The organism is Achromobacter maghribensis, from assembly GCF_057334215.1.
Genome location: NZ_JBHFII010000027.1, coordinates 38090 through 92970 on the forward strand (window position 1 = coordinate 38090; position 54881 = coordinate 92970).

The 54881-nt window shown below is 64.7% G+C and carries 53 protein-coding genes and 4 tRNA genes (1 of these 57 cut by a window edge); 21 read left to right on the forward strand and 36 right to left on the reverse strand.

Annotated features, from left to right (window positions below; all coding sequences use genetic code 11):
• Positions 1-61 precede the first annotated feature (61 nt).
• On the forward strand, positions 62-493 hold the full coding sequence (locus ACE039_RS12150; RefSeq protein ID WP_485822498.1) for a nuclear transport factor 2 family protein: 432 nt from the start codon (positions 62-64) through the stop codon (positions 491-493).
• On the opposite strand, the gene ACE039_RS12155 is transcribed toward ACE039_RS12150, so the two are convergent.
• The 8 genes from ACE039_RS12155 to ACE039_RS12190 all read right to left on the reverse strand — a co-directional run bounded on the left by ACE039_RS12155 (position 490) and on the right by ACE039_RS12190 (position 4077).
• Complete coding sequence (locus ACE039_RS12155) at positions 490-1086, reverse strand: DUF2946 family protein (protein WP_485822477.1); 597 nt, start codon at positions 1084-1086, stop codon at positions 490-492. The two genes, ACE039_RS12150 and ACE039_RS12155, sit on opposite strands and share 4 nt — an antisense overlap.
• Positions 1087-1088: 2 nt before the next feature.
• Positions 1089-1442 carry a hypothetical protein gene (locus tag ACE039_RS12160; protein WP_485822499.1) on the reverse strand — a complete coding sequence of 118 codons (354 nt, stop codon included), beginning with the start codon at positions 1440-1442 and terminating at the stop codon, positions 1089-1091.
• Between the two features lie 99 nt (positions 1443-1541).
• Positions 1542-1615: transfer RNA gene (locus tag ACE039_RS12165), tRNA-Cys, on the reverse strand.
• 55 nt (positions 1616-1670) lie between these two features.
• Positions 1671-1746: transfer RNA gene (locus ACE039_RS12170), tRNA-Gly, on the reverse strand.
• 223 nt (positions 1747-1969) lie between these two features.
• Complete coding sequence (locus ACE039_RS12175) at positions 1970-2584, reverse strand: hypothetical protein (RefSeq protein WP_485822478.1); 615 nt, start codon at positions 2582-2584, stop codon at positions 1970-1972.
• A gap of 102 nt (positions 2585-2686) precedes the next feature.
• A tRNA-Gly gene (locus ACE039_RS12180) sits at positions 2687-2762 on the reverse strand.
• Positions 2763-2904: 142 nt separating this feature from the next.
• Positions 2905-3615 (reverse strand): hypothetical protein, encoded by a 711-nt coding sequence (locus tag ACE039_RS12185; RefSeq protein WP_485822479.1) that lies wholly within the window; start codon positions 3613-3615, stop codon positions 2905-2907.
• Positions 3616-4001: 386 nt separating this feature from the next.
• Positions 4002-4077 (reverse strand) — tRNA-Gly (locus ACE039_RS12190).
• 193 nt (positions 4078-4270) lie between these two features.
• Here ACE039_RS12190 and murB point away from each other — a divergent pair.
• Complete coding sequence (gene murB, locus ACE039_RS12195; RefSeq protein ID WP_485822480.1) at positions 4271-5317, forward strand: UDP-N-acetylmuramate dehydrogenase; 1047 nt, start codon at positions 4271-4273, stop codon at positions 5315-5317.
• Between the two features lie 104 nt (positions 5318-5421).
• Here the strand turns inward: murB and dapB are convergent, their stop codons facing one another.
• Together dapB and ACE039_RS12205 are read right to left on the reverse strand one after the other, a co-directional pair.
• The gene (gene dapB / locus ACE039_RS12200) at positions 5422-6213 is read right to left on the reverse strand and encodes a 4-hydroxy-tetrahydrodipicolinate reductase (RefSeq protein ID WP_448709739.1); all 792 of its coding nucleotides are present in this window, start codon (positions 6211-6213) and stop codon (positions 5422-5424) included.
• An 18-nt stretch (positions 6214-6231) separates the two neighbouring features.
• On the reverse strand, positions 6232-6768 hold the full coding sequence (locus ACE039_RS12205) for an outer membrane protein assembly factor BamE (protein WP_105555322.1): 537 nt from the start codon (positions 6766-6768) through the stop codon (positions 6232-6234).
• Between the two features lie 157 nt (positions 6769-6925).
• Between ACE039_RS12205 and fur the strand changes: the two genes are divergently transcribed.
• A complete protein-coding gene (fur, locus tag ACE039_RS12210; protein WP_006223539.1) occupies positions 6926-7345 on the forward strand; it encodes a ferric iron uptake transcriptional regulator in 420 nt (139 codons plus the stop codon).
• A gap of 169 nt (positions 7346-7514) precedes the next feature.
• Here the strand turns inward: fur and recN are convergent, their stop codons facing one another.
• Together recN and ACE039_RS12220 are read right to left on the reverse strand one after the other, a co-directional pair.
• Positions 7515-9176: a DNA repair protein RecN gene (gene recN, locus ACE039_RS12215; RefSeq protein ID WP_485822481.1), complete on the reverse strand. Its 1662-nt coding sequence runs from the start codon at positions 9174-9176 to the stop codon at positions 7515-7517.
• A 13-nt stretch (positions 9177-9189) separates the two neighbouring features.
• Entirely contained in the window at positions 9190-10089 is a 900-nt protein-coding gene (locus ACE039_RS12220; protein WP_313463832.1) for an NAD kinase, read from the reverse strand.
• Positions 10090-10231: 142 nt separating this feature from the next.
• Between ACE039_RS12220 and hrcA the strand changes: the two genes are divergently transcribed.
• The 7 genes from hrcA (at position 10232) to dnaJ (ending at position 16985) form a co-directional block, all read left to right on the forward strand.
• A complete protein-coding gene (hrcA, locus tag ACE039_RS12225; protein WP_006223542.1) occupies positions 10232-11236 on the forward strand; it encodes a heat-inducible transcriptional repressor HrcA in 1005 nt (334 codons plus the stop codon).
• Between the two features lie 45 nt (positions 11237-11281).
• Positions 11282-12406, forward strand: coding sequence for a ferrochelatase (hemH, locus tag ACE039_RS12230; protein WP_105555320.1), 1125 nt, complete (start codon positions 11282-11284; stop codon positions 12404-12406).
• Positions 12396-12632 (forward strand): hypothetical protein, encoded by a 237-nt coding sequence (locus ACE039_RS12235; RefSeq protein ID WP_485822482.1) that lies wholly within the window; start codon positions 12396-12398, stop codon positions 12630-12632. Before hemH ends, ACE039_RS12235 begins: the two co-directional genes overlap by 11 nt.
• 124 nt (positions 12633-12756) lie before the next feature.
• Positions 12757-13314 (forward strand): nucleotide exchange factor GrpE, encoded by a 558-nt coding sequence (gene grpE / locus ACE039_RS12240; RefSeq protein ID WP_105555318.1) that lies wholly within the window; start codon positions 12757-12759, stop codon positions 13312-13314.
• A 17-nt stretch (positions 13315-13331) separates the two neighbouring features.
• Positions 13332-13736, forward strand: a complete 405-nt coding sequence (locus tag ACE039_RS12245) for a YbbN family protein (protein ID WP_448709954.1) — start codon at positions 13332-13334, stop codon at positions 13734-13736.
• 80 nt (positions 13737-13816) lie between these two features.
• Complete coding sequence (gene dnaK, locus ACE039_RS12250) at positions 13817-15742, forward strand: molecular chaperone DnaK (RefSeq protein ID WP_105555316.1); 1926 nt, start codon at positions 13817-13819, stop codon at positions 15740-15742.
• A gap of 109 nt (positions 15743-15851) precedes the next feature.
• Positions 15852-16985 (forward strand): molecular chaperone DnaJ, encoded by a 1134-nt coding sequence (dnaJ, locus tag ACE039_RS12255; RefSeq protein WP_105555315.1) that lies wholly within the window; start codon positions 15852-15854, stop codon positions 16983-16985.
• A gap of 414 nt (positions 16986-17399) precedes the next feature.
• Here dnaJ and ACE039_RS12260 read toward each other — a convergent pair whose 3' ends face one another.
• Together ACE039_RS12260 and ACE039_RS12265 are read right to left on the reverse strand one after the other, a co-directional pair.
• Positions 17400-17789 carry a DUF4148 domain-containing protein gene (locus ACE039_RS12260; protein ID WP_485822483.1) on the reverse strand — a complete coding sequence of 130 codons (390 nt, stop codon included), beginning with the start codon at positions 17787-17789 and terminating at the stop codon, positions 17400-17402.
• A gap of 286 nt (positions 17790-18075) precedes the next feature.
• Complete coding sequence (locus ACE039_RS12265; RefSeq protein WP_313461121.1) at positions 18076-20832, reverse strand: M16 family metallopeptidase; 2757 nt, start codon at positions 20830-20832, stop codon at positions 18076-18078.
• A 107-nt stretch (positions 20833-20939) separates the two neighbouring features.
• Here ACE039_RS12265 and ACE039_RS12270 point away from each other — a divergent pair, with 107 nt between their 5' ends.
• From ACE039_RS12270 to ACE039_RS12280, 3 genes are all read left to right on the forward strand, one after another.
• Positions 20940-21539: a GNAT family N-acetyltransferase gene (locus ACE039_RS12270; RefSeq protein WP_105555313.1), complete on the forward strand. Its 600-nt coding sequence runs from the start codon at positions 20940-20942 to the stop codon at positions 21537-21539.
• 248 nt (positions 21540-21787) lie between these two features.
• Positions 21788-22165: a hypothetical protein gene (locus ACE039_RS12275; RefSeq protein ID WP_313461119.1), complete on the forward strand. Its 378-nt coding sequence runs from the start codon at positions 21788-21790 to the stop codon at positions 22163-22165.
• Between the two features lie 223 nt (positions 22166-22388).
• Positions 22389-22946 (forward strand): GNAT family N-acetyltransferase, encoded by a 558-nt coding sequence (locus ACE039_RS12280; protein ID WP_448712923.1) that lies wholly within the window; start codon positions 22389-22391, stop codon positions 22944-22946.
• Between the two features lie 113 nt (positions 22947-23059).
• Here the strand turns inward: ACE039_RS12280 and ACE039_RS12285 are convergent, their stop codons facing one another.
• Positions 23060-24232 (reverse strand): vWA domain-containing protein, encoded by a 1173-nt coding sequence (locus ACE039_RS12285; protein ID WP_105555311.1) that lies wholly within the window; start codon positions 24230-24232, stop codon positions 23060-23062.
• Positions 24233-24257: 25 nt separating this feature from the next.
• Positions 24258-25139: an AAA family ATPase gene (locus ACE039_RS12290; RefSeq protein WP_313461115.1), complete on the reverse strand. Its 882-nt coding sequence runs from the start codon at positions 25137-25139 to the stop codon at positions 24258-24260.
• A 178-nt stretch (positions 25140-25317) separates the two neighbouring features.
• Between ACE039_RS12290 and ACE039_RS12295 the strand changes: the two genes are divergently transcribed.
• Positions 25318-25671, forward strand: coding sequence for a c-type cytochrome (locus ACE039_RS12295; protein ID WP_006217806.1), 354 nt, complete (start codon positions 25318-25320; stop codon positions 25669-25671).
• An 11-nt stretch (positions 25672-25682) separates the two neighbouring features.
• A complete protein-coding gene (locus ACE039_RS12300) occupies positions 25683-26045 on the forward strand; it encodes a c-type cytochrome (protein WP_105555309.1) in 363 nt (120 codons plus the stop codon).
• Between the two features lie 69 nt (positions 26046-26114).
• On the opposite strand, the gene ACE039_RS12305 is transcribed toward ACE039_RS12300, so the two are convergent.
• A complete protein-coding gene (locus ACE039_RS12305; RefSeq protein WP_006223558.1) occupies positions 26115-26540 on the reverse strand; it encodes a DUF1841 family protein in 426 nt (141 codons plus the stop codon).
• Between the two features lie 250 nt (positions 26541-26790).
• Between ACE039_RS12305 and icd the strand changes: the two genes are divergently transcribed.
• A complete protein-coding gene (gene icd / locus ACE039_RS12310) occupies positions 26791-28047 on the forward strand; it encodes an NADP-dependent isocitrate dehydrogenase (protein ID WP_050447222.1) in 1257 nt (418 codons plus the stop codon).
• 116 nt (positions 28048-28163) lie between these two features.
• A complete protein-coding gene (locus ACE039_RS12315; protein ID WP_485822500.1) occupies positions 28164-29444 on the forward strand; it encodes an O-antigen ligase family protein in 1281 nt (426 codons plus the stop codon).
• 35 nt (positions 29445-29479) lie between these two features.
• On the opposite strand, the gene ACE039_RS12320 is transcribed toward ACE039_RS12315, so the two are convergent.
• The 9 genes from ACE039_RS12320 to kdpF form a co-directional block, all read right to left on the reverse strand.
• Entirely contained in the window at positions 29480-30379 is a 900-nt protein-coding gene (locus tag ACE039_RS12320) for a 4-hydroxy-tetrahydrodipicolinate synthase family protein (protein ID WP_485822484.1), read from the reverse strand.
• Between the two features lie 3 nt (positions 30380-30382).
• A complete protein-coding gene (locus tag ACE039_RS12325; RefSeq protein ID WP_233213777.1) occupies positions 30383-30718 on the reverse strand; it encodes a hypothetical protein in 336 nt (111 codons plus the stop codon).
• 143 nt (positions 30719-30861) lie between these two features.
• Positions 30862-31632, reverse strand: coding sequence for a TorF family putative porin (locus tag ACE039_RS12330; RefSeq protein ID WP_485822485.1), 771 nt, complete (start codon positions 31630-31632; stop codon positions 30862-30864).
• Between the two features lie 175 nt (positions 31633-31807).
• Positions 31808-32500, reverse strand: coding sequence for a two-component system response regulator KdpE (gene kdpE / locus ACE039_RS12335; RefSeq protein WP_105555306.1), 693 nt, complete (start codon positions 32498-32500; stop codon positions 31808-31810).
• Positions 32501-32512: 12 nt separating this feature from the next.
• Positions 32513-35299: a DUF4118 domain-containing protein gene (locus ACE039_RS12340; RefSeq protein ID WP_485822486.1), complete on the reverse strand. Its 2787-nt coding sequence runs from the start codon at positions 35297-35299 to the stop codon at positions 32513-32515.
• A gap of 51 nt (positions 35300-35350) precedes the next feature.
• Positions 35351-35971, reverse strand: coding sequence for a potassium-transporting ATPase subunit KdpC (kdpC, locus tag ACE039_RS12345; protein WP_448712935.1), 621 nt, complete (start codon positions 35969-35971; stop codon positions 35351-35353).
• 58 nt (positions 35972-36029) lie between these two features.
• A complete protein-coding gene (kdpB, locus tag ACE039_RS12350; protein ID WP_485822487.1) occupies positions 36030-38189 on the reverse strand; it encodes a potassium-transporting ATPase subunit KdpB in 2160 nt (719 codons plus the stop codon).
• Positions 38190-38216: 27 nt separating this feature from the next.
• Positions 38217-40013, reverse strand: a complete 1797-nt coding sequence (gene kdpA, locus ACE039_RS12355; RefSeq protein ID WP_485822488.1) for a potassium-transporting ATPase subunit KdpA — start codon at positions 40011-40013, stop codon at positions 38217-38219.
• Complete coding sequence (kdpF, locus tag ACE039_RS12360; protein WP_039882847.1) at positions 40013-40102, reverse strand: K(+)-transporting ATPase subunit F; 90 nt, start codon at positions 40100-40102, stop codon at positions 40013-40015. Before kdpF ends, kdpA begins: the two co-directional genes overlap by 1 nt.
• A 917-nt stretch (positions 40103-41019) precedes the next feature.
• Here kdpF and ACE039_RS12365 point away from each other — a divergent pair.
• Complete coding sequence (locus tag ACE039_RS12365; RefSeq protein ID WP_448712938.1) at positions 41020-41304, forward strand: DUF4212 domain-containing protein; 285 nt, start codon at positions 41020-41022, stop codon at positions 41302-41304.
• Positions 41304-43394 (forward strand): sodium:solute symporter family protein, encoded by a 2091-nt coding sequence (locus ACE039_RS12370; RefSeq protein WP_448712939.1) that lies wholly within the window; start codon positions 41304-41306, stop codon positions 43392-43394. Before ACE039_RS12365 ends, ACE039_RS12370 begins: the two co-directional genes overlap by 1 nt.
• On the opposite strand, the gene ACE039_RS12375 is transcribed toward ACE039_RS12370, so the two are convergent.
• The 5 genes from ACE039_RS12375 to trxB are packed head-to-tail and all read right to left on the reverse strand — an operon-like array spanning position 43391 to position 47155.
• Positions 43391-44539 carry a hypothetical protein gene (locus tag ACE039_RS12375; protein ID WP_485822489.1) on the reverse strand — a complete coding sequence of 383 codons (1149 nt, stop codon included), beginning with the start codon at positions 44537-44539 and terminating at the stop codon, positions 43391-43393. The two genes, ACE039_RS12370 and ACE039_RS12375, sit on opposite strands and share 4 nt — an antisense overlap.
• A complete protein-coding gene (locus tag ACE039_RS12380) occupies positions 44526-45218 on the reverse strand; it encodes a hypothetical protein (RefSeq protein WP_485822490.1) in 693 nt (230 codons plus the stop codon). Before ACE039_RS12380 ends, ACE039_RS12375 begins: the two co-directional genes overlap by 14 nt.
• A complete protein-coding gene (locus ACE039_RS12385; protein ID WP_183015318.1) occupies positions 45215-45544 on the reverse strand; it encodes a DMT family transporter in 330 nt (109 codons plus the stop codon). Before ACE039_RS12385 ends, ACE039_RS12380 begins: the two co-directional genes overlap by 4 nt.
• On the reverse strand, positions 45541-46209 hold the full coding sequence (locus ACE039_RS12390; protein WP_485822491.1) for a Smr/MutS family protein: 669 nt from the start codon (positions 46207-46209) through the stop codon (positions 45541-45543). Before ACE039_RS12390 ends, ACE039_RS12385 begins: the two co-directional genes overlap by 4 nt.
• Positions 46196-47155, reverse strand: coding sequence for a thioredoxin-disulfide reductase (gene trxB, locus ACE039_RS12395; protein WP_105555295.1), 960 nt, complete (start codon positions 47153-47155; stop codon positions 46196-46198). The genes ACE039_RS12390 and trxB overlap by 14 nt, the downstream gene beginning before the upstream one ends.
• A gap of 42 nt (positions 47156-47197) precedes the next feature.
• Here trxB and ACE039_RS12400 point away from each other — a divergent pair, with 42 nt between their 5' ends.
• The gene (locus ACE039_RS12400; RefSeq protein WP_448708154.1) at positions 47198-49582 is read left to right on the forward strand and encodes a DNA translocase FtsK; all 2385 of its coding nucleotides are present in this window, start codon (positions 47198-47200) and stop codon (positions 49580-49582) included.
• Positions 49579-50205 carry an outer membrane lipoprotein chaperone LolA gene (gene lolA / locus ACE039_RS12405; RefSeq protein WP_485822492.1) on the forward strand — a complete coding sequence of 209 codons (627 nt, stop codon included), beginning with the start codon at positions 49579-49581 and terminating at the stop codon, positions 50203-50205. Before ACE039_RS12400 ends, lolA begins: the two co-directional genes overlap by 4 nt.
• A gap of 45 nt (positions 50206-50250) precedes the next feature.
• Here the strand turns inward: lolA and ACE039_RS12410 are convergent, their stop codons facing one another.
• The 5 genes in view from ACE039_RS12410 to ACE039_RS12430 are tightly spaced (at most 36 nt apart) and all read right to left on the reverse strand, a layout consistent with a single transcriptional unit that may run on beyond the window.
• Entirely contained in the window at positions 50251-50664 is a 414-nt protein-coding gene (locus ACE039_RS12410; RefSeq protein WP_105555293.1) for a RidA family protein, read from the reverse strand.
• A gap of 10 nt (positions 50665-50674) precedes the next feature.
• Positions 50675-52168 carry an N-acyl-D-amino-acid deacylase family protein gene (locus ACE039_RS12415; RefSeq protein WP_485822493.1) on the reverse strand — a complete coding sequence of 498 codons (1494 nt, stop codon included), beginning with the start codon at positions 52166-52168 and terminating at the stop codon, positions 50675-50677.
• Between the two features lie 14 nt (positions 52169-52182).
• The gene (locus ACE039_RS12420) at positions 52183-53055 is read right to left on the reverse strand and encodes a MurR/RpiR family transcriptional regulator (protein ID WP_169270557.1); all 873 of its coding nucleotides are present in this window, start codon (positions 53053-53055) and stop codon (positions 52183-52185) included.
• Between the two features lie 36 nt (positions 53056-53091).
• Entirely contained in the window at positions 53092-54090 is a 999-nt protein-coding gene (locus ACE039_RS12425; protein WP_105555290.1) for an ABC transporter ATP-binding protein, read from the reverse strand.
• Positions 54087-54881 carry the 3' portion of an ABC transporter ATP-binding protein gene (locus ACE039_RS12430; RefSeq protein ID WP_105555289.1) on the reverse strand. The gene runs 213 nt beyond the window's last position, so the window shows 795 of its 1008 coding nt (coding positions 214-1008); the start codon falls outside the window, past its right edge — the gene reads right to left on this strand; its stop codon occupies positions 54087-54089. Before ACE039_RS12430 ends, ACE039_RS12425 begins: the two co-directional genes overlap by 4 nt.

The window sequence follows — 54881 nt, forward strand, 5'->3', positions numbered from 1 at the left end:
GCCCGCCTTTTTTCATTCAGGAGTCCCGATGATTGTTCCGATGCCACTGATCCGACGCGCCATGGGCGCGTTGTTGTGTGCCGCCGCTTTGTCGCCCGCCGTGCAGGCAAGCCCCGAGCAAGAGGCCGCCAACAAGGCGGCGGTGCTGGCTTTCTACGAGAAGGGACTGAATCAGAAGGATGCGGATGCCGCGCTGAAATATGTGGGCGACCGCTATGTGCAGCACAATCCCAACGCGGCCGATGGCCCGGAGGGCTTTCGCAAGTTCGTCGCCTTCCTGCGCGATAAATTCCCGGCCTCGCACAGCGAGATCAAGCGCGTCTTCACCGATGGGAATTATGTGATCCTGCACGTGCACGCGGTGCGCGAACCCGGCTCGCGCGGCAACGCCATCATCGATATCTTTCGTTTGGAGCAGGGCAAGATCGTCGAGCATTGGGATGCGGTGCAGCCCATTCCCGAGCAGTCCGCCAATGCCAACGGCATGTTCTAAGCCTGGGCAGCAGGATTGGGGTCGAATGCCAATTGCTGCGCGACCGCCTGCCTGGTGATCGGCCGCAGTGGCGCGGCCGGGTAGGCCCCGGGCCAAGAGACGGCAATGGACTGGCCGGGCGCCAGATCGGCCAGCGCGTCCAGCAAGGGCTTCCCCGGTTCCGCGACAAGCTTCTCCAGCAGCGCGGGCAGGTCCCGGTCCAGCACGATGCCTCCACCCGCCTGCGTCATCGCATACAGCTGGCCTGCGTCGTCCAGCCACCATCCGCTGATGGATTCAACCGGTACATTCGTATGGGTGACCAGGTGGCCGTTGTCGTCGCTTAACCGCAGCACGAACGGGGCAGCGTCCAGGCGCACGAAGACGCGCTGCGGTCCATTCTGAAAGAACCACCGGCCCGCATCGTCATGCCCGTAGTTGCGGTTGATGAAGTCCAGGATCTGGGTATTGGTGATGGACTCGCCTTCGCCGCCTTGCGTGGCCTGGCCTTGCGGGTGCAGGCGCCAGCGGCCGCGGCCGTCCAGCGACAACCAACCGAATACCGCGGGCACGTCGGGCCACCGGGCGATGGCGTCCTTCACCGATTGATCCATGTTCAGGGCCGGATGATGATGGGGGGAGGGGTGATGACGATCGCGGGCGCGGCCATGGGCATGATGACCTGCGGCGGCGCCATGTAGCCCTGATGATAATCGTCACGGCATTTGCGCTTTTCCTGGTATTCGCCGTTGCGCTTCCATTTGCGCTCGACCCGGCAGTTGCCTTCCCAGTACTTCTCTTTGTATTCGCGGCCGTGGCGGTGCTCGTGGCGGTCGGAATCCGCTTCGGCCGCCAGCGGCGCAAGCGACAGCAGCGCGGCGGTCGACAAGGCCAGCAAAGGGGAATACGCGCGGGAATTCGTGCGGGAATTCGTGCGGGAACGGCCGCGGAAATTCAGAATGCGGTGCATGGGTTCGACGTCAAATGAAAACGGCGTCACCATAGCAATCATTCGATTGACGGCGCGTAGGGATGCGTAACGAAATGCAGGGGGAAGGGGAAAAGATGCTGGAGGCGCAAGCCGGAATCGAACCGACGTACACGGATTTGCAATCCGCTGCATGACCACTCTGCCATTGCGCCAGCACTTGCAAGAAAAAAGGAAGCGCGGTGTTGGCCGTTGCTTCCTTTTTGTATTTGGAGCGGGAGACGAGTCTCGAACTCGCGACCTCAACCTTGGCAAGGTTGCGCTCTACCAACTGAGCTACTCCCGCTTTGTACTGCTATATTGCTTGGTACCTATTTCAGTACCACATGCATCGGTACCCCGTGCATCACTACTACATGCATCGCTGCATGTTTGGTGAAGGTCCGCAGAAGCTTTTTGCTTGTTCTCTGCTTGTTGGTTGTTTGAAGTTATCTCTGAACCCGTCTCCACCAAAGACAGCAATTATACACGAAAATTTTGGCTTGTGTGGAAAAAGGGGCGGGGCGGAATTAGCGTTCATCGCCACGCTGCCATTGCTGATAGGCGTAGCGGGTCGCCGCAGATACCGATTCCAGCACTTTTTGATGGTTGACCTGATGCCGCAGCATCAATCGCGCATCGGCCACTGCGCGAGATTTGCAGAACCAATGGCAGCTGTGCTGCAGCAGATATAGCTCTGCCGAGAGTTGGAACGCGCGGGCTTTCGCGTCCAGGTGATCTTCGTTGTCCACGACGTGACGCAGGCCGGCTGCGTGGATGTGCAGCAGTTCACGAAAATCCCGGGTTGCCGCAGGAACAAAGCGTTCGATGTACGGCACGCAAAGCGAGAGCTTGGATACGCGAGCGGCCTGCGGGCTTTCCTTTTGCATCGCGTTGGCCAGCGAGTTTGCCTGGGATGCCATGGCGCGTTCGGTCTGGGCAAAAGTTTCCAGCACCTGCAGCTGGCGCGATTCGGTTTCCTCGCGAATGGCGCGGGAGTAGCCTTGCGTCAGCGTTTCCATGTGACGCTCAAGCTGCATGCTGCCCAAATGCCGCCCCAGCAAGGCGATGCGCGCGCGCTGGTAGCGCACGCGCAACACTTGCCATGCCAAGGCCACCATCAGCAGGATTAATACGCTGTCCATCGCCTATGTCCTCTTTGCAAAATCCGCCGTTGCTAAACCCGCCATGGCTAAACCCGCACACAAAGCAAAAGGCCCAAACCGAAGTCTGGGCCTTTTTGAATGTGGAGCGGGAGACGAGTCTCGAACTCGCGACCTCAACCTTGGCAAGGTTGCGCTCTACCAACTGAGCTACTCCCGCATTTTCCCGCGCTGAAAACATCTGGATTTGTGCAACCCGAAACGTTGTTCTTTGCAAGAGAGGCGGAAGTATACAGAAATTTAAAAAATCTGCACGCGGCGAGGGGAATAAGATCGAATTTCGTGGCCGGGCCCGGGGGCGCTCAATCGCTTATTTCACAGACGACGCGGTGCGTGCGCAGTTGCTGTTGCACGTCCAGATAGCACAGCATCACGCTGTTCTCCAGGCATGCGATCGTGGCCGCGCTAGCCAGTTCGGGCGGCAGGCTGCCAAGGTCGAATGCGATGCTCGCCGCAGGGCTCGCCTCGTGGCGTATCCGCGCGAGGATGCGGTCAAGCCGCAGGGTCAGCTGGCGGATGTCGCGGGTATCGGGCAAGGCGTGGGCGTGCAACGAGATGCTCGCGGCGGCGCAAGCGGTTTCCAGCGGCGCCAGTTCGCCGGCTTGCCGGTACAGCGCATGCAGCGTGGTGCACCGGGCGGTGCGGGGGGGGCCGCGCAGTGTCTGGTCGCCGGTCGCAAGGGTGATCAGGTGGTCCGGTTTCGGAGAGGCGATCGGAGGGCTCATCCGGTAAAGGACACGCCGCTTGAAGTGGTGCACCGTCATCATCGAAGAGGCGAACATCAGCAGCAGCGCCAACAGCAAGGGCATCAGCCAGATCATCAGGCTGGGGCGGTCCGTGAACGGGTGCAGGTAGTTTTCGACCGCGGCCGGGTAGAAGTAGCGTAGCAGCGGCTTGAACATGAGCCCTTCGTTCAGCGCATCGGTGACCCAGCTGATCAGTACGACGGAACCGATCGCGTAGCTGGCCGTTTTCAAGCGGTGCAGCAACACCGCGCGGCTGATTCCCTTCATGGCGCAGACCTCCTTGGAGATTGGCCGAGGGTGCGTCACGCGCGGCCGGGAAGACCATCGATTATGCCCAGCGGGGCGAGGGTTGCGCCCCGGCCTGCGCCCGAGTCTGCCGAAGGTTTGATATCCGGCAACTCAGGGAGGAGCGCAATCGGTCCGGCGCTTGGGAAATGCCGGCTCGTCCGGGCCGGCCAGCAGCTCGGCCAGGCGCGTTCGTGCCGCAGGCGGCAAGCGGGGGCGAGCAGTGGATTGAAGGTGGGGGTATGGAAGTGCGGCATGCATGTGCGGGCGTGCGGCATGCATGCGTATCGAGCGGGCATGAAAAAAGGGCCCGCAGGCCCTTTTTAATGATTTGCAGAATTTTCAAAAAAACGCTGCAAATCTGAATTTGGAGCGGGAGACGAGTCTCGAACTCGCGACCTCAACCTTGGCAAGGTTGCGCTCTACCAACTGAGCTACTCCCGCGTGGATTCTGAAAAAACGATCCAGAACCTTTTTCTTATTCACTCTGATCAACTTGGTTATCGATCAGAAGGCGCGCATCTTACATGATTTTTTTGAGTTTGTCATGAGCATGGCGTTGCGTGAACATCAGGCCCAAACACTCAATCAAGTAATATGAGCGAAGACAGAAACTATAGCATAGCCAGTAGCACCCATGTCAAATCCTGCCACCTCCAACGCCGCGCCTGTTGCGTTGATCCCCACTGCCCAAGACCTGACCCGGCTCAATACGTTGGGCCTGGTTTCCCAGTCTGGCGCGTTCGTCACGTTGAGCGACCCTGCGCAATTGCCCGCGTTGTCGGCGCTTGCGCGGCAGGCCGACTCGCTGCTTGTGCTGGGGGGCGGCAGCAATGTGGTGCTGCCGCGGCGAGTGCCGGGCCTGGTGGCCCAGGTGGCGTTCAAGGGCGTGCGCTTGCTTGAGGCGCGACCCGATGCATGGCTGGTCGAGGCCGCGGGCGGCGAGAACTGGCATCGCTTCGTGGAAACCTGCGTGGACAACGGCTGGGACGGCCTGGAAAATCTGGCGCTGATCCCCGGCACGGTGGGGGCTGCGCCCGTGCAGAACATCGGCGCCTATGGCGTGGAGTTCGATGCGCGCTTCCATAGCCTGACGGCGTGGGACGTGCCGGCGGGACGGCTCGTTGAAATGCAGGCGGACGATTGCCGCTTTTCCTATCGCGACAGTGCCTTCAAGCACGACGCGCCCGGCCGCTGGATCATCGTCAGCGTGCGCTTCGCATTGCCCCGACCCTGGCAGCCCGTGCTGGGCTACCCGGACCTGCAACGCCATGCGCGACTGGCACAAGGGGCGCCGGCCGCGCGCGACATTTTCGACGCCGTGTGCGAGATCCGTCGCGCCAAATTGCCCGACCCTGCCGTGACCGGCAATGCGGGCAGCTTCTTCAAGAATCCCATCGTCACGGCGGGCGTGCGCGACAGCCTGGCGGAGCGGTTTCCCGGGCTGGTGTCCTATGCCCAGCCGGACGGGGGCTACAAGTTGGCCGCGGGCTGGCTGATTGATCAGTGCGGCTGGAAGGGGCGGGCGTTGGGCGCGGCGGGCGTGCATGACCGGCAGGCGCTCGTGCTGGTGAACCGCGGCGGGGCTACCGCGACGGACATCATGGGGTTGGCGCAAGCGATTCAGCAGGCCGTCGCCGACCGCTATGGCGTCAGGCTGGAGCCCGAGCCGGTCGTCGTCTGAGCGGCGGCCGCTGCCAACGCATCCAGCATCTGCCCGTCCTGGGCTGCCTTTTCTCCAGGCAAAAAAAAGGATCCCTCGGGATCCTTTTTCGTGTCGGCCCGGCCTTAGAAGCCCAGCACGGACTGCATGTCGTACAGGCCGTTGTGCTTGTCTTCCAGGAAGCGCGCGGCGCGCAGCGCGCCCTCGGCGTAGGTGGCGCGGCTGGCCGAACGGTGAGTGATCTCGATGCGTTCGCCGATGCCGCAGAACGACACCGTGTGGTCGCCCACGATATCGCCGCCGCGCAAGACCGAAAAGCCGATGGTGCCGGGCTTGCGCACGCCGGTGTCGCCGTGGCGGCTCCAGGTGGCGACGTCGGGCAGGGCGACATCCCAAGCCGATGCGATGGTTTCGCCCATCTTCAAGGCGGTGCCCGACGGCGCGTCGACCTTGTTGCGGTGGTGCGCTTCGAACACTTCGACGTCGTAGCCGGAATTCAAAATGCGGGCAGCCATGTCCAGCAGCTTGAGCGTGGCGTTGACGCCGACGCTCATGTTGGGTGCGAATACGATGGCGATCTTCTGCGCGGCGACTTCGATCGCGGCGCGGCCGTTGTCGTCGAAGCCGGTCGTGCCGATCACGGCGCGCGTGCCGTGCTTGACGCAGGCCTGCAAGTGCTCGAGCGTACCTTCGGGGCGGGTGAAGTCGATCAGGCAGTCGGCTTGGGCCAGGGCGTCGAGGTCATCGGTGATGAGCACGCCGGTCTGTTGGCCCAGCGGGGCGCCGGCATCCTGGCCCAAGGCGGACGAGCCCTGGCGGTCCAGCGCAACCGTCAGTTGCAGGCCGGATGACTTGAGGACGGCATCGATCAGCATCTGGCCCATACGGCCGCTGGCGCCGGCAATTGCAATACGCATGTAGAAGAATCCTTGGAGTTAGCGCAGCGGCTCGGGCGCGTTGCCCGGCTGGCCGGGGTATTGGTTCAGCGGGCTGACCGGGGCGGCCGAATCACGCTTCTGCTGGTCCGCTTCTTCCTTCAACCGGGCCTCGTCCTGGTCCAGGCGCTTGTCGGCCTTTTCGTCGGACGTGGCGCTGGGCGTATTCAGCTGATAGGGTTGCAGGTCTGGCTGCTTGTCGCCTTCCCAGCGGGTCAGCCGGTCATTCTCGAACCAGACGGTGAACTTGCGTTCACGGGCTTCGCCGTAGCCGGGCTTGTAGTAGTAGGGGTAGTCCCAGCGATTGGCGTGCAGCACGCTGGTCAGCGTGGGGCTGCCAAGCGCAAAGCGCACCTGTTCGCGCGTCATGCCGGGCTGCAGCAGAGCGACTTGTTCCTGGGTGATCCAGTTGCCTTGCTGGACGCCGGCCTTGTAGGGGAAGCCCCACTTGTCCCCGGAGCAGCCGGCAAGGGCGACGGCCAGGGCGGCAACGGCCAATCCGGTCTTCAGCGAGCGGGAGGGAATTCGTGCAATCATGGACACTACGCGCCCCTATTATTTGGAAGCAGACAAAACCGTTATCATAAAGGTTTCATAAGGATAGTTCCGCGGGGCGGCATGAATTCAGGGGAGCCGGCTCGCGGCGCGCCCCACATCCTTGCCCATGCCAACGCGGACGGAGAGCGATTACACCATGAGCGACCAAAGCGAACTGAAGAACATGGGTTTGAAGGCGACATTTCCCCGCCTGAAGATTCTTGATATTTTCCGTAAATCCGACCAGCGTCACCTTAGCGCCGAAGACGTCTATCGCGCCCTGATCGGCGAAAACGTCGAAATCGGCCTGGCAACGGTCTATCGCGTGCTGACGCAGTTCGAGCAGGCCGGCATCCTGGCTCGCAGCCAGTTCGACAGCGGCAAGGCCGTGTTCGAACTCAATGATGGCGATCACCACGATCACCTCATCTGCACGAACTGCGGCAAGGTTGTCGAGTTTTCGGATCCGGACATCGAAAAGCGCCAGCAAAAGATCGCCAAAGACAATGGCTTCGCGCTGGAAAGCCATGCGATGGTGCTTTACGGCATCTGCGGCAGCTGCTTGAAAGGCCGCTAAGCAGCTAAGCCGCCCGTCGCACCGCCCGCGGCCGCGCTCGTCGCGGGTGAGTGAGAACAAAAGCCCCTTCCAGCGGAAGGGGCTTTTTCATGGGCGCGGCGATACGCCCCGCGGGCCACGGGTGTGGTCGATTGCAGCGGGCGGGGCGGAGGGGGGGCGTAAGCGGAAATCAGGCAGCCGGTTGACCGAAGCCTTCCAGCATTTCCCGGGCGTGTTCGCGGGTGGTGGCGGTGAGCTTGATACCGCCCAGCATCCGGGCGATCTCTTCGACCCGGGCGGGGGCGTCCAGCTCTTTGATGCTGGAACGGGTCGTGCCGCGCGATTCGGTCTTGCTGACCAGGAATTGGTTGTTGCCGCAGGCGGCGACCTGCGGCAAATGGGTGACGCACAGCACCTGATGGCGTTCGCCCAGTTCGCGCAGCAGTTTGCCGACGGCTTCGGCCACCGCGCCGCCGACGCCGCTGTCGACTTCGTCGAAGATCAGCGTGGGGACGCGGGCCGCGCGGCTGGCGATGACGGAAAGCGCCAGCGAGATGCGCGACAGTTCACCGCCCGAGGCCACTTTGGCCAGGGGGCGGGGCGTGGTGCCGGCATGGCCGGCCACCAGGAACTCGACCTGTTCATTACCGTGCGCGGAGGGCGCGGCCGCGGTGAGCGTAGGCTCGAATTTGCCGCCTTGCATGGCCAGCGTCTGCATGGCCAGCGTAACCTGCTTGCCCAGATCTTTCGCGACCTTGCGGCGGGCGTTACTGAGCTTGGCGGCCGTTGCATCGTATTGCGCCTGGGCGGCCGCGGACTGGGCGCGCAAGGCGTCGATGTCGCCAGCCGCCTGCAAGGCGGCCAATTCGGCGTGCAGCGAGTCGCGCAGTTCGCATAGCGCATTGGGTTCGACCCGGAATTTGCGCGCGGTTTCAAACACCAGGCCCAGCCGCGCTTCCACGTCGGCCAGGCGCTTGGGATCCAGATCAACGCGGCTGACGTAGTTGTTCAGGTCCGACACGGCTTCGCTGATGGCGATGCGGGCGGATTCCAGCTCGTCGTGGACACCTTGCAGGCCGGGGTCGTGCCGCAGCATCTGCTGAATCCGGTGGTTGGCGGCCGTGATGCGGTGGTGCGCGGAATCGCCTTCACCGTCCAGCGCTTCCAGGATCTGCGACGCACCGTCCAACAGCGATTGGGAGTGCGACAGGCGGGTGTGCTCGGATTGCAGCGCGTCCCATTCGTCAGTTCCCAAGGCCAACTGGTCGAGTTCGTCGGCCTGCCATTGCAGGCGGTCGCGCTCGGTGGCAAGGCTGGCCGCATCTTTTTCGGCGGCCTCGAGTTGACGGGCCACCGCGCGCCATTGTTTCCAGGCCTGGCCGACGGCCTGGCGCAGGTCGCCATGGCCGCCGTGGGCGTCCAGCAGGTCGCGCTGGGCATCGGGGCGCATCAAGCTTTGATGGGCGTGCTGGCCGTGGATGTCGACCAGGCTGTCGCCCAGCTCGCGGAGCTGGGCCACGGTGGCGGGCGTGCCGTTGATGTAGGCCCGGCTTCGGCCCTGCGCGTCGATCACGCGGCGCAGCGACAGTTCGTCGTCGGCGTCGATCTGGCGCTCGGCCAGCCAGGCGTGCAGCGATTTGGGCGTGTCGAAGACGGCCGTGATGTCGGCGCGCGGCGCGCCTTCGCGCAGCATGCTGGCGTCGCCGCGTTCGCCGAGCGTCAGCGCCAGCGCGTCCACCAGGATGGATTTGCCCGCGCCGGTCTCGCCGGAGAAGACGGTGAAGCCGGGGCCAAAATGAATTTCGGTCTGTTCGACGATGACGAAGTCGCGGATATGCAGGGTGCGCAGCATGTCGGGGCGCTTACTACTCTACGTTGTCGGTGGCTTGGGGCATCAGGTTCCAGTGCAGCTTGCGGCGCAGGGTGGAAAAGAAGCTGTACCCCTCGGGATGCACGAAGCGGATGGTGTGGGGCGCGCGTTGCACGACGATGCGGTCGCCCGGTTGCAGGTCTGACCACGTCTGCATGTCGAAATGCACGCTGGCGCCGACTTCCACGCGGCCCATGGCCGTCAGTGTCATGTTCAGCACGCCGGTGTCGGGAATCACGATGGGGCGGTTCGACAGCGTTTGCGGCGCCACAGGCACCAGCACCATGGCATTCATGCCGGGGTGCAGGATGGGGCCGTTCGCGGACAGCGCGTACGCGGTGGAACCCGTGGGCGTGGCGATGATCAGGCCATCGGCGCGTTGCGTGTACATGAACGCGCCGTCCAGCTCGACGCGCACCTCGATCATGCCGCCGCGTCCGGCGCGGTTCAGCACGACGTCGTTCAAGGCCGACGCGGAATACATCTTTTGGTCGCCGCGCCACACGCTGCCTTCCAGCAGCATGCGCTCTTCGATCTGGAAGCTGCCTTCGAGCACGCGCGCCAATGCGCCATGCGCGTCCTGCAGCGGGATGTCGGTGATGAAGCCCAATCGGCCGTGGTTGATGCCGACCAGCGGCACGCCGAAAGGCGCCAGGTGGCGGCCCGCGCCCAGCACGGTGCCGTCGCCACCCATCACGACGGCCAGCGACGCGCGCTGGCCGATTTCTTCGAGCGTCGCGACGGGATACTCGGTCAAGCCGGTGTTGCGGGCGGTATCGGCGTCGATGAGCACGTGCCGGCCCGCTTGCGTCAGCGCGTGCGCAAGCGCTCTCAGCGGGGTGTCCAGGCCGGTGTCCTGGTATCTGCCGATCAGGGCGACGGTAGGAAAGTGCATGGATGCGTGCTTATCGAAAAAGGGCAAAACCAGGATGCCGGAACCCGCCGGGGCGGGCTGATTTGCCGATTATATGGGGCCGCATATCGGCGTGCAGGACAAAAATCGCCTTAATCGGAAAAGATTCCCTAAAATACCTGTTATGGATGACCGCGCACGCGCACTACTGAAAGCGTTGATAGAACGCTACATCGCCGATGGGCAGCCCGTCGGCTCGCGGACGCTATCGAAAGTCTTCGACTTGTCCCCGGCCACAATCCGCAATGTCATGGCGGACCTGGAAGAGCTGGGGCTGATCCATAGCCCGCATACGTCCGCCGGCCGTGTCCCCACGCCGCGGGGTTACCGCATGTTCGTCGATTCCTTGCTGGCCGTGCAGTCCTATCAGCTGCAGCCGCACAATATGGGCGAAATGCTGTCGGCTGCGGAACCCACCCGCGCCGTCAATGCGGCGGCTGCGCTGTTGTCGAACCTGACGCAGTTCGCGGGGGTGGTGCTGACCCCCAAGCGCGCCCAGGTGTTCCGCCAGATCGAATTCATCCGTCTGTCCGACAAGCGGGTCCTGCTGATCATCGTCACGCCCGATGGCGACGTCCAGAACCGGATCCTGTTCGTGCAGCGCGATTATGTCGAAGCCGAATTGCTGGAAGCCGGCAATTTCTTCAACATGCATTTCGCCGGCAAGTCCTTCAATGCCGTGCGGCAGACCCTGTCGACCGAACTCGCCCAACTGCGCGAAGACATCTCGCGCCTGATGCAGGCGGCGGTGGAAGCCAGCGCGGAGGCGGCCGAAGACGGCGACGCCATGATTATTTCCGGCGAGCGCAAGCTGTTGGACGTGACGGACATCGCGTCCGATATGGACCGGCTGCGCAAGATGTTCTCGCTGTTCGAAAAAAAGACCGATCTGCTGCAATTGCTGGATGTGTCCAGCCGCGCACAGGGGGTGCAGATCTACATCGGCGGCGACTCGCAGCTTGTGCCGATGGAAGAGGTCTCGGTCATTACCGCGCCGTACGGCGTGGATGGCAAGGTGGTGGGCACGCTGGGCGTGATCGGACCCACCCGCATGGCTTACGAGCGCGTCATTCCCATCGTGGACATCACGGCGCGCCTGTTGTCCAACGCGCTCAGCCACAACCAGTAGTTCCATTCAAAGCTACATCCTCCTCGCGGAGGAAGGGGAGTCTTCGTGTTTCTTCGCCTGTTCAAGTACTTGTGGCCTGAACGCTATCTGCCGGAAACCGAGCAGGACGACCCCTTCAACGAAGACCCTCCGCCGCGCGGCCCGGGCAAGGTTGGCGTGCTGCTGGTGAACCTGGGCACGCCCGATACCCCGGACAAGGCGGGCATCAAGAAATACCTGGGCGAATTCCTGTCCGACCCCCGCGTGATCGAAATTCCCCGCTATCTGTGGAAGCCCATCCTGCATGGGCTGGTGCTGACCATGCGTCCCAAGAAGCTGGCGCCGCGCTATGCCGGCGTGTGGCTGAAAGAGGGCTCGCCCCTGATGGTCTATAGCCAGCGGCAGGCCGACGGCGTGCGCGCGGCGTTGCAGGCGGCGGGCATTGATGCCGTGGTGGAATTGGGCATGCGCTATGGCAATCCGTCGATTCCCGATGCGATCACGCGCCTGCGCGCCGCGGGCTGCGAGCGCATCCTGACCGTGCCGTTGTATCCGCAATACGCCGCCAGCACGACGGCCACGGTGGTCGACGCGGTGACCCGGCACGCCGGGCGCCTGCGAGACCAGCCCGAACTGCGCTTCACCAAGCGCTTTCACGAAGACCCGGCGTGGCTGGACCCGTTGGCCGCGCGGATCGAATCCTTCTGGCGTGAACACGGCAAGCCGCAGAAGCTGGTGATGAGCTTTCACGGCCTGCCGCGTTACTCGATCGAGCTGGGCGACCCCTATTACCGCGACTGCATGGACTCCGCGCGCCTGTTGTCGCAACGCCTTTCCCTGCCGCGCGAACAGATCGAGGTGACCTTCCAGAGCCGCTTCGGCACCGCCCGCTGGCTGGAGCCCTACACCGAACCCACGCTCAAGGCGCTGGCGGCCTCGGGGGTGACCGAGGTGGATGTGGTGTGCCCGGGATTTGTGGCAGACTGTCTGGAAACCCTGGAAGAGATCAGCCTGGAATGCCGCGACGCGTTTGTCGAGGCAGGCGGCAAGCAATTCCGCTACATCCCCGCACTGAACGACGATCCCGCCTGGATCGCCGGCCTGGCCGGCATAGTGGAACGAAACTTGCAGGGCTGGCCGCTGACATCCCGGGCCACCACGGACTTGAAGGAGAAGGCGCATGCACCATGATCCCAAGAGCGGCAAGGTCGTGAAAAAGGGGACGGTTACCACCCCGGTTGACGAAGATCAGATCGAGCACGACCTGGACGAAGCGCTGGCCGAGACCTTTCCCGCCAGCGACCCCATCGCGGTCCGGCCGGAGCCGGACGAAGACGACGCCCGGGTCGATCGCGCATTGAAAGAGAGTTTCCCCGCCAGCGACCCGGTCGCGCCGGCCCAACCCCACAAGAAGTAAGCGGGTGCTCCGCCCGGGCGTCCGGGCGGGCGCCGTCAGGGAATATTTCGCTATCCCGGGCTTGAAATAGGGGTATTGGCCCCCATTCATGTCTGCGAAAGCCATTCTTTTTGGAGGATTCCCCATGACGGCACCCCACGAGCCTGTTGATCAGACGCCCGAAGTCGGCCAGAACGCCGACGCGGCCCCCGCCGCCCAGGACGCCGCGCAGGCCGAGCTGGACGAGTTGCGCGCCCAGCTGGACGCGGCCCAGGCCACCGTCAATGAACAGCACGATCAGCTTCTGCGCGTGCAGGCCGAAGCCGAGAACGTGCGCCGCCGCGCTCAGGAAGAAGTGTCCAAGGCGCGCAAATTCGGCATCGAGTCGTTCGCTGAAAGCCTGGTTCCGGTCAAGGACAGCCTGGAAGCCGCCTTGGCCCAGCCCGACCAGACCGTCGAAACGCTGCGTGAAGGCGTTGAGGTCACCCTGAAGCAACTGGCTGCGGCCTTTGAGCGCAATCTGCTCAAGGAAATCGCGCCGGCCCAGGGCGACAAGTTCGACCCGCACCTGCATCAAGCCATTTCGTCGATCCCCAACGCACAGCCCGCCAACACCGTGCTGCAGCTGCTGCAAAAAGGCTATGCCATCGCCGACCGTACCCTGCGCCCGGCGCTGGTGGTGGTGTCCGCGGGCCAGGGCTGATTGCAGCCCTGCGTGCCATGACCGACCCTCGTTTCGATCCGGCTCAGGTCTTCCAGGTGTTCGGCATGCGTCATGTCGACTCTGCCGGATTCGATGCGGCCGTGGTCCTGGCGCCGGGGTCGGACCTGCGTTGCGTGTTTTTGTGGGGCCAGGATTGCTATAACTGCAATCTTTTCAAGCAGGCGGCGTTGCTGCACCAGGAAACGCTGCTAGGCCTGGGCCTGACCTGGTTCGAGGCCGACGTCTATGCGGACGAGCCCCTGGGCCGTCGCTTTTCGCTGCATGGTGTCCCCACTTTTGTATTGTTCCGGGCCGGAAAGCGGCTTGGACGTATCACCGGCTGGCCCGGATTGCCCCAGTTCACGGCGGCCATCCAGCGGTTACAGGACCCGGGTGCGGAAAATTCCGGCCAGGCGTCTTGAAAAACCCTGCGAGTAGCCCCAGTTATGTGGGGACAAGAAGTTTCCCTCTATTTTCATAGATTTAATTCAAGGTACCCACCATGAGCAAGATTATTGGCATTGACCTGGGCACGACCAACAGCTGCGTGGCTGTCATGGACGGCGGGCAGGTCAAAATCATTGAAAACGCGGAAGGTGCTCGCACCACCCCCTCGATCGTCGCCTACATGGACGACGGCGAGACCCTGGTCGGCGCTCCCGCCAAGCGCCAGGCCGTGACCAACCCGCGCAACACCCTGTATGCGGTGAAGCGCCTGATCGGTCGCAAGTTTGAAGAAAAAGCGGTGCAAAAGGACATCAACCTGATGCCCTACACCATTGCCCGCGCCGACAACGGCGACGCCTGGGTGGAAGTGCGCGGCAAGAAGATGGCGCCTCCCCAAGTGTCGGCCGACGTGCTGCGCAAGATGAAGAAGACCGCCGAGGACTACCTGGGCGAAGAAGTGACCGAGGCCGTCATCACCGTGCCCGCCTACTTCAACGACAGCCAGCGCCAGGCCACCAAGGACGCCGGCCGCATCGCCGGCCTGGAAGTCAAGCGCATCATCAACGAGCCCACCGCGGCCGCGTTGGCGTTCGGCCTGGACAAGACCGAAAAGGGCGACCGCAAGATCGCCGTCTATGACTTGGGCGGTGGCACGTTCGACGTGTCCATCATCGAAATCGCCGACGTTGACGGTGAAAAGCAGTTCGAAGTGCTGTCGACCAACGGCGACACCTTCCTGGGCGGCGAAGACTTCGACCAGCGCATCATTGACTACATCATCGCCGAGTTCAAGAAAGAGCAAGGCGTCGATCTGTCCAAGGACGTGCTGGCGCTGCAACGCCTGAAGGAAGCGGCTGAAAAGGCCAAGATCGAACTGTCGTCCGCTCAGCAGACCGAAATCAACCTGCCGTACATCACGGCGGATGCCTCGGGTCCGAAGCACTTGAACCTGAAGATCACGCGCGCCAAGCTGGAAGCGCTGGTCGAAGAACTGATCGAACGCACGATCGAGCCGTGCCGCGTGGCCATCAAGGACGCCGGCGTGAAGGTTTCCGACATCGATGACGTGATCCTGGTCGGCGGCATGACCCGCATGCCCAAGGTCCAGGAAAAGGTGAAGGAATTCTTCGGCAAGGATCCGCGCAAGGACGTGAACCCCGATGAAGCCGTCGCCGCTGGCGCCGCCATCCAGGGTTCCGTGCTGTCGGGCGACCGCAAGGACGTGCTGCTGCTGGACGTGACGCCGCTGTCGCTGGGTATCGAAACCCTGGGCGGCGTGATGACGAAGATGATCCAGAAGAACACGACGATCCCGACCCGGTTCTCGCAGACCTTCTCGACCGCCGACGACAACCAGCCGGCCGTGACGATCAAGGTGTTCCAGGGCGAACGCGAAATTGCCGCGGGCAACAAGGCGCTGGGCGAGTTCAACCTTGAAGGAATCCCGCCGTCGCCGCGTGGCATGCCGCAGATCGAAGTCACGTTCGACATCGACGCCAACGGCATCCTGCACGTGTCCGCGAAGGACAAGGGCACCGGCAAGGAAAACAAGATCACCATCAAGGCCAATTCGGGTCTGTCGGAAGACGAGATCCAGCGCATGGTCAAGGATGCCGAGGCCAACGCCGAGGAAGATCACCGCGTTGCCGAGCTGGCACAGTCGCGCAACCAGGCCGACGCGCTGGTGCACGCCACCCGCAAGTCGTTGACCGAGTATGGCGACAAGCTTGAAGCGGCTGAGAAGGAAAGCATCGAAGCCGCCATCAAGGACCTGGAAGACACCTTGAAGGATGGCGACAAGGCCGCGATCGACGCCAAGGCGGAAGCCCTGTCGACCGCCTCGCAGAAGCTGGGCGAGAAGATGTACGCCGACATGCAGGCGCAACAAGCCGCCGGCCAGCAGCAAGCGGCCGACAACGCGAAGCCGGTGGACGACAACGTCGTCGACGCCGACTTCAAGGAAGTCAAGCGCGACCAATAATGGCCGGGCACTGACCAGCCTCTGCCGCCCGGTAGCCGGAGAAATCCGCCTACCGGGCGTACTCATTCTGTAGCACTGAAAAGATGGCTCGTTTTTGAGCCCACGGATCATGGCAAAACGCGACTATTACGAAGTCCTGGGCGTAGCGAAAAACGCCGCGGACGACGAACTCAAGAAGGCCTATCGAAAGCTGGCCATGAAGTACCACCCGGACCGCAATCCGGACAGCAAAGAAGCCGAAGAGAAGTTCAAGGAAGCCAAGGAAGCCTACGAGGTCCTGGGTGACGAACAGAAGCGCGCCGCGTATGACCGCTATGGCCATGCGGGCGTCGATCCCAACTCCGCCGGCATGGGTGGAGCGGGCATGGGCGGCGGCTTTGCCGACGCCTTTGGCGATATCTTCGGCGAAATTTTCGGCGGCGCTGGCGGCGGTGGCCGTCGCGGCGGCGGCCCGCAGGTGTACCGCGGCGCCGACCTGAAGTACGCGCTGGAAATCACGTTGGAACAGGCCGCGGCCGGCTTCGACACCGAAATCCGCGTGCCCAGCTGGGAAAACTGCGATACCTGCCACGGCTCTGGCGCCAAGGCCGGCACTTCGCCCAAGACCTGCCGCACCTGCGGCGGTTCGGGCGCCGTGCGCATGCAGCAAGGCTTCTTCAGCGTGCAGCAGACTTGCCCCACGTGCCACGGCAACGGCAAGGAAATCACCGACCCGTGCCCGTCCTGCGATGGCGTGGGCCGCATCCGCCGCAACAAGACCTTGCAGGTCAAGATTCCGGCCGGCATCGACGACGGCATGCGCATCCGCTCTAGCGGCAATGGCGAGCCGGGCATCAATGGCGGCCCTCCGGGCGACTTGTATGTGGAAATCCACATCAAGCAGCACAAGATCTTCCAGCGCGACGGCGACGACCTGCACTGCGAACTGACCATCCCGTTCACCACGGCGGCGTTGGGCGGCGAGCTTCAGGTGCCCACGCTGGGCGGCAAGGCCGAGATCTCGATTCCCGAAGGCACGCAGTCCGGCAAGACCTTCCGCCTGCGCGGCAAGGGCATCCGCGGCGTGCGGGGCAGTTATCCGGGTGATCTGTACTGCCACGTCGTCGTGGAAACGCCGGTTCGCCTGAGCGAAGACCAGAAGAGCATCCTGCGCCAATTCGAGACGTCGCTGAACGACGGGGGCGACCGCCACTCGCCGCAAAGCAAGTCCTGGACGGACCGCGTGAAGGAATTCTTCAGCTAAATCGCGCCAGGCGGCCCTGGCCGCCAACGTTGACCCATGCACCCCGCGGACCGGAACTGCTATCCGGCTGCGGGGTGTTTTCATTGGCGCGGGTCGGCTTGGCAAGCACCGCCGATAGGGCCGCGGCCCCCAATGAAAAAGGCCGCGGCTTTCGCCGCGGCCTCACTGCTACTGCAACTTCTTTACTACGACAGCAACTGCCTTACTGCAACTGCTTTCCTGCAACTGCACCTCTTTACTGCAACTGCAACTTCTACATCGACTTCAGTTTCGACTTCGAACTTCAACAGCAACTTCCAGTACATCAACAGCTACTACTACTACTACTACTACTACTGCGGTTGCCGCTGTATCCGAAAAAACCGGCCCCAAGCCATGATGCCGCCTGAGGCCGGCCGGGCTACAGCAAGCAGCTCACCGGGTGATCGGCGGGTATTCGAGTTCGCCGAACGTGTATTGACCGCTGGCCTTGGCTTGGGCCAATTCCTGCTGGACTTCGGCGCGCGTCTTGACGGCGGCCGGGGCGGCGACGACGGGCGGGTATTCAAGTTCGCCGAACGTGTATTGGCCGCTGATCTTGGCTTGTTGCAATTGGGCTTGCACTTCTTGCGAGCTCAGGCTGGCGGCCTGCGGCTGGGCGGGCGGATAGTCCAGTTCACCGAAGGTGTATTGGCCGGTGGCCTTGGCTTGCTGCAGCTCGGTCGCGACCTGGTCGCGGGTCTTGCCTTGTTCAACGCCGGCGGCTTGGGCGCCGACGCCAACCAGGGCCAGGGATAGCAACAGGGTGGTGGTTAGGGTTTTCATGGTAGACCTCCAATCGTTTTCAAGTGGGGACCGAATCCGGCGGCCCTCCGTCGTGGTTCGTTTCGTTTCCCGATGACTGAATTCTGCGCGTTATCCCACTTGGGATAAACCCGTATTCCTTGAAAACATCTTTCCAAATAACCGAGTAATCGATCGGTTATGCATAAATTTCCCCGTTGGTGGCATGGTTTTGCCGAATCGAAGGCCGGGGCGCGGAAGCGGCAGCGTTTCATCATGCAAAAAAAAGCCCCTGCCGAGGCAGGGGCCGATGGGTCGCGCGCAGGCGTCAGGGCGCGGCTTTTTTCTTGAAGTCGCCGGCCACCGCGGTGCTGAAGCCGTCCGCACGCAGGTATTTGCGGAGCGCCGCATTGACCGCGTCGGGCGTCAGCGCCGAGATCTTCTTGTCCATCTCGGCCGACCATTCGAACGTGCGGCCGCGTTGCAGGTAGTCCAGCCACGTGCCAGCCAGGATGTCGTCTTGCGCGCGGGCCAGGTTGCGGTAGTTCAGCAGGGCGTTGATACCGTCCGAGATTTCCTTCTCTGAGAAACCGTCTTTCAAGACGCGGGCAAGCTCTTCGTTGATGGCTTTTTCCAGGCGTTCGCGGTTCTGGGGCGCATAGATGGCGTACATGGTCCAGCTGGCGCTGGGTTCGAACGAGGACACCGACAGCGAGCTGCGCACGTTATAGGACAGGCCCTCGGTTTCGCGCACGCGATTCCACAGGCGCGAGGTTTCGGATGCGCCGAACAAGTAGTTGGCCAGGTACAGGGACGCGTAATCGGCATCCGTGTCCTGCAACTTCAGCGGCATGCGCGAGATGTAGAACGCGTTGGCCTTGTCGGGCGTGTCGATGTCGAATTGCTTGGCGGGGATGTCGCGGTACGGATTGGCGACCCGGGTATAGGCGGGCGCCTTCTTCCAGCCGGCCAAGCCGGTCTTGATGGCCTTTTCCACGGCTTCCGGCTCGAAATCACCGACGGCCGAATACTCGATCTTGCCCGCGCCGTAGAACTTGGCGTGGAACTTCACCAGGGCGTCGCGGTTCAGGCCGCGTACGCTGGCAAGCGATTCTTCGAACGTGGGCACGTAGCGCAGGTCGTTGGCAGGCCACGGATTATCCTGGCGGGCCAAGGCGCGGCCGGCCAGCGCCGAAGGCTCGGTCATGGCGTTCTGGATCGAGGTTTCAAGCTGGCGCTGGTATTCGTCCAGCTGCTCTTTCGGGAAGTTGGCGTTGCGCACGATTTCAAGCGCCAGCGCGGTCAGTTCGGGCAGGTTCTCGCCCTTGGTCGACATGGCGATCTTGAGGGTGGTGCCGCCGCCGCTGAAGCCGAGTTCGGCCTGCAGTTTGTCCAGGCGGTCCTGGATGTCCTGGCGCGACAGCTTCGGCGTGCCACGGGTCAGCAGGTCGGCCACGGCGCTGGAGTTCACGCGCTGGCCGAGCAGGTCTTTTTCGTTGCCGAACTGGATCAGCATCTGGGCCTGTACCCGGTTGCCGCGGGTGGCCTTGGGCAACAGGGCCAACTGGACCGGGCCGTTGGGCAGGTCCAGCTTTTTGCGCTGGGTCAGCTTGTCGATGTTGCCCGGAGTGGGATCAAACGCGGAAGCGGCCTTGAAGTCCGGATCGCCCTTGTAGTCCTTGAATACGGCGGTCAGGTCCTCGCGCTGCAACTGCGGAGCGCGCAGGGGCTTTTCCGTGGGGATATAGCGGCCTTCGATGCGGTTGCTTTGCACCAGGTACGTGACGGCGGCTTGCTGGACTTCGGCCAGAGAAGCCTTGCGGGCGCGATCGCGCTGCAGGAAGAACAGGCGCCAGTCGCCCGCGGCGATGGCTTCGGACAGGGCCACGCCGACTTGCTCCGGATCGCTATAGGTTTGTTCCCATGCCGTCAGCCATTTGCTGCGGGCGCGGTCCAATTCCTGCTGCGTGAACGGCTTCTTGGCCAGCGTTTCCAGGGTGCTGGTCAGGGCCTTCACGGCGGTGTCCAGACTCTTGCCCGGCGGCAATTGCGCACCGAACATCGCCAGGCCCGGATCGCGGTTTTCCATGGTGAAGCCGAACACGCCAGAGGCCAGCTTGGTGGCAACCAGCGCGTGGTACAGGCGGCCCGACGGCGTGTCGGACAGGATGACGGTGGCCAGGTCCAGCGGGACGAAATCGGGGCTGCCGGCGGCGGGGATGTGGTACATCGCGGCCACCAGCGGGGTGCCGCCGGTGCGGCGCAGCGTCACCGAGCGTTCGCCATCCTGCACCGGTTCGACGGTGTATTCGGGCGGGAGCTTGCGGTCGGGCTTGGGCAGCTTGCCCAGCGTGGCCTCGATGTCCGCCAGCGTGGTCTGCGGGTCGAACTTGCCGGCCACGATCAGCACGGCGTTGTCGGGCTGGTAATACTCGTGGTAGAAGGCGCGCAACTGCCCGATGTCCACGTTTTCCACGTCGGAGCGGGCGCCGATGGTGTTCTTGCCATAGCTGTGCCATTGGTACGCGGCGGCCTGCATCTTCTGCATCAGGATGCGGGATGGGCTGTTTTCGCCGCTTTCCATTTCATTGCGCACCACGGTCATTTCCGAATCCAGGTCTTCCCGGGCGATCAGGGAATTGACCATGGCGTCGGCTTGCCAGCCCAGATACCACTTGAGGGTGTCGGGGTTGGCGGCGAAGCTGGCGAAATAGTTGGTGCGGTCGCTGGAGGTCGAGCCGTTGGCCTGCAGGCCGCGGCGCGAGAACTCGCCCATGGCGTTGCGGGTGGTGGACGTGCCTTTGAACAGCATGTGTTCAAGCAGGTGCGCCATGCCGGTCTGGCCGTAGTTTTCGTTGCGCGAGCCCACCAGGTAGGTCATGTTGACCGTGGTCGAGGGTTTGGACTCATCGGGAACCAGCAGCACTCTCAGGCCATTGGCCAATCGGTATTCGGTGATGCCTTCAATCGAGGCGGCCTCCGAGACGCCGGCCGGAAGGCTGGCGGCCCCGGCCTGGAAGGCCAGGAAGGAGGAAAACAGCAGCACACCCAGCGGGCGCGGCAGCTTCGATAGGGACAGGCGCATGGCAGACAATTCCTTTGGCATGGCAGAATCCGTTGGAGTGTATACGTTGGCAATGGTTCAAGGGCCGCTCCCGCAGCGCCTGCCGCCGTACGGCAAGGAAATCAGATATGTCTTTATCGCTGGAAGTAGAAACGCCGCGCCTGGTGCTGCGGCAATGGCGCGCCGATGACCGCAAGCCGTTTGCCGAGATGAACGCGGACCCGCGCGTCACGGAATTCCTGATGCCGCTCACCGCGCCGGAAAGCGATGCGCTGGCCAGCCGGCTGGCGGCGGGGATCGACGAGCATGGCTGGGGCCTCTGGGCGGTAGAGGCGCCTGGCGTGGCGCCCTTCGTGGGATTCGTGGGCATCAAACCGATGCCGCCGGCGTTGCCGTTCGCCCCGGGCGTCGAGATCGGCTGGCGCCTGGCCTGGCCGTTCTGGGGGCGCGGCTACGCCAGCGAGGCAGCCTGGGCCGCGTTGCGCGTGGGATTCGAGCAGGTCGGGCTGGCCGAGATCGTCGCGTTTACCGCCGTGGGCAACCAGCGGTCGCGGGCCGTGATGGCCCGCCTGGGCATGCGGCAGGACGCCGAGCCTTTCGATCATCCCGCCGTTCCGCAAGGCCATCCGCTGCGTCGGCATGTGCTGTACCGCATGGACCGGGAACAGTGGCGCAGCCATCAAAATGGTGACACAGACCCAGGCGGAACGCCGGTCGCCGCCGCATAATCGCCCGAAAACCGCATCGGCATAGGGTGCTGCGATGCAACATCGTTAGCGCACAAGGCAAATTTGGGTGGCCGGCCGCGCGGGTGTAAGCTTTGACGCATGTAGTAGCTGTTGCCGACGGGATGCGCGACAGCCGTCTACCGGCTTCCCGTCCAACGCCAGACGCCGCCGCGAGCGCGGTGCCGGTGCTTGTCGTTCGCGCCTTCGCTGCCGGCATCCTGCCGGCGCATTTTTCGGAGGAACGACCCATGCTGACCGAGATCGTCACGCGTGCCTTGTCCCAATTGACCGGCAACGCCTTGAGCGGTGACGGGATCAAAGGGCAATTCCAGTACGCCTATGCCAGTGATGACGGCCAATTCGTGGCCATATTGACGCATGACATGACCACCTATGTGGTGGACCTGAGCACTCAACGGTATTTCGCGGAGTGCGGAGGTTCGCCCCGCGGGTTTGCCGGACATGTGCTGGAAATGGAAGGCGCCGCGGCGCGCAACCATCCCTGGCCGGCCGCCAACGACCTGTTTGACCTGGACATGGACGCCGACGAACTGTCGTGGCGCCAGTGTCCCGGCTTGCGTCGCGCGTCCGCCGCCCACCGATCTGTGGAGAGCCGCGCCGCCTGAGAGTGGCCAGAAGCGGCAGCAACTCACTGAACCGGCGAATTCGCCGGTTTTTTTTGGCACCCGTCCTAAGGAAAAACAGCCCCCTCGGGGGGCAGCGAGCCCACGAAGTGGGTGAAGCGTGGGGGCGTATTTTTCCGCCGGGCCGCCCCAAGGAAAAACAGCCCCCTCGGGGGGCAGCGAACCCACGAAGTGGGTGAAGCGTGGGGGCGTACAATCTTTCGTCATGAATTTGACCGCTGACTCCCTCGCGCCAGACGGCGCCATCCTGGTCGACTGTACGCATGAACGTCATGCGGATCAGATACTCGCGATCTTCAACGACGCCATCGCGACGTCTACCGCGCTGTACGACTACAAGCCGCGGCCGCGCGAAGCGATGCTAGGTTGGTTCCAGACCAAGCAGCAGGGGGGCTTTCCGGTGGTCGGGTTCGAAAACGCGGCGGGCGAACTGATGGCGTTTGCCAGCTATGGCACGTTCCGAGCCTGGCCGGCGTTCAAATACTCGGTAGAGCACTCGGTCTATGTGGACGGGCGGTTCCGGGGGATGGGCCTGGGCGAGGCCATGATGCGCGTTCTGATTGAACGGGCGCGCGCCAACCAGGTGCACGTGCTGGTCGGCGGCATCGACGCCTCGAACGAGGGCAGCATCCGCCTGCACGAGAAGCTGGGCTTCAAGCACTCCGGCACCATCAAGGAAGCCGGCTTCAAGTTCGGACGCTGGCTGGATCTGGCGTTTTATCAGCTGACACTGGATACGCCCGAACAGCCGGTGGACGGCTGAGGGCTGAAGACTGATTCGATGGCTTGCGCGCGGATCGGGCATGGATCGGGCGCGGACCTGGCGCGGACCGGGCCCGCGTTCTTGAGCCGCGCCTGCCGCACCATCCGGGGTGCCTACTTGGACAGGACGCGCATGGCCTGTTCAAGCCCGGCGACGGTGACCGGATACATGCGGTCTTGCATGATGTCGCGCATCAGCGCGATGGATTGCCGGTATTGCCAGGAGGCCGTGGGTTCGGGGTTCAGCCAGACCGATTTGGGCCAGGCGTCCAGTAGCCGCCGCATCCATTGCGCGCCGGGTTCCTTGTTGTAGTGTTCGACCGAGCCGCCGGGTTGCAGGATTTCGTACGGGCTCATGGTGGCGTCGCCAACGATGATCAGGCGCCAGTCCGGGTTGTACTTGCGCAGCACGTCCCAGGTGTCGAAACGTTCGTTCTGGCGCCGGCGGTTGCTTTGCCACAGGCTTTCGTAAGGGCAGTTGTGGAAATAATAGACTTCCAGATTGCGGAATTCGCTGCGCGCTGCCGAGAACAGTTCTTCCACCCGGCCGATGTGGTCGTCCATGCTGCCGCCCACGTCCAGCAACATCAGCACTTTCACGGTGTTGTGGCGTTCGGGCACCATGCGCAGGTCCAGATGGCCGGCGTTGCGCGCGGTGCTGGCGATGGTGTCGTCCAGGTCCAGCTCCAGCTCGGCCCCTTGGCGCGCGAAGCGGCGCAGTCTGCGTAGCGCCACCTTGAAGTTGCGCGTGCCCAGTTCGACCTGATCGTCGTAGTCCTTGAACTGCCGCATGTCCCAGACTTTGACCGCCGAGCGGTTGCCCGCCGAGGCGCCGCCCACGCGGATGCCCTCGGGGTGATAGCCGCCGTTGCCGAACGGCGAGGTGCCCCCGGTGCCGATCCATTTGCTGCCGCCCGCGTGGCGCTCTTTCTGCTCTTCCATGCGTTCCTTGAAGAGCTCCATCAGCTTGTCCCAGCCGTGCTTTTCGATCGCGGCCTTTTCTTCGGGCGACAGGCTCTTCTCGAACTGCTTGATCAGCCAGTCCAGTGGAATCTCTTTGCCGGCTGGCAAGGCGGCTTCGATGCCCTTGTAGTAGGCGCCGAAGGCCTTGTCGAAGCGATCGTAGAGCGACTCGTCCTTGACGAGCGTGGCGCGCGCCAGGAAGTAGAACTCGTCCAGCGTGGGCGCCATCAGGTCCTGGCGCAATGCGTCCACGAGGGTCAGGTATTCCTTGACCGAGACGGGCAGCTTGTGCGCCCGGAGGTGGTAGAAGAAATCGATCAGCATGTGCGGGCTGCCAGTCGCTGCAAGATCACCGGCGCTGGCCGCCGCGGGTCATGGCCGCGAGGCGTTCCAGCAGGTGCACGTCTTGCTCGTTTTTCAAGAGCGCGCCGGCCATCAGTGGCACGGCGGTGGCGGTGTGGGCGTCGATCTCGGCGGCGGTGGCGTCTTCGGCCAGCAGCAGGCGCAGCCAGTCCAGCAATTCGGAGGTGGACGGCTTTTTCTTCAGGCCCGGCGCGTCGCGCAGCGCGAAGAATGTGTCCAGCGCGGCACGCAGCACATCCTGCTTCAGGTGCGGGTAGTGCACGGCCACGATGTCGCGCATGGTCTCGCGGTCGGGGAAGCGGATGTAGTGGAAGAAGCAGCGGCGCAGGAAGGCGTCCGGCAGGTCTTTCTCGTTGTTGGACGTGATGATGACGAGCGGGCGGTGGCGCGCGGCGATGGTCTCGCGCGTTTCGTACACATGGAATTCCATGCGGTCCAATTCGCGCAGCAGGTCATTGGGAAATTCAATGTCGGCTTTGTCGATCTCGTCGATCAGCAGCACCACGGGTTCGTCGGCCTGGAAGGCCTGCCACAGGGTGCCTTGCACGATGTAGTTACGGATGTCGCGGACTTTTTCGTCGCCCAGTTGCGAGTCTCGCAGGCGCGACACCGCATCGTATTCGTACAGGCCCTGATGTGCCTTGGTCGTGGACTTGATGTGCCATTGCAGCAATGGCCGTCCCAGCGCCCGCGCCACTTCTTCCGCCAGCATGGTCTTGCCCGTGCCGGGTTCCCCCTTGATCAGCAGCGGCCGCTGCAGGGTCAGGGCGGCGTTGACGGCCAGCTTCAGGTCATCGGTGGCGACGTAGCTGTCGGTTCCGTTGAAGCGGGCGGGCGAGGTCGAAGAGGCGGATTGGGCTGCGGACATTGTCTGATGGCTTCCGAGGATTGACGGTGATCAATACCATCGTAAGGTATTAATCCTGAGCAATTATCGTACAATCAGGCGGTTTTGCAGTTGGGTTCGACCCGCAACGTGTTTGCAGGGGGCCTTTTCGTGTGATGCAGGCCCTAGTCCTTAAGCCATACCAAGAAGAGCCATTCCAATGAAGTTGCGAACCTCTCTGAAGTGCACGGTTTCCGTGTTGGCCGCGATGGCATCCTGTGCGATCGCCGGCCAGGCTGTTGCTGCTGACGCAGCGCCTGTCGGCAACATCCAGAACGCCCGCGACAAAGTTTCCATGTGCATCGGCTGCCACGGCATCGAAGGCTACAAGGCGACCTTTCCCGAGCTTTATCACGTGCCGATGATTGCTGGCCAGAACGCCAAATACATCGAGACCGCCCTTAACGAGTACAAGAAAGGCGCGCGCAGCCATCCCACGATGGACGCCATTGCCGGCAGCCTGTCCGACCAGGACATCGCCGACCTGGCCGCGTACTACTCGAATCTCAAATAAGGGGCAAAACCATGAACCGCACCATGCTTGCCCTTGCGGGCGCGACCCTGGCCATCGCGGGCACCGCCGCCCAGGCGCAGGATCTGGCGGCCGGGAAGGCCGTTTTCGACAAATTCAATTGCGCGTCCTGCCATGGCGCCGACGCCAAGACGGCGGTGGACCCGGCCTATCCGACGCTGGCCGGCCAGCACGCCGACTACCTGGCTCATGCCCTGAAGGCCTACAAGCGCGGCGCCTCCGGCAGCGCGGCCACGGCCAACGTGCGCAAGAACCCCATCATGGGCGCTTTCGCCACGCAGTTGTCCGATCAGGACATCTCGAACGTGTCGGCCTGGCTGGCGTCCCTGCCCAGCGACCTGGGCGTGCGCAAGTAGGCTTAGCCGACTTGGCCAACAAAAAACCCTCGGGGCTTTCCGAGGGTTTTTTTCATGGGGCCGGCGGCTTCAGAGGCTGGCGCGGCGGCGGATCAGGTCGATGTACGTGTCGCTGTCCATGGGCGTGCCCAGGCGCTGCGCTTCCCATACCACCTGTCCCAGGCATTCCATGATTTCGTGCGCGGCCTGGTGCGCGTCGGAGCGCGCGGTCAGCTGCTGGTAAGCACGGCGGATGCCCGGCGGATGGTCGATGGACAATTGCTCGGCGATCGCCAGGTGCATGGACAGATGCAGGAAGGGATTAGTGCGCCCCTTCTCCACGGCGTACTCCATGGTCATGGCATCCGGGCTTTCGAGGTCGCCGTGGTATTCGGGATGCTCGATGATCCAGTCCAGGGCCATGGCCTCAAGCGGCGTCAGCACCTCATTGGCGCGGTGCTTGCGCCAGGTATCGATAAAGAATTCGCGAACTTGGTCGCGGGAGGGATTGAACATCTGCGAGGGGGCGGAATACGGAGGGAAGACGGCTATTTTACCGCTCGGCCGCTCGCAGGCAAAAAAGCGCGCCTTCGGGGGCTTTTTTTCACCGCTCGGGGAGGGGTGGGGCCCGGCGGGCCCTTTGCGATATAGAATTGATCGGTATCCGCCATCCTGTGTGCGGTTCGCGAGGTCGGTCTCCCCGCGGAATCGGACGCTTTCCGATGCGGCGCGTGCAGAAAAACCACCCGGAGCAAATGGAGCATTCATGTCCTACCAACATATCAAGGTTCCCGCTGGCGGCCAGAAAATCACGGTCAACGCCGATTTCTCGCTGAATGTGCCTGAACAGCCCATCGTTCCCTTCATTGAAGGCGACGGCACGGGCGCAGATATCACCCCCGTCATGATCAAGGTCGTGGACGCGGCCGTGCAGAAAGCCTATGGCGGCAAGCGCAAGATCCACTGGATGGAAGTCTATGCCGGCGAAAAGGCCACCAAGGTCTACGGCCCGGACGTCTGGCTTCCCGATGAAACCCTGGAAGTCGTCAAAGACTACGTGGTGTCCATCAAGGGCCCGCTGACGACCCCGGTCGGCGGCGGCATCCGTTCGCTGAACGTGGCGTTGCGCCAGCAACTGGACCTGTACGTCTGCCTGCGCCCGGTGGCGTACTTCAAGGGCGTGCCGTCCCCGGTGCGTGAACCCGAGAAGACCAACATGGTGATCTTCCGCGAGAACTCGGAAGACATCTATGCCGGTATCGAATACATGGCCGAAAGCGAGCAGGCCAAGGAACTGATCCAGTTCCTGCAGACCAAGCTTGGCGTGAAGAAGATCCGTTTCCCGAACACGTCCTCCATCGGCATCAAGCCGGTGTCGCGTGAAGGCACCGAACGCCTGGTGCGCAAGGCCGCCCAGTATGTCATCGACAACGACCGCACGTCGCTGACGCTGGTGCACAAGGGCAACATCATGAAATTCACGGAAGGGGGTTTCCGTGATTGGGGCTACGAATTGCTGCAAAAGGAATTCGGCGCCCAACTGATTGATGGCGGCCCGTGGTGCAAGTTCAAGAATCCGAGGACGGGCCGCGAGATCATCGTCAAGGACGTGATCGCCGACGCCTTCCTGCAGCAGATCCTGCTGCGCCCGGCCGAATACGACGTGATCGCGACGCTGAACCTGAACGGCGACTACATTTCCGACGCGCTGGCCGCGCAAGTGGGCGGCATCGGCATCGCGCCGGGCGCCAACCTGTCGGATTCGGTCGCCATGTTCGAAGCCACCCACGGTACGGCGCCAAAGTACGCCGGCAAGGACTACGTGAACCCGGGTTCCGAAATCCTGTCGGCGGAAATGATGCTGCGTCACATGGGCTGGACCGAAGCGGCCGACCTGATCATCTCCAGCATGGAGAAGTCCATCCTGTCCAAGAAGGTGACGTACGATTTTGCCCGCCTGCTGGAAGGTGCGACCCAGGTGTCGTGCTCGGGCTTTGGCCAGGTCATGATCGAAAACATGTAGTTTGCGGCCTCGCCGCATGTCCGCAGAACCCGCCCGCCGTCATGGCTGGCGGGTTTTGTGCAAATGATGAGCATGAGGCCTGTCATGCATGCTCCGTTTCAACCAGGTTGATCGTTGTGCCCCGACTGTATGTTTCTCTGACCTCGTTCCTTGTGCTGTTGGTCCCCGCATTGGCCTTGACGAGCCCAGTAGGAGGCCCGGCGGTCCTTTATCTTGCGGGGCTGATCTCGTTGGCCGCCCTGGCAGGCAACGCGGTCAAGCATTACGAACCGATGAATTTTCGGGCGATGTGGCCCATGTCGCTAGCGCTGCTGCTGCCACTGGTGTGTCTGGTGGCCACGTTTGCGGTGCGCGGCGTGTGGAGCAATTCCGAACTGGAGAAATTGCTTCGGTTTGCCCTGGCGGTGCCGGTACTTTGGTTGTTGCTACGCGCGCCGCAGCGATGGCTCAAACACGTGCAATGGAGCATCTTGGCGGGAGCGGTTGCGGGTTCGGTGCTGCTTATCGTCACCTTGAAGACCGTGGGGCGCGGTGGAATGATCGATGTCGGCGGGCGATACAACGCCGTGTCATTTGCGAACATGACGCTGCTGCTTGGCATGATGACGTTGTTGTCGATGGGTTGGGGCGCCTGTACGCGCTGGCCCCGCGCCGAGATGGCCGTGAAGCTGGCGGCAGCCACGCTGACGGTGTATGCCACCTGGGTATCTGAAACACGCAGCAGTTGGATGCTGTTGCCGATTGTGGCGCTGATCTTCATGCTGGGCCTGCGCGACTGGAACCGCAAGCACAAGGTTTATTGCGCGCTGGGTGTGACCGCGGTGCTGGCCATAAGCGCCGCCACCATCTGGACCTACAGTACCCGCATGCAGGACATCGCGAAAGATTTACAGGGTTTTTCGACATCCGCGAATCGGGATACGTCATTCGGCACCCGGCTGCAATTGTGGCAGGCGTCGATCATGATGTTCGAGAAAAGCCCGATCGTTGGCGTGGGACCTAGCAAGTTCCGTGATGAATTGCTGGAATTGGAGTCCAAGGGTGTGGTGACGCGCCAAGTCATCGAAGGCTATGGCGAACCCCACAACGATCTGCTGGCCGCGTTGTCCGGTTACGGGCTGCTGGGCCTGATCAGTATCCTGACGCTATACCTGTTGCCGGCGACCATCTTCTTCCGGCGGCTGGCCAGCGACGACCGGGTGATACGAGTGGGGGCGCAACTGGGGCTGCTGTTCTGTCTGGGCTTTTGCGCCTTCAGCCTGACCGAAATGATGTTCCGCAACATGCGCAGCGTGCCCAACTATTCGCTCATCGTCGTGACCTTGATTGCGTTGACGACGCCTCGTTTGCCGCGTGCGGTCGGGGCCGACCAGGCCCCGGTTTCGCGCCCTGGTTAATTGGTCTGGTTAATTGGTCTGGTTAAGCGGTCTGGTTAAGCGGTCTGCAGCCGGCTGGGCGACGCCTGGACGGCACTCATGGCGCGTTGCAGCCGCGAGGTGAGTTCCCGGCTTGCCGGCATCATGGGCATGCGCAACTCGTCGGCGATCAGCCCCTGCAACGACAGGGCGCGCTTGAGCGGCGCCGGATTGGGTTCGGCGAACAGCAGTCGAATCAGGCCGCGCAAGGGCTCGAACAGTTCGCGCGCGGCCTCGGCGTGGCCATCGCGCGCCAGCTGCATGACTTCGACGTAGCGTTCGGGATACAGATGCGCCGCGGCCGGGATGGCGCCGCGGCCGCCGGCCAGCCAGTGGTCCAGCAGCGCCAGGTCTTCGCCGCATAGCGCGTGCAGCTTGCCGCGCGCGTTCAAGGTGGCCAGTACCGACGGATTGCATTCCTTGACGGCCGTGAAGTTGGGCAAGAGCGCCAGCGTCTCCATGGTTTCGACGGTCATGGTGACGCCCGTCCGCTTGGGGATGTTGTACAGGATGATGGGGCGTTCGGTGGCCCAGGCGATCTGACGGTAGTGCCAGAGAATGCCGGGCTGCGACGGGCCCAGATAATAGGGCGGTGGCACCAGATAGCCGGCGGGCGCGTACTTGTCCAGCCGGCGGATGGCGGTGGCGACGCCGCGCGTATCGACGCCGCCTGCGCCGAACACCAGCGGCAACGCATGCGCGTCGCTGGCGATGGCCTCGATCATGTCGGTCTTCTCCGACAGGCTCAGCAGATTGCCCTCGCCGGTGGAGCCGAACAGGACCAGGCCCGCGATGCCGGCATTGCGGTAGTAGCGGGCCAGCGCCTGCGCGGCGTCCAGGTCCACATAGCCGCCACGCAGTGGCGTGATCATCGGCAACCAGATGCCGTCGAAAACCGTTTTGGCTGGCATGTCCATGGCTTATTGCACCGTGACTGCGGACGCGGGGCGCACCGGGCCGAATTCTGCTTGGGGCAGGCCGCGCATGATCGCTTGCATCAAGCCATCGAGTTCGCCTCGGGCGCATTGCAGTTGCAGGACGCTCTGGGCATGGGCGTGGTCCACCGACAGCAGGTACACGCCGATGCGGTCGCCCAGTTCTCGATGCAGCGCCAGGCGGACCTTCAAGGCGTCCAGCGTGTCGATCCTGACTGTCAGGGCCACCCTGTCGGACTGCGGCAAGGGCGCCAAGGGCAGGGAAGCGGCCGGGGAATGGTCGGGGGAAACGTGGCTGCGGCGATCCAGTCGGGGAATCATGGCGGTGAGGCGGGCGGTGCGCGGTAAGGCGCGATCCGCGGTTCCGGTTGGTTGATGACGATTCCACTATAGGAACCGCACCGTAAATCCTGCCGATAAAAGCAGGCGCGGCGCGTAAAAAACGCGTCAACGCCCCGGGCTGTTCAGAAGGTCTTGGTCATTGACAGCAGGCCGGTCGCGCGGCCCATGTCGCGTCCGCGTGTGTTGGTGTAGACGGCGCGGTCCGCATTGGTGTCAAGGTAGGCCAGCGAGACCGACAGGCCCTGGCCGAAGTCCTTCGTCAGACCGAGCTTCCAATCGGTGTAGGTGCCGTTGTCGACGTTGCGCACGACCTGGCGGCCCACATGCGCGTTGACTACGAGGCCCCAGACGCCGGTATCGATATTGCCGGAAAGGTCGAAATACTGGCTGTACTTGCTGTCGGCGAAACCAAACAGATTGGTCAGGGCAATGGAGTACTTGAACATCACCGGGCCATAGCCAATGCCGGCGTATAGCTCGGTGGTGTCGGGGCTGGTGTAGCCGGACGGGTAGTCGCCGGGATAGTAGTACTGCAAGACGCCCAGGTCGACGGGCACGTTGTCGGTCAGGTTGCCCTTGTAGCCGCCGTAGAAGTCCATTTCCACGGGCGCGGAGACCTCGCTGTTGGTGTCGCCAAGCCAGCTGATACTGGAATTCCAGTTGCCCAGGTAGAAGCCGCTGGCATGCGCCAGGTCGAAGCCGCCCTGGACGGCGGGCTTGTTGTTCGACTGCATCAGGCCGCGGTAGCGGTACTGGCTGGCCAGCGTGACGTTGGCGCTCAGGCTGAAGTCGGAGGCGGCGGTGGCGGGGGCAGCGGCGGCCGGCGTGTCGCTGGCGTGAGCGGTGGCGCCCAGGGTCAATAAAAGCAGTGCGGCCAGGGGATGGCGGGACATGGGATGCTCCGGTTGTTGAACGGGATCGCAACAATAGGAGGATCGGCATAAAGCCCGAGACAAGACTCTCGCCATCCGCGTATCGGCCGTGTAAAGGCCGCGTGAGGCCGCGTGAGGGGCGTGTAATGCGACGTACCACGTACCACGTGCCAACGCGGCACGGATGGCGCGGAATTCAGCCCGCGAAGCGGTAGCCCACGCCGATTTCGGTCAACAGGTAGACGGGCTGGGCAGGATCGGCTTCGAGCTTCTGGCGCAAATGGCCCATGTAGATCCGCAGGTAGTGGTTGCTTTCCACGTGGGAGGGGCCCCAGACCTCGCGCAGCAGTTCGCGATGCGTCATGACCTTGCCGCGGTGCGCCAAGAGCGCGGCAAGCAGACGGTATTCCATGGCCGTCAGATGCACGTGCTGGCCGGCGCGTTCGACGACGCGCTTGGAGAAGTCGACGCGCACGTCGCCAAAGGCGATCTCGGCCGCGTTGCCTGCGCCGCCTCGCGCATGCCGGCGCAGCAGCACGCGCAACCGGGCCAGCAGTTCGCTGACGCCGAACGGCTTGGTCAGGTAATCGTCGGCGCCCGCATCCAGCGCGGCCACCTTGTCGGCTTCGGCGCTGCGGGCCGACAGCACCAGCACGGGCACTTCGGTCCAGCCGCGCAGTTCCCGGATCAGGGTCATGCCGTCTTCGTCGGGCAGGCCCAGGTCCAGCACGATGGCATCGGGTTGGCGGGTGCCGGCTTCGATCAGGCCGCGCTTGACGGTGTCGGCCTCGTGCACGGCGCACCCCTCGCTTTCCAACGCCTGGCGGACGAAGCGCCGGATGTTGGCGTCATCTTCAATGATCAGGACGGTAGGCTGGTAGTCGAACATGCGGATGGCCGGTCAAAGGGTTTCGGGTTGAATCGCGGGCGGCGTGCCCAGCGGCAGGCTGAAGACGAATTGCGCGCCAGAGGCCAGCCCTGGCGTGTGTTCGACCCAGATGCGGCCATGGTGGGCCGAGATGATGGCTTCGCAAACGGCCAGGCCCAGTCCGACGCCGGGCGTGGCCGACTCCCGTTCGCCACGCGTGAATTTTTCGAAGATGCGGCGTTCGGCGCCTGGCGCGACGCCGGGGCCGTTGTCGCTGACGGCCACGCGCAGTTCTTCTTCGTGCACGGCGGCGTGAATGCGCAGCGTGCTGCCCGGAGGCGTGTACTTGGCCGCGTTCTCAAGCAGGTTGCACAGCACGCGTTCGATCAGCACGCCGTCGCATTCCACCAGCGGCAACTGCGACAGGCTATCCACGGCGACGTGGTGGCCTGCCAGGGGTTCACGCATGGCGGCCAACGACGCGCCCACCAGTTCTTCGATGGACTGCCATTCCAGGCGCAACGGCGTGTCGCGGCTTTGCAGCCGCGCCATGTCGAGCAGGTTGACGACCAGCGCGTGCATGCGCTGCGCCTGGTCGCGCATGGCGCGCACGGTGTCTTGCACATCGGGGGGCAACGCCGCCTGTTGGCGGGTCAAGGTGTCGGTCATGCCGATCAGGCTGGTCAACGGCGTGCGCAGGTCGTGTGAAACCGCCGCCAGCAGCGAGTTGCGCAGCCGTTCCGATTCCATACTGACCAGCGCTTGCTGCGCGACTTCCACGTAATGCAGCCGTTCCAGCGCAATGGCGATCAGTGTCGCGTAGGCCTCGATCTGCCGCCGGGAATCCGGATGGGTGAACAGGCTGCGGCGCGGTGCCGCCAACGCCAGCACGCCGCGCGTGCGCATGGGCGCTTTCAACGGCAGGTACAGCAGGTCGCTGTTGGACAGCGTTGGCGTGCCTGCGCCCGCGGGCTGGCCATGGTCATAGACCCATTGGGCCAGCGCCGATTCCAGGGGCGGCATGTCGTCGGCAGCGGGCGAGGCCAGCTTCAGCCGGTCGTCCAGGCCCAGGATGTACAGCGCGCACCGCGAGCCGAAGGTGGCGTGGACGAAGGCGCCGGCCGACGCCACGATCTGCTCGGGCAGCAACGCGGACGACAGCTCCCGCGCGAATTCGTACAGGCTGCGTGCATCGGCCTCGCGCTTGACCGACACCTGCGCCTGCAGGCGCAGCCCGGCCGTCAGTTGCCCGATCAGCAGGCCCACCGTCAGCAGCACGGCGAAGGTCAGCAGGTATTGCACGTCGGAAACGGCGAACGAGGCCAGCGGCTGCACGAAGAAAAAATCGAACAATCCCACGCTGACGACGGACGCCAGCGCGGCGGGACCGCGTCCGTGACGCAGCGCCACGCCCATGACCGCCAGCAGGAACAGCATGACGATGTTGGTCTGGTGCAGCGCGGGAAACGCCAGCATCGACAGCCCGGTGGCGGCCGCGCAATAGCACAGCGCCCAGGCGTAGCCGGCAAGCGGCCGGCCATTGCGTTCATCGGCGCCCAGGCCGGCGCGGCGTCCCAGCGTGAGGGGGTTGCGGCCGGGGGCCGCGCTGGCCGGAAGCGGCGGGGCCCCTAGCCGGATGATGTCGATTTCGGGGCAGCCGGCGGCCAGCATGTCGGCAAAACTGTGCCGGCGCCATAGCCAGCCCGGCGTAATGGCTGCGGTCAGCAGGGCCGACACCGACAGGCGCAGGCGTTGCAGGCCGGTAGCGCGCGTGCGGCCGACGATGGCTTTGGTGATGTTGTGCCGGCGCACGTAGCGCACCACGGCATCGACCATGTCGCCGCCTGCCAGCGTTTCGGTGCGCGCGCCCAGTGAATCCGCCAAGGCCAGGCTACGCTGCATGCGGTCTTGCTCGGCCTGTGGCGTGGGCGCCGCGCGCGGAGTATCGATGGTGACGACATGCAGGTCGCACTCCAGCTGCTGGCTTAACCGGTGCGCGCTGCGAATGACGTATTCGGCGTCGATGTCCGGGCCGACGCAGGCGACCACGGCCTCGCGGGTGCGCCAGACGGGTTCGATGGCGCGGTCACGCCGGTAGGCCTGGACGTCATCGTCGACGTGGTCGGCGGTGCGGCGCAGCGCCAGTTCGCGCAGGGCGATGAGATTGCCCTTGCGGAAGAAATTGCGGGTGGCGTGCCGGGCCTGTTCGGGCAGGTAGACCTTGCCCTCCTTCAGCCGCCGCAGCAGTTCGTCGGCCGACAGGTCCACCAGGATGACCTCGTCGGCGGCATCGAACACCTCGTCCGGCACGGTTTCCCAGACACGCACGCCGGTGATGCTGCTCACGGCGTCGTTCAGGCTGTCCAGATGCTGCACGTTCAGCGTGGTCCAGACGTCGATGCCGGCCGACAGCAATTCCTGGATGTCTTGCCAGCGCTTGGCGTGGCGGGAGCCGGGCGCGTTCGAGTGCGCCAGTTCGTCCACCAGCACCAGGCCGGGCCGCGCCGCCAGGGCGCCGTCCAGGTCGAATTCCTTCAGGACATGGCCGCGGTACGCGACTTCCTTCAGCGGCAGGACCGCCAGGCCGTCCAGCAGGCTGGCGGTTTCACGGCGGCCATGGGTCTCGACGATGCCGGCCAGCACGCTGACCCCTTGCGCGGCCTGCGCCCGAGCCGCGACCAGCATGGCGTAGGTCTTGCCCACGCCGGCCGACGACCCGAAGTACACGCGCAGCTTGCCGCGCACCGCCTGGCGCGCGGCGTCGTCCAAGGTCTTCAAGAGCGCGTCGGGGTCGGGACGCTCGCCAGCAATGTCAGCCATGAACGCGCAAGGGTGGGGTGGGGAAAGCTGGCAATACTATACGCTGCGTCATCAACGCGCCGTGCCCAGTTGGTCCAGCGCCAGGTTCAGCATCAGCACATTGACGACCGGGTCGCCCAGCACGCCCAGCCAGGGCTTTTGGGTATTGGCCTGGATCAGGGCGTCGACCTGCGCACGCGGCAACTGGCGGGCGCGGGCCACCCGGGCCGCCTGGTAGCTTGCCGCGGCCGGGCTGATGTGCGGATCCAGCCCGCTGCCCGACGCCGTGATCAGGTCCACCGGCACCGGCGTGGGGTTTTCCGGGTCGGCCGCCTTCAGGGCCGCGATGCGGGCCTGGATGGCTTCGGCCAGCGCGGGGTTGCGCGGACCCAGGTTCGACCCGCCGGAAGCGGCCGCGTTGTACGGCATCGGCGCGGTGGCCGAAGGGCGGCCCCAGAAGTACTGCGGCGATGTGAAAGACTGGCCGATCAGTTCCGAACCAACGACCTTGTCCCCCTGTTTGATCAGCGAACCCGCCGCTTCGTGCGGGAACACGGCGGCGGCCACGCCGCGCGTCAGGAAGGGGTAGGCCAGGCCGGTCACCAGGGTCAAGGCGGCGAAGACGACCAGCGCCGGCCGCAGGATGCCGCCCGGGCGAGGCAGGGCGGGAGCAGATTGCGTTGCGTGTTTCATGATGGATTCCTATTTTTCGGGGTGGGGCATGGCGTAGCGGTCGGGCTTGAGGCCGGGCCTACGCCCAGCCCAGCGCGGCCAGCACCATGTCGACCAGCTTGATGCCCACGAACGGCACCAGCAGGCCGCCCAGGCCGTAGACGAGCAGGTTGCGTCGCAGCAGCACGGAAGCGCCCAGCGGCCGGTAGCGCACGCCCTTGAGCGCCAGCGGGATCAGCACCACGATGATCAGCGCGTTGAAGATCACGGCCGACAGGATGGCCGAGGCCGGCGTGGCCAGGCCCATGATGTTCAGCACGTTGAGCTGCGGATAGACCGTGGCGAACGCGGCCGGGATGATGGCGAAGTACTTGGCCACATCGTTGGCCACGCTGAACGTGGTCAGCGCACCGCGGGTCATCAGCATCTGCTTGCCGATTTCGACGATCTCGATCAGCTTGGTGGGGTTGGAGTCCAGGTCCACCATGTTGCCGGCCTCTTTCGCGGCCTGCGTGCCCGAGTTCATCGCCACCGCCACGTCGGCCTGCGCCAGCGCGGGAGCGTCGTTGGTGCCGTCGCCGGTCATCGCCACCAGCCGGCCTTCGGCCTGGTAGGCGCGGATCAGCTTCAGCTTGGCCTCGGGCGTGGCTTCCGCCAGGAAGTCGTCCACGCCGGCTTCGGCGGCGATGGAGGCCGCCGTCAGCTTGTTGTCGCCCGTGATCATCACGGTCTTGATGCCCATGCGGCGCAACTCGGCAAAGCGCGACTGGATGCCGGGCTTGACGATGTCCTTCAGTTCCACCACGCCAAGCGCGCGGTTGCCGTCGCTGACCATCAGCGGCGTGCTGCCGCGGCGGGCCACGTCTTCGGCCAGGCGCACGACCTGCTCGGGCACGGTGGCCGCTTGCTCGGCCAGCCAGGCCTGGATGGCGTCGACCGCGCCCTTGCGGATCAGGCGGTCGCCCAGGTTCACGCCGCTCATGCGCGACTGCGCCGTGAAGGGCACGAATTCGACGCCGGCCATGGCGGGCGCCGGCGCATGGAGGGTCTTGTCGGCCAACGCCACGATGCTGCGGCCTTCCGGCGTTTCGTCGGCCAGCGAGGCCAGGCGGGCCGCGTCGGCCAGTTCGCGCGGCGACACGCCCGGCGCGGGCAGGAACGTGGAAGCCTGGCGGTTGCCGAACGTGATGGTGCCGGTCTTGTCCAGCAGCAGCACATCGACGTCGCCGGCGGCTTCCACCGCGCGGCCCGACGTGGCGATGACGTTGGCGCTCATCATGCGGCTCATGCCCGCCACGCCGATGGCCGAAAGCAGGCCGCCGATGGTGGTGGGGATCAGGCACACCAGCAGCGCCACCAGCACGGTCACCGTGACCGCCGAACCGCCGCCGGCCGCGGTGACCGCGTAGATCGAGAACGGCATCAAGGTCACGACCACCAGCAGGAACACCACGGTCAGGCCGACCAGCAGGATGGTCAGCGCCAGTTCGTTCGGGGTCTTCTGGCGCTTGGCGCCTTCCACCATGGCGATCATGCGGTCCAGGAAGCTCTCGCCGGGATCGGCCGCGATGCGTACGAAGATCCAGTCGGACAGCACGCGCGTTCCGCCCGTGACCGACGAGAAGTCGCCGCCGGACTCGCGAATGACAGGCGCGGATTCACCCGTGATGGCGCTTTCGTCCACCGAGGCGACGCCCGCGATCACCTGGCCGTCGCCCGGGATGGTCTCGCCCGCTTCGACCAGCACCACGTCGTCGCGCCGCAGCAGGCCCGAGGGCTGGCTGACAGCTTGCTCGCGCCATTGCCCGGGCTGCGCGTCGCGGATGTCCGCGTCGCGGAAGTTCTTCAGCAGCCGGGCGTTGATGGTGGTGCGCAGGCCGCGCAACGTCGCCGCCTGCTGCTTGCCGCGACCTTCGGCCAAGGCTTCGGCGAAGTTGGCGAACAGCACCGTGAACCACAGCCATACGGAGATGGCCAGGATGAAGCCGGCGGGGGCTTCGGCCTGGCCGCGCAAGGCCACGACCCACAACAGCGTCGTCAGGATGCTGCCGACGTAGACGACGAACATCACGGGGTTCTTCAACTGCGCGGCGGGCGAGAGCTTGCGCAGGCTGTCCAGCACGGCGGGCCCGACCAGCGAGCGCGACCACATGCCGAAAGGACGGTCTTGCGAGGCTGCTTCGGGCGCGCGGGCGGCACCGCCGCCGGCGCTGGTTGTTGGCATTTCAATCTTGGCCATTTTCTTTCCTAGCCTGTTGTGTTGCATTCAAGGTTGCAGGTGTTCGGCGACGGGGCCCAGGGCCAGGGCGGGCACATAGGTCAAGGCGCCCACCAGTAGCACGGCGCCGATCAGCAGCACCACGAAGAGGGGGCCGGTCGTGGGCATGCTGCCGGGGCCGGCGGGCAGCCGGCGCTTGGCCGCCAGCGACCCGGCCATCGCCATCACGGCGACGATCACGGCGAAGCGGCCGAACCACATGGCGATGCCCAGCAACACGTTGTAGAAGGGCGTGTTGGCGGACAGCCCGGCGAACGCACTGCCGTTGTTGTTGGCGGCCGAGGACAGCGCGTAGAGGATTTCCGAGAAGCCATGGATGCCGGGGTTCAGCACGCCGGCCTGGCCGGCCGACACGGAGACGGCCAGCGCAGTGCCGCCCAGCACCAGCAGCGGCGTGGCCAGGATGACGATGGACACCATCTTCATGTCGTGCGCCTCGATCTTCTTGCCCAGGTATTCCGGGGTGCGGCCAATCATCAGGCCGGCGATGAAGACCGCGAGGATGGCGAAGGCCAGCATGCCGTATAGCCCTGACCCCACGCCGCCGTAGACCACTTCACCCAACTGCATCAGCAGCATCGGCGACAGCCCGCCCATGGCGGTCAGGGAATCGTGCATGCCGTTGACCGCGCCGCAGGATGCGGCCGTGGTGATGACGGCGAAGAGCGACGTGGCGGCGATGCCGAAGCGCGTTTCCTTGCCTTCCATGTTGCCGCCCGGCGAGAACGCGGTCATGGCGCTGTCGGCGCCGGCCTGCGCGGCCATGGGGTTGGGCTGCTGTTCAAAGTAGGCGGTGCCCAGCGCGAAGACCGCGAACAGCACGGTCATCGCCGCCAGGATCGCGATGCCTTGGCGCCGGCTGCCCACCATCTCGCCGAAGGCGAAGCACAGCGAGGCGGGAATCATCAGGATGGCCAGCATCTCGAGGAAGTTCGTCAGCGGCGTCGCGTTCTCGAATGGATGCGCCGAGTTGGCGTTGAAGAAGCCGCCGCCATTGGTACCCAGCAGCTTGATGGCTTCTTGCGAGGCCACCGGGCCCATCGCCAGCGTTTGCGTCGACGTGACGGCGGGGGCGGTCACGGGCTGGCCGTTGGCGTCCAGCACCGGTTGACCCTGGCTGTCCACGCGCGGCTGGTCATAGTGCAGGGCTTCAACGGTCTGCACGTCCTGGTAGGGGCTGAAGTTCTGAATCACGCCCTGGCTGACCAGCGCCAGTGCCAGTACGAAGGACAGCGGCAGCAGCACATACAGTGTGCAGCGGACGATGTCGGTCCAGAAATTGCCGACGGTGGCGGAACAGTGACGCGCCAAGCCGCGAATCAGCGCGAACAGCACGGCGATGCCGGTGGCGGCCGAAAAGAAGTTCTGCACCGTCAGCGCCAGCATCTGCGTCAGGTAGCTCATCGTGGCTTCGCCGCCATAGCCCTGCCAGTTCGTATTGCTGACAAAGCTGATGGCGGTGTTCAGGGCCGAGTCCGGCGTCACGGCGCCCATCCCTGCCGGGTTCAGCGGCAGCATGCCCTGGACCCGCTGCAGGCCGTAAACCACCAGGATGCCGATGATGTTGAAGGCCAGCACGGCCACGGTGTAGCGCTTCCAGCCCATCTCGGCTTGTGGGTCGATGCCCGCAAGCCGGTAGATGCCGCGCTCGAACGGGCGGCCCCAGGCGGTCAGCCGGGATTGCCCGTTTTCCATGGCGATGCGGATGTAGCGCCCGAGCAGGGGCGCGATCGCAAGCAGGACTGCCAGGTACAGGACCAGCAGTCCGACGAATTCGGCGGTCATCAGAATTTCTCCGGTTTGAACAGGGCGACCAGCAGATACACGAACAGCAGCGCGGCGGTCAGGCCGCTGATCCAATAGAGCCAGTTCATGACGGCTCTCCCGTAGACAGGGCTTCGCAGAACCGCAGCAGGGCGGCAATCAGCCCGGCCATGACGGCGAAGACGGCGATATAGATGGCATCCACGTTTTTCCTCCCGGGAGCGCGGCTCCCTTCGAACGACGGGCCTGCGCGGCAATAGCGGATGCGCGCCGGGCAGGCCAGGTGACCAATCAGGACACCGGCAGGTTACGGAGCGGGGGGTAAAAACGGGATATAGGTTGGGGAGGGGGGTGTAAACAAGAAATAAAGAGCCCCCACGCTGCGCTCGCTTTGCGAGCTTGCTGCCCCCGAGGGGGCTGCGCCGCCTTGGGGCGGCCCGGCGGTGGCGCGGCTATTTTTCTCGGGTCTGGGGCGTTCTTCTTAAGACTGTGCGGTTCTTTTTTTACGGCTGGCTATACCTGAAGGCTCTGTGGCGTTCTTGTACGCACCGGGCTTGCTTGTGGCGCAACTCGGGGGCTAGCCCGATTGCGGGCCGCGCCCGATTCCGGGCATGGTGCGGTGGCGGGCGTCATATTTCGGGATGGGACGGATTTCTGAATTTGGCTCAATTCGGGCTTTTTGGCCAAAAAATCCCAATATTTAGAACTTTGTCGTCAAATTGCACTGTTGTGGTGCATGGAATATGTAAATGAATGCTCCGTCTTAGGGCATTCCCCTAGTGTGGCATTCCCGCACTTGGTGCAGAATCTCTTCCCATGCAGGTGAGGAGACAAAGCCCTGCATGGGCAAATACCGGCGGCACCGGTACATAAAAAAAAGTAAAGCAGTACTCAAAAAAGCAAAACGCACAACGGCTGGCACCAGGCAGTGCCAGCCGTTGTCGCATAAAAAGCCTGGATTTCATCCGCAGGGGCTTTTCAGACGCAGCGTTTCGCGCTATCCAGGTAGGGTCTCTACATCCTAGCTATGCCCGAACCCCGCGCTCCGACCTCCAAGCCCGTTTCCCTTCCGTATTGGCGCCGCAACTTGCGGCTGATCCTGTTGCTGCTTGCTGTTTGGGCGGCGCTGACGTTTGTTCCCGCCTTATTTGCCCGCAGCCTGACCTTCGATTTCATCGGCTGGCCGTTTGCCTTCTGGATGGCGGCCTACGGCGCGCCGTTGGCCTACCTGATCATCGTCGGCGTATACGCCCGCGTCATGAACCGGGCCGATGAGCGGGCCGAGGCCGACGCCGCCGGCGGGGATCGCTGATGCCGTTTTTCACCGGAGACACCCCCCAGCAATTCCGGATCCGCCTGCGCCGCATCTACGTGCTTTACACCGCCGGCTTCGCGCTGATGATTCTGTTGATGGCGCTGGCCGAGATCCTGGGGATGCCGCGCAACTGGATCGGCTATGTCTTCCTGTTGGTCACCGTCAGCCTGTACGCCGGCATCGGCATCGTGTGCCGGACCTCGGACCAGGTCGAATACTACGTGGCCGGACGGCGCGTGCCCGCCATCTACAACGGCATGGCCACGGCCGCCGACTGGATGTCGGTGGCGTCCTTCATCGGGGTCGCGGGCACGCTGTACCTGACCGGTTACGGCGGGCTGGCCTACATCATGGGCTGGACTGGCGGTTACGTGCTGGTGGCGATGCTGCTGGCCCCGTATCTGCGGCGTTTCGGCCAGTACACCATCCCCGACTTCATGGGCGCGCGCTACGGCGGCAACATGCCGCGGCTGGCGGGCGTGGCCTGCGCCATCTTGTGCTCATTCACTTATCTGGTGGCCCAGATTTACGGCGTGGGCATTATCACCACGCGCATGACCGGCATTTCGTTTGAACTCGGCATCTTCGTGGCGCTGGGCGGCATGCTGGTCTGCTCGTTCCTGGGCGGCATGCGCGCGGTGACGTGGACGCAGGTGGGGCAGTACATCATCCTGGTCATCGCCTATCTGGTGCCGGTGGTGTGGCTGTCCGTCAAGCACACCAACATGCCCGTGCCGCAGTTGTCGGCCGGCGTGGTGCTGCAGCAGGTGACCGAGAAAGAGATCTACCTGCAGAACGACCCTTCCGAAATCGAAGTGCGCCGGCTTTGGCAGCAGCACGCCGACCAGATGGCGCAGCGCGTGCAGGCGCTGCCGGAATCCTGGACGCTGGAAAAGGACAAGCTGCGCAGCCGCCTGGCCCAACTGAACGCCAGCGACGCGCCAATGGTCGAGATCCGTTCCGCCGAGCGCGAGCTGGCCGCCTATCCGTCCAGCGTGGAGGACGCACGCGTGGTCTGGTCGCAAGCGCGCGCGACCTTCGAGGCCCGGGCGGCCCCGCCCACGCCACACGCCGAGCCATTCCCGGCCAAAGATCCGGAAGAGCGGCGCAACATGCGCATCAATTTCCTGGCGCTGGTGCTTTGCCTGATGCTAGGGACGGCGGGGATGCCGCATATCCTGATGCGCTCATACACCACGCCCTCGGTGATCGAGGCGCGCAAATCGGTGTGCTGGTCGCTGCTGTTCATCCTGCTGCTGTATTTCATGGCGCCTGCGCTGGCCCTGCTGGTCAAGTACGAGGTCTATACGCAGGTGGTCGGCTCGAATTTCCTGAGCCTGCCCAATTGGGTGCACGCCTGGAGCGCGGTGGATGCCAATCTGCTGGACGTCACCGACATCAACCGCGACGGCGTCGTGCAATTAAGCGAGATCAGCATGGGCGCCGATGTGGTCGTGCTGGCCATGCCCGAGATCGGCGGGCTGCCGTATGTGATTTCAGGGCTGGTCGCGGCGGGCGGGCTGGCGGCCGCGCTGTCCACCGCCGACGGTCTGCTGCTGACCTTGTCCAATTCGCTGTCGCATGACATGTGGTACCGGATGGTGTCGCCGCGCATGTCGGCCGCGCGCCGGGTGATGGTGTCGAAAATCCTGCTGCTGGTGGTGGCGTTTGGCGCGGCGTGGGTCGCCGCGCGCAAGCCCGCGGACATCCTCTTCATGGTGTCCGCTGCGTTCTCGTTCGCCGCCTCGTCGTTCTTCCCTGCGCTGGTGATGGGGGTGTTCTGGCGGCGCGCCAACAAATGGGGCGCCACCCTGGGCATGGCCGCCGGCCTGGCCGCGACCTTCGCCTACATGACGCACACGCATCCTTGGCTGCGCGAGTGGGTGCTGGGCATTTCGCGCACGCAGCCGGTAGACCTGTGGTGGGGGATCCAGCCTATTGCGGCCGGCATATTCGGGGCGCCCGTCGCGTTCCTGACCATCATCGTGGTGTCGTTGCTGACGCCGCCGCCCGACCGGGCGACGCTGGCGCTGGTGGATTATCTGCGCCACCCGGCGGCTCCCCGGCCGCCAGCCGAAAACGCCTAAGGCGTTCCGCAGGCGTCGGCCGTGCGGTTTGCGGGGTCGGTGCAGGCGGCCCACGCCGCGCGGGGCAGGGCTTGCAGCAAGGTAAAGATCTGGCCGGGCGCCCATAGCCATTGCACGCCGCCCGGCGTCTGGCCGGCCGCGTCCCAGATGCGCTGCTTCTGCTCGGCCGTCAGGGCGAATTGGCTGCCGTTGCCGCTGTTGCCGCTGTTGCCTTTGGCCAGCACCTGGGCGGGGTCACGCTTGGCGGCATAGACGTCGTGGTCGCCGTTGTCGGGCCTGGGCCGCACGATGGCCCAGTCATAGTGGTAGGAATCCAGCGCGGGCGGTTGCCACGCGGGGCCGGGCAACACCAGCACGGCGTATTCGCTTGGGACCTCGCGATAGGGCAATCCCAAGGTTTGCACACCGTCGGTCCAGCCGGTCTTTTGACGGGCATGGCGCTGCGTCCGGCGCCCCTGGCCATCGTACGTGTCGACCTGGGACGCCTCGCCGGAGGCGTCCTGATAGGTGATGACGCGCTGCAGCCGGCCCGTTGCGTCATGCACATAGCGGGTGATCGGCTGGGACGGTGCGGCGCAATCGTTGGCGCCCAGCTCGGCCAGCCAGCCGTGTTCGTCATAGCGCAGGCAGTAGCGTACCGGCGGGTTCGGGCGGCCATCGGCCGCGCGGGAGCGCTCTTCATATCCGGTCAGCCGGTCACCATCGCCATAGTAGTAGCGGGTTTCCGCGTCGGGTGCCGGCAGGGCGGCCTTGCCGGCTTCGCGAGCGGCATCCACGACACTGGCGCTGTAGCGCGCGATGCCGCACAGATGCCGACGGCCGTTGGCGCCGGTCTCGAACCGCAGCATCGTGACGCCGATGCGTGCATCCGGGGCGGCGGCATACACCGACCAGTCGACGCGTTCCGCCCAGACGACAGGCCGGGCCCGCGCGCCGGTTTCCACGGTGACGGCGGTTTGCCAGGAAGGAATGCGCGAACCGTCCAGCGCCAGCAAGGTATGGGTGCCGTCCAGCGCGATGTCCGCCACCAGGGTCTGGCGCTGCGCCGATGCCGCCAGCGGTTCGCACAGGGCGCTGGCCAGCCCGGGCGCCAGCGACAGGGCCGTCAGCGCAAGCAGGCGCAGGGCGGATTCAGCGCGCGGCATTGTGCAGGTAGACGATCAGCCCCCACAGTTCGCTGCTGACGCCGCCCAGGCGCAGCGCGCCGTCGCGGGTATCCATCAGCAGGAACGGGTAGGCGTTGCGTTCCAGCTTGCCGGGAGGCGGCAGCCGGTACGGCGTAAAGTGTTTGTCCGACAGCAGGTAGGTATTGGTCATGTCGCCTACGTCCACGTGCAGGTACCAGACGGTCAGATCCGCAACCTTCAGCGCCGGGTCGGATTCCGGGTACAGGCCGCCCTGGCCGGCGGGGATGCCGCTGTCCAGCACGCCGAGGAACACGGTGCGCGGGCCGGTCTGCGGGAAATAGGCGCCGTCGCCGCCTCGCAGGGCGAAACTCTGGCGGATGAACGCGGCCCCGCGTGAACCGGGCACCACCGTGCGGGCGAACAGGGCGTCCAGCTCGGCGTCGGACAGCGCGCGCGGCGACGCGGAAAAGCGGTCCAGGTCCTGTTTGAAATCCGTCAGCCAGGCTCGGTAGCGGACAAGTTCCGCGGCGCGGTCGAACCCCGCCGCCCAGGCGTTGCCGGCCGGCAGCAAGCCCAGGCCGCCCACGCCCAGCCAGGCCACGCAAAACCAGGCCGCGCACCATCTGGCCGCGCACCACCTGGCCGCCGGCCAGCGGCGGACCCCGGACACGGCCGGCGGTTCGGTGCGGCGGCTCAATGCGAGACGGATTTGGAGAACACGTTCATCACCACCACGCCGGCGATGATGAGGCCAATGCCGATCAGCGCGGGCGTGTCCAGGTGTTGTTTGAACAGCACGGCGCCCACGATCGATATCAGCACGATGCCCACGCCGGACCAGATGGCGTAGGCGATGCCCACCGGGATCTCGCGCAGCGTCAGCGACAGGAAATAGAACGAGATCAGGTAGCCCGTCACCGTGATCAGCGACGGCACCAGGCGGGTGAAGCCCTCGGAGCCCTTGAGGGCGCTGGTGGCGAAGATCTCGGCGATGATCGCCACGCCCAGGTAGAGCCATTTCATTTGCGCATTCCTTCGGATTGCCGCAGCAGCACCAGCAGCGCGCCTGCGCCGCCTTCGCGCTCGGGCGCTTCGGAAAACGCCAGGACTTCGTTCTTTTGCACCAGCCAGGTGCGCGCCTTGTCTTTCAGCACCGGCTCCAGCCCTTGCGAACCATAGCCCTTGCCATGCACGACGCGAACGCAGCGGATGCCGTGTTCCTGGCATTCGTCCAGGAAAGACAGCAGCGCGTGGCGGGCCTGTTCGACGCGCAAGCCGTGCAGATCCAGTTCGGCGCCCGCGCGCCATTGGCCGCGCCGCAGGTTGCGGGCCGTGTCGGGCGCGGCGTCGCTGCGCACGAAGGCCGTGCCGCCCTCGGACAACAGGTGCGTGATTTCGCCGCCGTCGGACACGCCGGCGTCCGCGCGGGACGGGGCTTCGCCCAGCGCGTTGGCGCGGCGCAGCGCCGGGGCGGGTTCCGCCACCGGCTTGTGCTCGACCCGGGCGTCCGCCTTGATCGGCGTGACGGACTTCATCGTGCGTCGGAAAGCGGCCATGTCATCCATGGGGGGGCTTTCCGGCTTCTTCAGCACCGCGACCCGCTTGGCCAGCGCTTCGCGCTCGCGCTCGGCCTGCAGGTCTTTCTTCAGGCGTTTCAGGTCGGCCTGGCCGACCTTACTGCCCCGCATTCTCCAACCACCGTTGAGCGTCCAGGGCAGCCATGCAACCCGTGCCGGCGCTGGTGATGGCCTGGCGATAGACGTGATCCTGGACGTCGCCCGCGGCGAACACGCCCGGAACGGAAGTCATCGTGGCCATGCCGGACAGGCCGCTCTTGGTGACGATGTAGCCGTCCTTCATTTCCAGCTGGCCCTGGAAGATTTCCGTGTTCGGCTGGTGGCCAATGGCGATGAAGGCGCCGGTGACGGCCATGTCTTCGGTGACGCCAGTGTCCACGTGGCGAACGCGCACGCCGGTTACACCGCTGTCGTCGCCCAGCACTTCTTCAAGCGTGTGGAACGTCTTCAGCGCCATGTTGCCGTTCTCGACCTTGGCCATCATCTTGTCGACCAGGATCGGTTCGGCGCGGAATTTGTCGCGGCGGTGGATCAGGGTGACCTTGCGGCAGATGTTCGACAGGTACAGGGCTTCTTCGACGGCGGTGTTGCCGCCGCCGACCACGACCACGTCCTGGTTGCGGTAGAAGAAGCCGTCGCACGTGGCGCAGCCGGACACGCCGCGGCCCATGAAAGACTGCTCGGACGGCAGGCCCAGGTACTTGGCCGAAGCGCCGGTAGCGATGATAAGGGCGTCGCAGGTGTAGATCTTGCCGGTGTCGCCGGTCAGCGTGAACGGGCGCTTGGACAAGTCGACCTTCGCGATGTGGTCGAACAGCATCTCGGTGTTGAAGCGTTCGGCGTGCTTCTGGAAGCGCTGCATCAGGTCCGGACCCTGCACGCCATCCGCGTCGGCCGGCCAATTGTCGACATCCGTGGTGGTCATGAGCTGGCCGCCTTGGGCCAGACCTGTAACAAGAACAGGGCTCAGATTGGCGCGTGCCGCATAGACGGCCGCCGTGTAACCGGCAGGGCCGGAACCGAGTATCAAAACTTTAGCGTGCGTGGGCGTGGACATGGGCGGGTATCTTTAGGTTAACGCCCAATTATAATGAGCCGCATGCCGCGTATCTCGACTGCTTCTCCGCGCGCCTCGCGCAACACACGCAACGGGCCTTCGCCGCTACAAACGCGTATTTCCGCGTTGCTGCGCGAGGCCCGCTGGATCCTATTTGCCGCCCTGGCGGCCTGGCTCACCCTGGTGCTGGCCACCTGGAGCGCGTCCGACCCTGGCTGGTCGCACTCCGTGCCCGGCGACGTCGTGCGCAACCACGGGGGACGGCTGGGCGCCTATCTGGCGGACATCCTGCTCTATCTCTTTGGCTTCTCGGCCTGGTGGTGGGTCGTCCTGCTGCTGCACCGGGTGCGGGCGGGCTACCGCCGTCTGGCCAGCCAGCTTAAGGTAACTAATAGTAAGCAGCCAGAAGTGTTGCCCCGTGTCCACTGGGAAGAGGGCATCGGCTTCTTCCTGCTGTTGCTGGGCTCGCTGGGCATGGAAGCCTTGCGCCTGGCCAGCCGCGGCACGCACCTGCCTGGGGCGTCCGAAAATGCCAGTGGCGCCGGTGGCGTCATTGGTCACACGCTGGCTGACCTGATCAGCCGCAGCATCGGCTTCACCGGCAGCACGCTGGCCTTCCTGGTCATGCTGGCCATCGGCCTGAGCCTGTTCTTCTCGTTCTCGTGGCTGGCCGTGGCGGAACGCGTGGGTTCCTGGATGGAAGGCCTTGTCCGCCGCATCCGTAATTCCTACGCCGCCCGCGAAGACCGCAAGGTCGGCCAGGTGGCCAAGGCCGTGCGCACCGAGCAGGTCGAGGCCAAGCAGGAAAAGCTGGTGCACGAGCAGCCGGTCCGCATCGAACCCGCGATTACCGTGGTGCCCAAGTCCGAACGCGTCGAAAAGGAAAAGCAGCAATCGCTGTTCTTCGCGCCCTCGGGTGGCACCGAGGGCGACCTGCCGGCGATCAGTCTGCTGGATCCCCCGCTGACGAACCAGGAAACCGTCTCGGCCGAGACCATCGAATTCACGTCGCGCCTGATCGAAAAGAAGCTGGCCGACTTCGGCGTGTCCGTCACCGTGGTGGCGGCGCAGGCCGGCCCGGTCATCACGCGCTATGAGATCGAACCGGCGACCGGCGTGAAAGGCAGCCAGATCGTGAACCTGGCCAAGGACCTGGCGCGCGCGCTCAGCTTGGTCAGCATCCGGGTGGTGGAAACCATTCCCGGCAAGAACCTGATGGGCCTGGAACTGCCCAACCCGCGCCGCCAGATGGTGCGCCTGTCTGAAATCCTGGGCTCGCAGACCTATCACGCCAGCCACTCGGTCGTGACGATGGCGCTGGGCAAGGACATCGCCGGCAACCCGGTCGTGGCCGATCTGGCCAAGATGCCCCACCTGCTGGTGGCGGGCACTACCGGTTCGGGCAAGTCCGTGGGGATCAACGCCATGATCCTGTCCTTGCTGTACAAGGCCGACGCGTCCCATACCCGCTTGATCCTGATCGACCCGAAGATGCTCGAAATGAGCGTCTACGAGGGCATCCCGCACCTGCTGGCCCCCGTCGTCACCGACATGCGCCATGCGTCCAACGCGCTGAACTGGTGCGTGGGCGAAATGGAAAAACGCTACCGCCTGATGAGCAAGATGGGGGTGCGCAACCTGGCGGGCTACAACACCAAGATCCGCGACGCCATCAAGCGCGAAGAGCCCATCCCGAACCCGTTCTCGCTGACGCCCGATGCGCCCGAGCCGCTGTCGCCGCTGCCCACCATCGTGGTGGTCATCGACGAACTGGCCGACTTGATGATGGTGGTGGGCAAGAAGATCGAAGAACTGATCGCCCGCCTGGCGCAGAAAGCGCGCGCCGCCGGCATCCACCTGATATTGGCCACGCAGCGTCCCAGCGTGGACGTCATTACGGGCCTGATCAAGGCCAACATCCCCACGCGCATTGCCTTCCAGGTGTCGTCCAAGATCGACTCGCGCACCATTCTCGACCAAATGGGCGCGGAAACCCTGCTGGGGCAGGGCGACATGCTCTACATGCCGCCGGGCACCGGCCTGCCGGTGCGCGTGCACGGCGCGTTCTGCAGCGACGATGAAGTGCACCGCGTGGTGGAAAGCCTGAAGGCGCAGGGCGAACCGAATTACATCGAAGGCCTGCTGGAAGGCGGGCTCGAGGGCGATAACGGCGAAGGCGCCAGCAGCGTCACCGGCATCGGCGGCGACGCCGAGTCCGACCCGATGTACGACCAGGCATGCGAAGTGGTGCTGAAGCACCGCCGCGCCTCGATTTCGCTGGTGCAGCGCCATCTGCGCATTGGTTACAACCGCGCGGCCCGGTTACTCGAGCAAATGGAGCAATCGGGTATGGTGTCGGCGATGCAGTCCAATGGCAACCGGGAAATCCTGGTCCCCGCCGCCGCTGCCGCCCGAGAGGAAGCATGATGAAGACGTTTCGCGGCCTGGCCATCGCCACCGCCTTGAGCCTGGCGCCCGCCCTGGCGTTCGCCGCCAGCGCACAAGAGCAATTGAAGGCCTTTGTCTCGACCGTCACGGCGGCTACCGGTTCGTTCTCGCAATACACGGTGAACAATCAGGGCCGCACGCAGCCCGCGCAGACCGGGGTGTTTTCGTTCCAACGTCCGGGCAAGTTCAAGTGGGCGGTGCAAAAGCCGTACGAGCAACTCGTCATCTCCGACGGCCGCACGGTGTTCCAGTTCGATCCCGACCTGGCTCAGGTAACCGAGCGCAAGGTGGACGCCGCCATCGGCACGTCTCCCGCCGCCATCCTGTTCGGTTCCGGTTCGCTCGAGCAATCGTTCGACGTGTCGGCACTGCCGTCCAAGGACGGCGTGGAGTGGCTGCGCGCCAAGCCGCGCACGGCCGACGCGGGTTTTTCGCGCGTGGATATCGGCATGAAAGACAATCTGCCGGTACGCGTGGAATTGCTGGATTCGTTCGGCCAGACCACCCGCGTCGATTTGTCGGCGATTGCCCCCAATCCCAAGCTGGCCGACAAGGAATTCCAGTTCACGGCGCCCAAAGGCGTCGATGTGGTGAAGATGTAAAAAATGGCCCGGTGATCACCGGGCCATTTTCTTGGCAAGGCCCCATCAGGGACGCTTGTACGCCACGCAATCGATCTCGACCTTGGCGTCCACCATCAGGCTGGACTGCACGCAGGCGCGGGCGGGCGGGTTTTCTCCGAAGTATTCCTTGAACACCTTGTTGAACGACGGGAAGTCGCGGGCGTCGTCCAGCCATACGCCGCAGCGCACGACGTGTTCCGGCCCATAGCCCGCTTCCTTCAGGATGGCCAGCAGTTGCTGGATGGCCTTGTGGCATTGCGCGACGGTGCCGCCTTCGATCACTTCGCCATTTTCCATTGGCACCTGGCCGGACACGTGCAGCCAGCCGTCGGCGGCGACGGCGCGCGCGAACGGCATGTGCGAACCGCCCTGGCCGGTACCGCCGGCGACGCCGTAGCGGGTGATGCCGTTCTTGTCGGGGGTGGGGGCATTGCTCATGGATGGCTCCTTATTGGGATGGGGGTGATGCCGGAGAAAGGGAAGACGCCGCCGCGAAGCTCGCGCGCAGGTCGCCGTTGCGCGGCAGCCAGCGTCCGGCGCGGTCGCCCGTAGGCTGACCCTGTTGGTAAGACAAGGCGCCGTTCACCCACACGGCTTCGATGCCGGCCGCGGTCTGGACGGGCGCGGCGAAGGTGGCGCGGTCGATGACGGTGTCCGGATTAAACAGCACCAGATCGGCGTGATAGCCCTCGCGCACCAGACCACGGTCGGCCAGGCCGAAGCGGGCGGCGGACAGGCCGGTCATCTTGTGCACCGCCTGACTCAGCGGGAACAGCCCGACATCGCGGCTGTAATGGCCCAGCACGCGGGGGAACGCGCCCCACAGCCGTGGGTGCGGCATCGGGTCGTTGGGCAGACCGTCCGAACCCACCATCGTCAACGGGTGCGACAGCACGCGGCGCACGTCGTCCTCATGCATGTTGTGATACACCGCGCCGGCCGGTTGCAGGCGGCGCGCGGCCGCAAGCAGCGTCACGCCCCAGTCCGCGGCAATGGCGGCCAACTTGCGGCGCGCCTGTTCGGGGTGCGGCACGGACCACGTGATGTCGATGTCGAATTCGTCGGTGACCTGCTTCAAGTCCAGCGTGGACGAGCTGGCCGAATACGGATAACAATCACACCCCACATGCTGCAGGCGGCCCGCGTTCTCAAGGCTGAACAGCACTTCCTTCGTGCGGCCCCAGTTGCCGGCGCCCGCGCATTTCAGGTGCGACACCACCACCGGCACGCGGGCGTGCAAGGCGATGTCGAACGCCTCCTGCATGGCTTCCAGGATGGCCGCGAACTCCGAACGCAGGTGCGTCGTGTACAGCGCGCCGAATTCGTCCAGCGCTTCGGCCAGCAATTTGACTTCGTCCGTGTCGGCCTCGATGGCGGACGCGTAGGCCAGGCCGGTGCTCAGTCCGATCGCGCCATGCGCCAGCGCATCGCGCAACTGCTCGCGCATGGCCAGCACTTCGGCCGGCGTGGCGGCGCGGTCCAGGCGGTCCATGTGGTTGCTGCGCAAGGCGGTGTGGCCGACCAGCGCGGCGACGTTGACCGCCGGCCGCGCGGTTTCGATGGCGCGGGTGTAGTCGGCGAAGGTGGGGTAGCTGAAGTCTTCGCGGCCGCCCAGCAGGTTCATGGGGTCGGGAGGCTCCGCCCGCAGCGACACGGGCGATGCGCTGATGCCGCAATTGCCCACCACCACGGTGGTCACGCCCTGCGACAGCTTGGGCAGCATGCCGGGCGTGCGGATGACGTTGGTGTCGTCATGCGTGTGCACGTCGATGAAGCCGGGGGCCAGCGCCAGGTCCGTGCCGTCGACGATGTGGCGGGCCTGCGCGCCGGGCAGGGCGCCGATGGCGGCGATGCGGCCATCGGCCAGGGCCACGCTGGCGCGGTATTCGGCGCCGCCGGTGCCGTCCAGGACACGGACGTTGCCAATGAGGGTGTCGTACATCTTGGGTTCCAGGTTCAATCGCCCAGCGGCAAACGGTTCGGGCCACCGCGGTGCTCGTCCAGCGCCAGCTTGATGCGGCGCAGGCGTTCGCGGTTTTCCTCTTGGTTCAACATGGCCAGCTCGGTCGACAGCAGGTCGATGGCCAGCATCATCGCGTAGCGCGATGCCGAGGGTTTGTAGATGAAATCGGTTTCGTCGGTGCGAATCGGCAGCACCACGTCGGCCAGTTTGGCCAGTTCGGACGTGGCGTCCGTGATGGCGACGATGCGGGCGCGGTATTGCTTGACGATGCGGGCGGCGCCGACGATTTCGGGGGTAAGGCCGGAGGCCGACAGGATCAGCACGGCGTCGCGCTCGTCCAGCGTGGCGGCCACCATGCGCAGCAGCACGGCGTCGCTGTAGACGGCAATGGGGTAGCCCAGGCGCACCAGGCGCGACTGCACTTCCTGCGCCAGCACGGCGGACGCGCCGCCCATGCCGAACACGTAGATCATGCGGGCGCCATCGACGATGGCCGATGCCTGCTCGAACAACTGTTCCGTGAAGGTGGGCAAGTGCGCGCGCAGCGTGCTTTCGATGTCGGCGTAGATGCGGGCGTAGAACGTGCTTTCCTCGGCGGGCGCGCTGGGGTCCAGGAAGCGGCTGCCCACCGTGCTGGCCTGCGCCAGCTTCATCTTCAGGTCGCGGGTGTCTTCGCAGCCCACCGTGCGCGCAAAGCGCGAGATGGTGGCGATGCTGACGCCGGCTTTCGTCGCCAGCTGGTCGACCGTGGCGCTGGCGCCCCACATGATGTCGTCCAGGATGGCGTCCGCAACCTTGCGTTCAGTCACGCTCAGTGCGTCCCGCCGACTGCGTATCTGGAAGACGATGTCGCGGATGATGTTCATGTGGGATTCCTGGATCAGATCTGGACGGGGCGAAGGTTAGGCCAGCTCGGGGGCGCCGATGCGTGAACAGGCCACGAAGTGGCCCGGATCCACCTCGACGGCTTGCGCTTCGATCGTCGCGCAAGCATCGATGGCGTGCGGGCAGCGTGTGCGGAACACGCAGCCGGACGGCGGGTTGACGGGGCTGGGGATATCGCCTTTAAGCAGAATACGCGAACGCGGGGCGCGCGGGTCCGGCACCGGCGCGGCGGACAGCAGCGCGCGGGTATAGGGATGGCGCGGCCGGGCGTAGACCTCGCTGGTCGGCCCGCGTTCCATGACGCGGCCCAGATACATCACAACGACTTCGTCGCAAAGGTAATCCACCACCGCCAGGTCGTGGGCCACGAACAGCATGGTCAGCCCCAGGTCGCGCTGCAGGTCTTGCAGCAGGTTCAGCACCTGCGCCTGCACCGAGACGTCCAGGGCGGATACGGGTTCGTCCGCCACGATGAAATCCGGCTCCACCGCCAACGCGCGGGCGATACCGATGCGCTGGCGCTGGCCGCCCGAGAATTCGTGCGGATAGCGGCGGCTGTGGTCGGCGTTCAGGCCCACCCGCTCCAGCAGTTCGCCGATACGAGCCGAGCGGCGGTGTTGCGCCAGCCGATGCGTGTCCAGCGCTTCGCCCAGGATCTCGGCCACCGTCATGCGGGGATTGAGGCTGGCGTAAGGGTCCTGGAAAACAATCTGCATGCGGCGGCGCCACGGCAGCATCTGTTTTTCGTTCAGCTTGGTGATGTCGTGGCCGTCGAACAGGATGCGGCCCGCCGTGGGGGCGAACAGCCGCAGCAGCGCGCGGCCGGTGGTGGTCTTGCCCGAGCCTGATTCCCCCACCAGGCCCACGATGGTGTTCTTCGGCACATCGAAGCTCACGCCGTCCACGGCCCGCACCACGGGGGCGTTGCGCGCCTGAGAGGTCGGAAAGTGGACTTTCAGGTCTTCGATGCGGACCAGCGGGTCTTCGGCGCGCACGGTCACTTGGGGGCTCGTCATATCGGGTTCACCTTGATGCAGCGCGCGCGGTGTTCGGGTTGCACGGCGATCAGTTCGGGCACGGCGGAGCGGCAGTCGTCAGCGGCCAGTTCGCAGCGCGGCGCGAAGGTGCAGCCGGCCGGCAGCGACAGCACGCTGGGCACGTTGCCCGGGATGGCGCGCAGCCGTTCGCCCGAGGCCAGCAGGGCGGCGGTGGGCAGGCAGGACAACAGGCCGCGGGTGTACGGGTGCGTGGGCTTTTCAAACAGGTCGTAGACACCGGCGTCTTCCACCACGCGTCCGGCGTACATAACCGCCACGCGATGCGCGATTTCGGCCACTACGCCCAGGTTGTGCGTGATGAACAGGATGCTCATGTTCATCTCTTGCTGCAGCCGGCGCAGCAGGTCCAGGATCTGCGCCTGCACGGTGACGTCCAGCGCCGTGGTGGGCTCGTCCGCGATCAGCACCGCGGGATTACAGGCCAGCGCCAGCGCGATCATCACGCGTTGCCGCATGCCGCCGGACATCTGGTGCGGGTATTCGTTGACGCGGCGGTCGGCGGCGGGAATCTCCACGCGTTCCAGCATTTCGCGGGCGCGCCGGATCGCCGCGGCATGGGAGCCGCCTTCGTGCTGCAGCACCGCTTCGGCGATCTGGTCGCCCACGGTGTACAGCGGATTCAGGCTGGTCATCGGCTCCTGGAAGATCATGGCGATTTCAGCGCCGCGGATCTTCTGCAGGGTTGCGGGGGTGGCGCGGGCCAGGTCGTGCTGCGTGCCCCGGCGGTCGCGGTACAGGATTTTGCCGCC

Excerpts from the sequence above, each read along its gene's own strand:
- ACE039_RS12150 (WP_485822498.1), top strand. The coding sequence starts at position 62 with ATGGGCGCGTTGTTGTGTGCCGCCGCTTTGTCGCCCGCCGTGCAGGCA.
- ACE039_RS12155 (WP_485822477.1), bottom strand. The coding sequence starts at position 1,086 with ATGGATCAATCGGTGAAGGACGCCATCGCCCGGTGGCCCGACGTGCCC.
- ACE039_RS12160 (WP_485822499.1), bottom strand. The coding sequence starts at position 1,442 with ATGCACCGCATTCTGAATTTCCGCGGCCGTTCCCGCACGAATTCCCGC.
- ACE039_RS12175 (WP_485822478.1), bottom strand. The coding sequence starts at position 2,584 with ATGGACAGCGTATTAATCCTGCTGATGGTGGCCTTGGCATGGCAAGTG.
- ACE039_RS12185 (WP_485822479.1), bottom strand. The coding sequence starts at position 3,615 with ATGAAGGGAATCAGCCGCGCGGTGTTGCTGCACCGCTTGAAAACGGCC.
- murB (WP_485822480.1), top strand. The coding sequence starts at position 4,271 with ATGTCAAATCCTGCCACCTCCAACGCCGCGCCTGTTGCGTTGATCCCC.
- dapB (WP_448709739.1), bottom strand. The coding sequence starts at position 6,213 with ATGCGTATTGCAATTGCCGGCGCCAGCGGCCGTATGGGCCAGATGCTG.
- ACE039_RS12205 (WP_105555322.1), bottom strand. The coding sequence starts at position 6,768 with ATGATTGCACGAATTCCCTCCCGCTCGCTGAAGACCGGATTGGCCGTT.
- fur (WP_006223539.1), top strand. The coding sequence starts at position 6,926 with ATGAGCGACCAAAGCGAACTGAAGAACATGGGTTTGAAGGCGACATTT.
- recN (WP_485822481.1), bottom strand. The coding sequence starts at position 9,176 with ATGCTGCGCACCCTGCATATCCGCGACTTCGTCATCGTCGAACAGACC.
- ACE039_RS12220 (WP_313463832.1), bottom strand. The coding sequence starts at position 10,089 with ATGCACTTTCCTACCGTCGCCCTGATCGGCAGATACCAGGACACCGGC.
- hrcA (WP_006223542.1), top strand. The coding sequence starts at position 10,232 with ATGGATGACCGCGCACGCGCACTACTGAAAGCGTTGATAGAACGCTAC.
- ACE039_RS12235 (WP_485822482.1), top strand. The coding sequence starts at position 12,396 with ATGCACCATGATCCCAAGAGCGGCAAGGTCGTGAAAAAGGGGACGGTT.
- grpE (WP_105555318.1), top strand. The coding sequence starts at position 12,757 with ATGACGGCACCCCACGAGCCTGTTGATCAGACGCCCGAAGTCGGCCAG.
- ACE039_RS12245 (WP_448709954.1), top strand. The coding sequence starts at position 13,332 with ATGACCGACCCTCGTTTCGATCCGGCTCAGGTCTTCCAGGTGTTCGGC.
- dnaK (WP_105555316.1), top strand. The coding sequence starts at position 13,817 with ATGAGCAAGATTATTGGCATTGACCTGGGCACGACCAACAGCTGCGTG.
- dnaJ (WP_105555315.1), top strand. The coding sequence starts at position 15,852 with ATGGCAAAACGCGACTATTACGAAGTCCTGGGCGTAGCGAAAAACGCC.
- ACE039_RS12260 (WP_485822483.1), bottom strand. The coding sequence starts at position 17,789 with ATGAAAACCCTAACCACCACCCTGTTGCTATCCCTGGCCCTGGTTGGC.
- ACE039_RS12265 (WP_313461121.1), bottom strand. The coding sequence starts at position 20,832 with ATGCGCCTGTCCCTATCGAAGCTGCCGCGCCCGCTGGGTGTGCTGCTG.
- ACE039_RS12270 (WP_105555313.1), top strand. The coding sequence starts at position 20,940 with ATGTCTTTATCGCTGGAAGTAGAAACGCCGCGCCTGGTGCTGCGGCAA.
- ACE039_RS12275 (WP_313461119.1), top strand. The coding sequence starts at position 21,788 with ATGCTGACCGAGATCGTCACGCGTGCCTTGTCCCAATTGACCGGCAAC.
- ACE039_RS12280 (WP_448712923.1), top strand. The coding sequence starts at position 22,389 with ATGAATTTGACCGCTGACTCCCTCGCGCCAGACGGCGCCATCCTGGTC.
- ACE039_RS12285 (WP_105555311.1), bottom strand. The coding sequence starts at position 24,232 with ATGCTGATCGATTTCTTCTACCACCTCCGGGCGCACAAGCTGCCCGTC.
- ACE039_RS12290 (WP_313461115.1), bottom strand. The coding sequence starts at position 25,139 with ATGTCCGCAGCCCAATCCGCCTCTTCGACCTCGCCCGCCCGCTTCAAC.
- ACE039_RS12295 (WP_006217806.1), top strand. The coding sequence starts at position 25,318 with ATGAAGTTGCGAACCTCTCTGAAGTGCACGGTTTCCGTGTTGGCCGCG.
- ACE039_RS12300 (WP_105555309.1), top strand. The coding sequence starts at position 25,683 with ATGAACCGCACCATGCTTGCCCTTGCGGGCGCGACCCTGGCCATCGCG.
- ACE039_RS12305 (WP_006223558.1), bottom strand. The coding sequence starts at position 26,540 with ATGTTCAATCCCTCCCGCGACCAAGTTCGCGAATTCTTTATCGATACC.
- icd (WP_050447222.1), top strand. The coding sequence starts at position 26,791 with ATGTCCTACCAACATATCAAGGTTCCCGCTGGCGGCCAGAAAATCACG.
- ACE039_RS12320 (WP_485822484.1), bottom strand. The coding sequence starts at position 30,379 with ATGGACATGCCAGCCAAAACGGTTTTCGACGGCATCTGGTTGCCGATG.
- ACE039_RS12325 (WP_233213777.1), bottom strand. The coding sequence starts at position 30,718 with ATGATTCCCCGACTGGATCGCCGCAGCCACGTTTCCCCCGACCATTCC.
- ACE039_RS12330 (WP_485822485.1), bottom strand. The coding sequence starts at position 31,632 with ATGTCCCGCCATCCCCTGGCCGCACTGCTTTTATTGACCCTGGGCGCC.
- kdpE (WP_105555306.1), bottom strand. The coding sequence starts at position 32,500 with ATGTTCGACTACCAGCCTACCGTCCTGATCATTGAAGATGACGCCAAC.
- ACE039_RS12340 (WP_485822486.1), bottom strand. The coding sequence starts at position 35,299 with ATGGCTGACATTGCTGGCGAGCGTCCCGACCCCGACGCGCTCTTGAAG.
- kdpC (WP_448712935.1), bottom strand. The coding sequence starts at position 35,971 with ATGAAACACGCAACGCAATCTGCTCCCGCCCTGCCTCGCCCGGGCGGC.
- kdpB (WP_485822487.1), bottom strand. The coding sequence starts at position 38,189 with ATGGCCAAGATTGAAATGCCAACAACCAGCGCCGGCGGCGGTGCCGCC.
- kdpA (WP_485822488.1), bottom strand. The coding sequence starts at position 40,013 with ATGACCGCCGAATTCGTCGGACTGCTGGTCCTGTACCTGGCAGTCCTG.
- kdpF (WP_039882847.1), bottom strand. The coding sequence starts at position 40,102 with ATGAACTGGCTCTATTGGATCAGCGGCCTGACCGCCGCGCTGCTGTTC.
- ACE039_RS12365 (WP_448712938.1), top strand. The coding sequence starts at position 41,020 with ATGCCCGAACCCCGCGCTCCGACCTCCAAGCCCGTTTCCCTTCCGTAT.
- ACE039_RS12370 (WP_448712939.1), top strand. The coding sequence starts at position 41,304 with ATGCCGTTTTTCACCGGAGACACCCCCCAGCAATTCCGGATCCGCCTG.
- ACE039_RS12375 (WP_485822489.1), bottom strand. The coding sequence starts at position 44,539 with ATGCCGCGCGCTGAATCCGCCCTGCGCCTGCTTGCGCTGACGGCCCTG.
- ACE039_RS12385 (WP_183015318.1), bottom strand. The coding sequence starts at position 45,544 with ATGAAATGGCTCTACCTGGGCGTGGCGATCATCGCCGAGATCTTCGCC.
- ACE039_RS12390 (WP_485822491.1), bottom strand. The coding sequence starts at position 46,209 with ATGCGGGGCAGTAAGGTCGGCCAGGCCGACCTGAAACGCCTGAAGAAA.
- trxB (WP_105555295.1), bottom strand. The coding sequence starts at position 47,155 with ATGTCCACGCCCACGCACGCTAAAGTTTTGATACTCGGTTCCGGCCCT.
- ACE039_RS12400 (WP_448708154.1), top strand. The coding sequence starts at position 47,198 with ATGCCGCGTATCTCGACTGCTTCTCCGCGCGCCTCGCGCAACACACGC.
- lolA (WP_485822492.1), top strand. The coding sequence starts at position 49,579 with ATGATGAAGACGTTTCGCGGCCTGGCCATCGCCACCGCCTTGAGCCTG.
- ACE039_RS12410 (WP_105555293.1), bottom strand. The coding sequence starts at position 50,664 with ATGAGCAATGCCCCCACCCCCGACAAGAACGGCATCACCCGCTACGGC.
- ACE039_RS12415 (WP_485822493.1), bottom strand. The coding sequence starts at position 52,168 with ATGTACGACACCCTCATTGGCAACGTCCGTGTCCTGGACGGCACCGGC.
- ACE039_RS12420 (WP_169270557.1), bottom strand. The coding sequence starts at position 53,055 with ATGAACATCATCCGCGACATCGTCTTCCAGATACGCAGTCGGCGGGAC.
- ACE039_RS12425 (WP_105555290.1), bottom strand. The coding sequence starts at position 54,090 with ATGACGAGCCCCCAAGTGACCGTGCGCGCCGAAGACCCGCTGGTCCGC.